54 protein-coding genes (2 of these 54 only partly in view) are annotated in these 55499 nt (G+C 70.0%); 29 read left to right on the plus strand and 25 right to left on the minus strand.

Translation table 11 applies throughout. The features are described from left to right. The 5 genes from atpA to ACH4YP_RS08680 form a co-directional block, all read left to right on the plus strand. Nucleotides 1–274 carry the 3' portion of a F0F1 ATP synthase subunit alpha gene (atpA, locus tag ACH4YP_RS08660; RefSeq protein ID WP_361055247.1) on the plus strand. 1319 nt of this gene lie to the left of the window's left edge, so the window shows 274 of its 1593 coding nt (coding positions 1320–1593); the start codon falls outside the window, past its left edge; it ends in the stop codon at nt 272–274. Nucleotides 275–294: 20 nt separating this feature from the next. Further along, entirely contained in the window at nt 295–1212 is a 918-nt protein-coding gene (locus tag ACH4YP_RS08665; protein WP_361055250.1) for a F0F1 ATP synthase subunit gamma, read from the plus strand. Beyond that, nucleotides 1213–2649, plus strand: a complete 1437-nt coding sequence (atpD, locus tag ACH4YP_RS08670; RefSeq protein ID WP_361055253.1) for a F0F1 ATP synthase subunit beta — start codon at nt 1213–1215, stop codon at nt 2647–2649. It abuts the gene before it with no gap. A gap of 128 nt (nt 2650–2777) precedes the next feature. Continuing rightward, nucleotides 2778–3152 carry a F0F1 ATP synthase subunit epsilon gene (locus tag ACH4YP_RS08675; RefSeq protein ID WP_306937917.1) on the plus strand — a complete coding sequence of 125 codons (375 nt, stop codon included), beginning with the start codon at nt 2778–2780 and terminating at the stop codon, nt 3150–3152. 128 nt (nt 3153–3280) lie between these two features. After that, complete coding sequence (locus tag ACH4YP_RS08680; protein ID WP_055614422.1) at nt 3281–3727, plus strand: DUF2550 domain-containing protein; 447 nt, start codon at nt 3281–3283, stop codon at nt 3725–3727. Between the two features lie 89 nt (nt 3728–3816). Here ACH4YP_RS08680 and ACH4YP_RS08685 read toward each other — a convergent pair whose 3' ends face one another. The 3 genes from ACH4YP_RS08685 to ACH4YP_RS08695 all read right to left on the minus strand — a co-directional run bounded on the left by ACH4YP_RS08685 (nt 3817) and on the right by ACH4YP_RS08695 (nt 7626). Beyond that, nucleotides 3817–5649: a glycosyl hydrolase family 18 protein gene (locus tag ACH4YP_RS08685; protein ID WP_398489944.1), complete on the minus strand. Its 1833-nt coding sequence runs from the start codon at nt 5647–5649 to the stop codon at nt 3817–3819. A 154-nt stretch (nt 5650–5803) separates the two neighbouring features. Next, entirely contained in the window at nt 5804–6445 is a 642-nt protein-coding gene (locus tag ACH4YP_RS08690) for a response regulator transcription factor (RefSeq protein WP_361055260.1), read from the minus strand. Beyond that, nucleotides 6442–7626, minus strand: coding sequence for a histidine kinase (locus tag ACH4YP_RS08695; protein ID WP_361055263.1), 1185 nt, complete (start codon nt 7624–7626; stop codon nt 6442–6444). The genes ACH4YP_RS08690 and ACH4YP_RS08695 overlap by 4 nt, the downstream gene beginning before the upstream one ends. Nucleotides 7627–7778: 152 nt before the next feature. Between ACH4YP_RS08695 and ACH4YP_RS08700 the strand changes: the two genes are divergently transcribed. Further along, nucleotides 7779–8363: a hypothetical protein gene (locus ACH4YP_RS08700; RefSeq protein ID WP_398489945.1), complete on the plus strand. Its 585-nt coding sequence runs from the start codon at nt 7779–7781 to the stop codon at nt 8361–8363. A gap of 33 nt (nt 8364–8396) precedes the next feature. On the opposite strand, the gene ACH4YP_RS08705 is transcribed toward ACH4YP_RS08700, so the two are convergent. The 3 genes from ACH4YP_RS08705 to ACH4YP_RS08715 are packed head-to-tail and all read right to left on the minus strand — an operon-like array spanning nt 8397 to nt 10550. Beyond that, nucleotides 8397–8969 carry a cob(I)yrinic acid a,c-diamide adenosyltransferase gene (locus ACH4YP_RS08705; protein ID WP_398489946.1) on the minus strand — a complete coding sequence of 191 codons (573 nt, stop codon included), beginning with the start codon at nt 8967–8969 and terminating at the stop codon, nt 8397–8399. A 13-nt stretch (nt 8970–8982) separates the two neighbouring features. Beyond that, on the minus strand, nt 8983–9732 hold the full coding sequence (locus ACH4YP_RS08710; RefSeq protein ID WP_398489948.1) for an ABC transporter permease: 750 nt from the start codon (nt 9730–9732) through the stop codon (nt 8983–8985). Nucleotides 9733–9767: 35 nt separating this feature from the next. After that, on the minus strand, nt 9768–10550 hold the full coding sequence (locus ACH4YP_RS08715; RefSeq protein ID WP_361068904.1) for an ATP-binding cassette domain-containing protein: 783 nt from the start codon (nt 10548–10550) through the stop codon (nt 9768–9770). A gap of 90 nt (nt 10551–10640) precedes the next feature. Here ACH4YP_RS08715 and ACH4YP_RS08720 point away from each other — a divergent pair, with 90 nt between their 5' ends. The 4 genes from ACH4YP_RS08720 (at nt 10641) to ACH4YP_RS08735 (ending at nt 15615) form a co-directional block, all read left to right on the plus strand. Next, nucleotides 10641–11282, plus strand: coding sequence for a TetR/AcrR family transcriptional regulator (locus tag ACH4YP_RS08720; RefSeq protein ID WP_361068901.1), 642 nt, complete (start codon nt 10641–10643; stop codon nt 11280–11282). Between the two features lie 169 nt (nt 11283–11451). Further along, a complete protein-coding gene (locus tag ACH4YP_RS08725) occupies nt 11452–12300 on the plus strand; it encodes a 3-hydroxyacyl-CoA dehydrogenase family protein (RefSeq protein ID WP_398489950.1) in 849 nt (282 codons plus the stop codon). Between the two features lie 166 nt (nt 12301–12466). Next, entirely contained in the window at nt 12467–12790 is a 324-nt protein-coding gene (locus tag ACH4YP_RS08730; RefSeq protein ID WP_030672301.1) for an STAS domain-containing protein, read from the plus strand. Nucleotides 12791–13116: 326 nt separating this feature from the next. Continuing rightward, nucleotides 13117–15615 (plus strand): ATP-binding protein, encoded by a 2499-nt coding sequence (locus ACH4YP_RS08735; protein WP_398489953.1) that lies wholly within the window; start codon nt 13117–13119, stop codon nt 15613–15615. Nucleotides 15616–15743: 128 nt separating this feature from the next. On the opposite strand, the gene nucS is transcribed toward ACH4YP_RS08735, so the two are convergent. Continuing rightward, nucleotides 15744–16415 carry an endonuclease NucS gene (gene nucS / locus ACH4YP_RS08740; RefSeq protein ID WP_361068893.1) on the minus strand — a complete coding sequence of 224 codons (672 nt, stop codon included), beginning with the start codon at nt 16413–16415 and terminating at the stop codon, nt 15744–15746. A 340-nt stretch (nt 16416–16755) separates the two neighbouring features. Here nucS and ACH4YP_RS08745 point away from each other — a divergent pair, with 340 nt between their 5' ends. Then, entirely contained in the window at nt 16756–17148 is a 393-nt protein-coding gene (locus tag ACH4YP_RS08745; RefSeq protein ID WP_055617795.1) for an SCO5389 family protein, read from the plus strand. Between the two features lie 382 nt (nt 17149–17530). Here ACH4YP_RS08745 and ACH4YP_RS08750 read toward each other — a convergent pair whose 3' ends face one another. Then, nucleotides 17531–18559, minus strand: coding sequence for an LLM class flavin-dependent oxidoreductase (locus ACH4YP_RS08750; protein ID WP_361068891.1), 1029 nt, complete (start codon nt 18557–18559; stop codon nt 17531–17533). Between the two features lie 218 nt (nt 18560–18777). Here ACH4YP_RS08750 and ACH4YP_RS08755 point away from each other — a divergent pair, with 218 nt between their 5' ends. Next, nucleotides 18778–19119, plus strand: coding sequence for an ATP/GTP-binding protein (locus tag ACH4YP_RS08755; RefSeq protein WP_200395824.1), 342 nt, complete (start codon nt 18778–18780; stop codon nt 19117–19119). Between the two features lie 45 nt (nt 19120–19164). Here the strand turns inward: ACH4YP_RS08755 and ACH4YP_RS08760 are convergent, their stop codons facing one another. The 7 genes from ACH4YP_RS08760 to mce all read right to left on the minus strand — a co-directional run bounded on the left by ACH4YP_RS08760 (nt 19165) and on the right by mce (nt 28881). Then, nucleotides 19165–20010: an ABC transporter permease gene (locus tag ACH4YP_RS08760; RefSeq protein WP_398489955.1), complete on the minus strand. Its 846-nt coding sequence runs from the start codon at nt 20008–20010 to the stop codon at nt 19165–19167. Then, nucleotides 20007–21224, minus strand: a complete 1218-nt coding sequence (locus ACH4YP_RS08765) for an ABC transporter ATP-binding protein (protein WP_361068888.1) — start codon at nt 21222–21224, stop codon at nt 20007–20009. The genes ACH4YP_RS08760 and ACH4YP_RS08765 overlap by 4 nt, the downstream gene beginning before the upstream one ends. Nucleotides 21225–21334: 110 nt before the next feature. Further along, nucleotides 21335–22105 (minus strand): ABC transporter permease, encoded by a 771-nt coding sequence (locus tag ACH4YP_RS08770; protein WP_361068885.1) that lies wholly within the window; start codon nt 22103–22105, stop codon nt 21335–21337. Between the two features lie 4 nt (nt 22106–22109). Continuing rightward, a complete protein-coding gene (locus ACH4YP_RS08775; RefSeq protein WP_361068882.1) occupies nt 22110–23114 on the minus strand; it encodes an ABC transporter ATP-binding protein in 1005 nt (334 codons plus the stop codon). A gap of 129 nt (nt 23115–23243) precedes the next feature. After that, the gene (locus ACH4YP_RS08780) at nt 23244–24179 is read right to left on the minus strand and encodes a cellulose-binding protein (protein ID WP_361068879.1); all 936 of its coding nucleotides are present in this window, start codon (nt 24177–24179) and stop codon (nt 23244–23246) included. 182 nt (nt 24180–24361) lie between these two features. Then, nucleotides 24362–28210, minus strand: a complete 3849-nt coding sequence (scy, locus tag ACH4YP_RS08785; RefSeq protein WP_361068876.1) for a polarized growth protein Scy — start codon at nt 28208–28210, stop codon at nt 24362–24364. A gap of 230 nt (nt 28211–28440) precedes the next feature. Next, the gene (mce, locus tag ACH4YP_RS08790) at nt 28441–28881 is read right to left on the minus strand and encodes a methylmalonyl-CoA epimerase (protein ID WP_361068874.1); all 441 of its coding nucleotides are present in this window, start codon (nt 28879–28881) and stop codon (nt 28441–28443) included. A 147-nt stretch (nt 28882–29028) separates the two neighbouring features. Here mce and ACH4YP_RS08795 point away from each other — a divergent pair, with 147 nt between their 5' ends. The 3 genes from ACH4YP_RS08795 to ACH4YP_RS08805 all read left to right on the plus strand — a co-directional run bounded on the left by ACH4YP_RS08795 (nt 29029) and on the right by ACH4YP_RS08805 (nt 32879). Beyond that, nucleotides 29029–30231 (plus strand): acetyl-CoA C-acetyltransferase, encoded by a 1203-nt coding sequence (locus ACH4YP_RS08795; RefSeq protein WP_398489956.1) that lies wholly within the window; start codon nt 29029–29031, stop codon nt 30229–30231. Nucleotides 30232–30261: 30 nt separating this feature from the next. After that, entirely contained in the window at nt 30262–31218 is a 957-nt protein-coding gene (meaB, locus tag ACH4YP_RS08800) for a methylmalonyl Co-A mutase-associated GTPase MeaB (protein ID WP_398489957.1), read from the plus strand. A 386-nt stretch (nt 31219–31604) separates the two neighbouring features. Next, nucleotides 31605–32879 (plus strand): MFS transporter, encoded by a 1275-nt coding sequence (locus ACH4YP_RS08805; protein ID WP_398489958.1) that lies wholly within the window; start codon nt 31605–31607, stop codon nt 32877–32879. A 58-nt stretch (nt 32880–32937) separates the two neighbouring features. On the opposite strand, the gene ACH4YP_RS08810 is transcribed toward ACH4YP_RS08805, so the two are convergent. Further along, entirely contained in the window at nt 32938–33666 is a 729-nt protein-coding gene (locus ACH4YP_RS08810; RefSeq protein WP_398489960.1) for a PepSY domain-containing protein, read from the minus strand. A gap of 172 nt (nt 33667–33838) precedes the next feature. Between ACH4YP_RS08810 and ACH4YP_RS08815 the strand changes: the two genes are divergently transcribed. Next, the gene (locus ACH4YP_RS08815) at nt 33839–34507 is read left to right on the plus strand and encodes a response regulator transcription factor (RefSeq protein ID WP_361061323.1); all 669 of its coding nucleotides are present in this window, start codon (nt 33839–33841) and stop codon (nt 34505–34507) included. Next, on the plus strand, nt 34504–35964 hold the full coding sequence (locus tag ACH4YP_RS08820) for a HAMP domain-containing sensor histidine kinase (protein WP_361061325.1): 1461 nt from the start codon (nt 34504–34506) through the stop codon (nt 35962–35964). The genes ACH4YP_RS08815 and ACH4YP_RS08820 overlap by 4 nt, the downstream gene beginning before the upstream one ends. A gap of 63 nt (nt 35965–36027) precedes the next feature. On the opposite strand, the gene ACH4YP_RS08825 is transcribed toward ACH4YP_RS08820, so the two are convergent. The 4 genes from ACH4YP_RS08825 to ACH4YP_RS08840 form a co-directional block, all read right to left on the minus strand. Then, entirely contained in the window at nt 36028–36504 is a 477-nt protein-coding gene (locus ACH4YP_RS08825) for a MarR family transcriptional regulator (RefSeq protein ID WP_361061327.1), read from the minus strand. Between the two features lie 92 nt (nt 36505–36596). Then, the gene (locus tag ACH4YP_RS08830; RefSeq protein ID WP_361061328.1) at nt 36597–37394 is read right to left on the minus strand and encodes an AIM24 family protein; all 798 of its coding nucleotides are present in this window, start codon (nt 37392–37394) and stop codon (nt 36597–36599) included. Next, complete coding sequence (locus tag ACH4YP_RS08835; RefSeq protein ID WP_398489963.1) at nt 37391–38041, minus strand: AIM24 family protein; 651 nt, start codon at nt 38039–38041, stop codon at nt 37391–37393. Before ACH4YP_RS08835 ends, ACH4YP_RS08830 begins: the two co-directional genes overlap by 4 nt. Before the next feature lies 1 nt (nt 38042). Then, a complete protein-coding gene (locus tag ACH4YP_RS08840) occupies nt 38043–38675 on the minus strand; it encodes an AIM24 family protein (protein WP_210890576.1) in 633 nt (210 codons plus the stop codon). Between the two features lie 239 nt (nt 38676–38914). Here ACH4YP_RS08840 and ACH4YP_RS08845 point away from each other — a divergent pair, with 239 nt between their 5' ends. From ACH4YP_RS08845 to ACH4YP_RS08860, 4 genes are all read left to right on the plus strand, one after another. Continuing rightward, nucleotides 38915–39259 carry a DUF3817 domain-containing protein gene (locus ACH4YP_RS08845; RefSeq protein ID WP_398489965.1) on the plus strand — a complete coding sequence of 115 codons (345 nt, stop codon included), beginning with the start codon at nt 38915–38917 and terminating at the stop codon, nt 39257–39259. After that, on the plus strand, nt 39256–39549 hold the full coding sequence (locus tag ACH4YP_RS08850) for an MTH1187 family thiamine-binding protein (protein ID WP_189845560.1): 294 nt from the start codon (nt 39256–39258) through the stop codon (nt 39547–39549). Before ACH4YP_RS08845 ends, ACH4YP_RS08850 begins: the two co-directional genes overlap by 4 nt. A 262-nt stretch (nt 39550–39811) precedes the next feature. Further along, nucleotides 39812–41662, plus strand: coding sequence for a glycosyltransferase family 2 protein (locus ACH4YP_RS08855; protein ID WP_398489966.1), 1851 nt, complete (start codon nt 39812–39814; stop codon nt 41660–41662). 3 nt (nt 41663–41665) lie between these two features. After that, nucleotides 41666–43621: a galactose oxidase-like domain-containing protein gene (locus ACH4YP_RS08860; RefSeq protein WP_398489968.1), complete on the plus strand. Its 1956-nt coding sequence runs from the start codon at nt 41666–41668 to the stop codon at nt 43619–43621. A gap of 26 nt (nt 43622–43647) precedes the next feature. Here the strand turns inward: ACH4YP_RS08860 and ACH4YP_RS08865 are convergent, their stop codons facing one another. Continuing rightward, nucleotides 43648–44661, minus strand: coding sequence for a glycoside hydrolase family 6 protein (locus ACH4YP_RS08865; protein WP_361061340.1), 1014 nt, complete (start codon nt 44659–44661; stop codon nt 43648–43650). Nucleotides 44662–44794: 133 nt separating this feature from the next. After that, the gene (locus ACH4YP_RS08870; protein WP_398490049.1) at nt 44795–45778 is read right to left on the minus strand and encodes a DUF5937 family protein; all 984 of its coding nucleotides are present in this window, start codon (nt 45776–45778) and stop codon (nt 44795–44797) included. A gap of 102 nt (nt 45779–45880) precedes the next feature. Here ACH4YP_RS08870 and ACH4YP_RS08875 point away from each other — a divergent pair, with 102 nt between their 5' ends. From ACH4YP_RS08875 to ACH4YP_RS08895, 5 genes are all read left to right on the plus strand, one after another. After that, a complete protein-coding gene (locus ACH4YP_RS08875) occupies nt 45881–47173 on the plus strand; it encodes an MFS transporter (RefSeq protein ID WP_398489969.1) in 1293 nt (430 codons plus the stop codon). A 10-nt stretch (nt 47174–47183) separates the two neighbouring features. Further along, nucleotides 47184–47693 (plus strand): MarR family transcriptional regulator, encoded by a 510-nt coding sequence (locus tag ACH4YP_RS08880; RefSeq protein WP_359719210.1) that lies wholly within the window; start codon nt 47184–47186, stop codon nt 47691–47693. Nucleotides 47694–47791: 98 nt separating this feature from the next. Beyond that, nucleotides 47792–48130: a DUF3817 domain-containing protein gene (locus tag ACH4YP_RS08885; RefSeq protein WP_189845567.1), complete on the plus strand. Its 339-nt coding sequence runs from the start codon at nt 47792–47794 to the stop codon at nt 48128–48130. A 114-nt stretch (nt 48131–48244) separates the two neighbouring features. Beyond that, on the plus strand, nt 48245–49945 hold the full coding sequence (locus ACH4YP_RS08890) for a methylmalonyl-CoA mutase (RefSeq protein ID WP_398489972.1): 1701 nt from the start codon (nt 48245–48247) through the stop codon (nt 49943–49945). 136 nt (nt 49946–50081) lie between these two features. Continuing rightward, nucleotides 50082–50819 (plus strand): site-specific integrase, encoded by a 738-nt coding sequence (locus tag ACH4YP_RS08895; protein ID WP_361061348.1) that lies wholly within the window; start codon nt 50082–50084, stop codon nt 50817–50819. On the opposite strand, the gene ACH4YP_RS08900 is transcribed toward ACH4YP_RS08895, so the two are convergent. After that, the gene (locus ACH4YP_RS08900; RefSeq protein ID WP_361061350.1) at nt 50740–50973 is read right to left on the minus strand and encodes a DUF397 domain-containing protein; all 234 of its coding nucleotides are present in this window, start codon (nt 50971–50973) and stop codon (nt 50740–50742) included. The genes ACH4YP_RS08895 and ACH4YP_RS08900 overlap by 80 nt on opposite strands. 11 nt (nt 50974–50984) lie before the next feature. Further along, a complete protein-coding gene (locus ACH4YP_RS08905; protein WP_361061352.1) occupies nt 50985–51866 on the minus strand; it encodes a helix-turn-helix transcriptional regulator in 882 nt (293 codons plus the stop codon). 144 nt (nt 51867–52010) lie between these two features. Between ACH4YP_RS08905 and ACH4YP_RS08910 the strand changes: the two genes are divergently transcribed. Further along, on the plus strand, nt 52011–52412 hold the full coding sequence (locus tag ACH4YP_RS08910) for an ATP-binding protein (protein ID WP_398489974.1): 402 nt from the start codon (nt 52011–52013) through the stop codon (nt 52410–52412). Between the two features lie 44 nt (nt 52413–52456). On the opposite strand, the gene ACH4YP_RS08915 is transcribed toward ACH4YP_RS08910, so the two are convergent. Then, nucleotides 52457–53080 (minus strand): TetR/AcrR family transcriptional regulator, encoded by a 624-nt coding sequence (locus ACH4YP_RS08915; protein WP_361061356.1) that lies wholly within the window; start codon nt 53078–53080, stop codon nt 52457–52459. A gap of 257 nt (nt 53081–53337) precedes the next feature. Here ACH4YP_RS08915 and ACH4YP_RS08920 point away from each other — a divergent pair, with 257 nt between their 5' ends. Beyond that, nucleotides 53338–54327, plus strand: coding sequence for a tetratricopeptide repeat protein (locus ACH4YP_RS08920; RefSeq protein WP_361061357.1), 990 nt, complete (start codon nt 53338–53340; stop codon nt 54325–54327). Nucleotides 54328–54947: 620 nt separating this feature from the next. After that, nucleotides 54948–55499, plus strand: partial view of a DUF6230 family protein gene (locus ACH4YP_RS08925; RefSeq protein WP_361061359.1) — the 5' portion only. Its footprint extends 84 nt past the window's final position; the window shows 552 of its 636 coding nt (coding positions 1–552); its start codon is at nt 54948–54950; the stop codon falls past the right edge of the window.

Genomic DNA, 55499 nt, shown 5'->3' on the forward strand with positions numbered 1-55499 from the left:
GGCCACCGAGGACCAGGTCGTCTCCGTGTGGGCGGGCACCACCGGCAAGATGGACGAGGTTCCGGTCAACGACATCCGCCGCTTCGAGAAGGAGCTCCTGGAGTACCTGCACCGCAAGGAGCAGGGCCTCATGACCTCCATCAAGGAGGGCGGCAAGATGTCGGACGACACTCTGCAGGCCATCGCCGACGCGATCGCGGACTTCAAGAAGCAGTTCGAGACGTCGGACGGCAAGCTGCTCGGCGAGGACACCCCTGCCGCTGCGGGCAAGTGACGACGGAAGGGACCTGACTCATGGGAGCCCAGCTCCGGGTCTACAAGCGTCGCATCAAATCCGTCACCGCGACCAAGAAGATCACCAAGGCGATGGAGATGATCGCCGCCTCGCGTGTCGTCAAGGCGCAGCGCAAGGTACGGGCCTCCGCGCCGTACGCGACCGAGCTCACCCGGGCGGTCACGGCGGTCGGCACGGGCTCGAACACCCAGCACCCGCTGACCACCGAGGCCGAGACGCCGACGCGTTCCGCTGTGCTGCTCCTGTCGAGCGACCGCGGCCTCGCCGGCGCGTTCAACTCCAACGCCATCAAGGCGGCGGAGAAGCTGACCGCCCGTCTGGTGGCCGAGGGCAAGGAGGTCGACACGTACATCGTCGGCCGCCGTGGTCTGGCCCACTACAACTTCCGTGAGCGCAAGGTCTCGGAGTCGTGGTCGGGCTTCACCGACGAGCCAACGTACGCGGACGCCAAGAAGGTCGCCGTTCCGCTGATCGAGGCCATCGAGAAGGAGACGGCGGACGGCGGCGTGGACGAACTCCACATCGTCTACACCGAGTTCGTCTCGATGATGACGCAGACGGCGGTCGACAGCCGACTGCTGCCGCTCAGCCTCGAAGAGGTCGCGGAGGAGTCCACGTCCAAGGGCGAGATCCTTCCGCTGTACGACTTCGAGCCGTCGGCGGAGGACGTCCTCGACGCCCTTCTGCCCCGGTACGTCGAGAGCCGTATCTACAACGCGCTGCTCCAGTCGGCCGCTTCCAAGCACGCCGCCACGCGCCGCGCGATGAAGTCGGCCACCGACAACGCGGGAGACCTGATCACCAGCCTCTCCCGACTTGCCAACGCGGCCCGCCAGGCCGAAATCACCCAGGAAATCAGCGAGATCGTCGGTGGCACCGCAGCCCTGGCCGACGCGACCGCGGGGAGTGACAGGTAAATGACGACGACAGTTGAGACGGCCGTTGCCACGGGCCGCGTCGCCCGGGTCATCGGCCCGGTCGTCGACGTGGAATTCCCCGTCGACGCCATGCCGGAGATCTACAACGCCCTTCACGTCGAGGTGGCCGACCCGGCCAACGCCGGCGAGAAGAAGATTCTGACCCTGGAGGTCGCCCAGCACCTGGGTGACGGCCTGGTCCGCACCATCTCGATGCAGCCCACCGACGGTCTGGTCCGCCAGGCCGCGGTGACCGACACGGGCACGGGCATCTCCGTCCCGGTCGGTGACTTCACCAAGGGCAAGGTGTTCAACACCCTCGGCGAGGTGCTGAACTCCGACGAGCCCTACACGGGCGACCGGTGGACCATCCACCGCAAGGCCCCCGCGTTCGACCAGCTTGAGCCGAAGACCGAGATGTTCGAGACGGGCCTGAAGGTCGTCGACCTTCTCACCCCGTACGTCAAGGGCGGCAAGATCGGTCTGTTCGGTGGTGCCGGTGTCGGCAAGACCGTGCTGATCCAGGAAATGATCATGCGTGTCGCCAACCTCCACGAGGGCGTCTCCGTCTTCGCGGGCGTCGGTGAGCGCACCCGTGAGGGCAACGACCTCATCGCGGAGATGGAAGAGAGCGGTGTTCTCGACAAGACCGCTCTTGTCTTCGGTCAGATGGACGAGCCCCCGGGCACCCGTCTGCGCGTGGCCCTCGCCGGTCTGACCATGGCGGAGTACTTCCGCGATGTGCAGAAGCAGGACGTGCTGTTCTTCATCGACAACATCTTCCGCTTCACGCAGGCCGGTTCCGAGGTCTCGACCCTGCTCGGCCGTATGCCCTCCGCGGTGGGTTACCAGCCGACCCTGGCCGACGAGATGGGTCTCCTCCAGGAGCGCATCACCTCGACCCGTGGTCACTCGATCACCTCGATGCAGGCGATCTACGTCCCCGCGGACGACCTGACCGACCCGGCCCCGGCCACCACGTTCGCCCACCTCGACGCGACGACGGTTCTTTCCCGTCCGATCTCCGAGAAGGGCATCTACCCGGCCGTGGACCCGCTGGACTCCACGTCCCGCATCCTGGACCCGCGGTACATCGCGCAGGACCACTACGACGCCGCCATGCGCGTCAAGACGATCCTGCAGAAGAACAAGGACCTCCAGGACATCATCGCGATCCTCGGTATCGACGAGCTGGGCGAAGAGGACAAGCTCGTCGTCCACCGTGCCCGTCGCGTGGAGCGCTTCCTGTCCCAGAACACCCACGCCGCCAAGCAGTTCACCGGCGTGGACGGTTCGGACGTTCCGCTGGAGGAGTCCATCGCAGCCTTCAACTCGATCTGCGACGGCGAGTACGACCACTTCCCGGAGCAGGCGTTCTTCATGTGCGGTGGCCTGGAGGACCTCAAGGCCAAGGCCAAGGAGCTCGGCGTCTCCTGAACCAGCGCTTCTGATCGAGCACTGCTTCACGAAGAGGGGCGGGTGCGTCCTGCCCCTCTTCGTACGCCCACTAGACTTTGACCCAACACCCGGCAGCGAAAGCCGGGTGGTGACCCGAGGAGCCCACCTTGGCTGCTGAGCTGCACGTCGAGCTCGTCGCCGCGGACCGCAGTGTCTGGTCCGGCGAGGCCACCCTGGTCGTCGCGCGTACCGCGTCCGGCGACATCGGCGTCATGCCCGGCCACCAGCCGCTGCTCGGTGTGCTGGAGTCGGGCCCGGTGACCATCCGTACGAGTGATGGTGGAACTGTCGTCGCCGCGGTGCACGGCGGTTTCATCTCGTTCGCGGACAACAAGCTGTCGCTGCTGGCCGAGATCGCCGAGCTGTCGGACGAGATCGATGTCCAGCGCGTGGAGCGGGAGCTCGAGCGCGCGAAGGCGGAGGGCGATGCCTCTGCCGAGCGTCGCGCGGACGTCCGTCTGCGTGCGGTGGCGGTGCGCTGAACAGAGCGCACCACAGGGAGTGACTCAGCCGCGGCCAGGACCGGAGCTTTTCCGGACCGGGTCGCGGCTGAGGCGATGCGGGTGCTTTTTTCCTTTCCGTTACCTAGGAGACGAGGAGGTCGGTGTCGATGGTCCTCGCTCTGACTGTGTGCGGGTTGGTAGTCGTGCTGGTGGCGGTGGCACTCTTCGTGTTCCATCTGCGCCGCCGGCTGATCCAGCGCTCCGGGGGTACGTTCGACTGCAGCCTCCGCTGGGACGCCCCGGAGAAGAGCGACACCAGCGGCAAAGGCTGGGGCTACGGCATCGCCCGCTACAACGGCGACCGCATCGAGTGGTTCCGCATCTTCTCGTACGCTCCCCGCCCGCGCCGTGTCCTTGAGCGCTCGGCGATCGAGGTGGCCGGCCGCCGCACCCCGGACGGCGAGGAGGAGCTGGCGCTGCTCGCCGACCAGATCATCCTCGCCTGCGTCCATCGCGGTACGCGCCTTGAGCTGGCCATGAGCGAGGACGCGCTGACCGGGTTTCTCGCGTGGCTCGAAGCAGCCCCGCCCGGACAACGAGTGAACGTGGCGTAGCCACGTTCACTCGTTGGTTGGGGGTCCCCCCGGACGAAGTCTGGGGGAGCGTCAATGTCGCCTGAGCTGTCTGTTGGTGCTGACGGTCGCTAGTTCAGGCCCCCGTTGATCGCGTTCACCAGCTCACCGTTGCTCGTGTCGCCGCTGAACTCCCAGAAGAACGCGCCGCCCAGGCCCTGGTTCTTGGCCCAGGTCATCTTCGAGCCGATGGTGGCCGGGGTGTCGTAGCTCCACCAGTTGTTGCCGCAGTAGGCGTAGGCCGTGCCGGCGATGGTGCCGGTGGCCGGGCAGGAGTTCTTGAGGACCTTGTAGTCCTCGATCCCCGCCTCGTACGTGCCCGGTGCCGCGCCGGTCGCCGAGCCGCCGGGGGCGGACTGTGTCACGCCGGTCCAGCCGCGGCCGTAGAACCCGATACCGAGCAGCAGTTTCTTCGCGGGTACGCCCTTGGCCTTGAGCTTGGCGATCGCGTCGGCCGAGTTGAAGCCGGCCGCCGGAATGCCCGCGTACGAGGTCAGCGGCGAGTGCGGGGCGGTCGGACCGTCCGCGTCGAAGGCGCCGAAGTAGTCGTACGTCATCACGTTGTACCAGTCGAGCGACGCGGAGGCGCCGCCGTAGTCGGCCGCGTCGATCTTGCCGCCGGAGGAGCCGTCGGCGGTGATGGCCGCGGTGACCAGGTAGTTGGAGCCGAACTCGGTGCGCAGCGCCTGGCTGAGCGTCTTGAACGAGCTGAAGCCGGACGTGTCGCAGGTCAGGCCGCAGGCGTTCGGGTACTCCCAGTCGATGTCGATGCCGTCGAAGACGTCGGCCCAGCGCGGGTCCTCGACAACCGCCTTGCAGGAGGCGGCGAAGGCGGCCGGGTTGGCGGCGGCCTGGGTGAAGCCGCCCGAGTAGGTCCAGCCGCCGAAGGAGTACAGCACCTTGATGTGCGGGTACTTGGCCTTCAGCTGGCGGAGCTGGTTGAAGTTGCCGCGCAGCGGCTGGTCCCAGGTGTCGGCGGTACCGCTGACGGACTGGTCGGCGGTGTACGCCTTGTCGTAGGCGGCGTAGGTGTCGTCGACGACGCACTTGCCGTCCTTGACGTTGCCGAACGCGTAGTTGATGTGCGTGATCTTCGACGCGGAGCCGGAGGTCACCAGGTTCTTGACGTGGTAGTTGCGGCCGTAGACGCCCCACTCGGTGAAGTAGCCGAGCTTGACCTTGTCGCCGGTGGGCGGGTCGGTGGTGCCGCCGGTGGTGCGCACGGCGACCGCTCCACTGGCCGGACCGGTCTGGTCGGCGGTGTCACGGGCCTGGACGGTGTAGGAGTAGTCGGTGCCAGCGGTCAGACCGGTGTTCGTGTACGAGGTGGTCGTGACGGTGGCGACCTTCGTACCGTCGCGCAGGACGTCGTAGTTCTTGATGCCCTTGTCGTCGGTGGCCGCGCTCCAGGACAGCTTCACCGAGGTGTTGGTGATGTCGGAGGCCGTGGGGGTGCCGGGCGCCGAGGGGGCGGAGTCGCCGGGGACGCTGCCGCCGTCACAACTGCCGCCGTTCAGCGTGCAGTTGGCGGGGGAGCCGGTGCCCGTACCGTTGAAGCCGAAGGAGACGGAGGCGCCGGGGGCGAGGCTGCCGTTCCAGGACTTGTTCTTGGCGGTCCAGTGGGTGCCGGAGTTGGTGACGTCGGCGTCCCAGGCGGAGGTGACCGAGGTGCCCGAGGGGAAGTCCCACTGGACGTTCCAGGAACTGATGGCAGTGGTGCCGGTGTTCTTGACGGTCCACTTGCCCTCGAAGCCGGTTCCCCAGTCCTGGGTCTTGGCGTAGGTGGCGGTCGCCGACGTGGCGGCGGAGGCGGGGCTCGCCAGCCCGACCAGGGCGGCGAACGGCAACAACAGGGTGGTGAGCCCTGCAACGGCTCTCTGTCCGAGTCTGTGTCCGAGGCGCATCCGCGTCTCCTATGGGGAGTTTGATGAGGTGCGCAGGACAATAGAAAGGTCTGGACCTTAGGTCAATAGGTCCAGACCAGTGAGGCTGGGCAGAGCACGCACTTGTTACAAGCGCAGGCCGACGTGCGCCACGGCTCTCAACGGCCGCCCGCCGCTATACGCCCAACTCCTGTGCCAGGACCGCCGCTTGGACCCGGCTGCGCAGTTCGAGCTTGCCCAGCAGGCGGCTGACGTGCGTCTTCACGGTCGCCTCGGCCATGTCGAGCCGTACGCCGATCTCCGCGTTGGACAGGCCCTCGCCGAGGCAGGACAGCACCTCCCGCTCCCGTCGCGTGAGCGAGTCGAGGACGGACGGATCGGCCGACGGCTCGCGTACGGGCTTCGCCGCGAACTCGGAGATCAGGCGGCGGGTCACCGCGGGCGCGATCAGGCCCTCGCCGCGCGCCACCGTCCGTACCGCGTCCAGGAGTTGACGTGCCTCGGTGTTCTTCAGCAGGAAGCCGGCGGCGCCCGCGCGCAGCGCGCCGAAGACGTACTCGTCCAGGTCGAACGTGGTCAGTACGAGCACGTCGGCGAGGTGCTCGGCGACGACCTGGCGGGTGGCGGAAACGCCGTCGAGGCGGGGCATCGACACGTCCATCAGGACGAGGTCGGGCCTCAGTTCCCGGGCCAGGGCCACCGCCTGCTCGCCGTCCGCGGCCTCGCCGACCACCTCGATGTCGGGGGCGCTGCGCAGGATGAGGACGAGACCGGCGCGTACGGCGGACTGGTCCTCGGCGACGAGCACACGGATCATTCGGTTTCTCCTTCGGTGATCGGGAGGGTGGCGCGTACGGTCCAGGTCTTGCCGTCGGCGGAGGCCGGGTCCCCGACGGGTCCCGCCTCGAACGTGCCGTGCAGCAGGGCGACCCGCTCGCGCATCCCTATCAGGCCGGCACCGGAGCCGGGCGCGCGCGGGCCGTCGTCCCTGGCGCCGCCGTACGGGCTGGTCACCCGCACGTCCAGGGAGTGGTCGCGCTGGGCGAGGCTGACGGTGACCCGGCCGGGGGAGGCGTGCTTGAGGGCGTTGGTCAGGCACTCCTGCACGATGCGGTAGGCGGCCAGTTCGACCGGGGTGGGGAGGGTCGCGTGCGCGCAGTCCAGGTCCACGTCGAGGCCGTTGGCGCGGGCGTGGTCCACCAGCGCGCCGAGTCCGTCGAGGGTGGGCGAGGCGACCGCCTCCGTGTCGCCGCCGCTGTCGCGCAGGATGCCGATGAGGCGGCGCATCTCGGCGAGCCCTTCGACGCTGTTCTCGCGGATCACGCCGAGGGCCTGCTTCGAGGTGTCGGGGTCGTCGAGCGAGAGCGCGGCCGTGGAGTGGATGGCGATCGCGGAGAGGTGGTTGGCGACCATGTCGTGCAACTCCCTTGCCATGCGCGCCCGTTCGGCGGTGACGGCCTGGGTGCGGTCCATCTCGGCGAGCAGGGCGGTCTGTTCGGCGCGGAGCCTCGCCGCTTCGGCGGCGTCGCGGTGGTTGCGGACCAGTGCGCCGGTGGCGGCCGGGCCGAACGACACGAGGCCGGTGGCCACGCCGACGAGCAGGGCCTGCGGCTCGCGCCACCAGATCAGGAAGCCGAGTGTCGTGGCCAGGGTGACCAGACCGGTGATGACCGGGATGCGGCGGGCCGCGGCCGGGGTGCCGTACAGGACGGCCGCGTAGGCGAGGTCGGTGAACATCAGGATCGTCGCCGCGTTGCCCGGGGCGAACTGGTCGGCGACGAGCGCGAGCGTGCCGACGACCAGGGCGATCTGCGGTCGGGTGCGGCGCAGCAGCTCCAGGCCCGCCATCACGGTCAGGGGGATCAGCCCCCATGTCATCGAGATCAGGCCGCCGCCCGACGTGTACAGCCCGAGTGACCAGAACACGAGCCCGCCGAGCAGCCCGCCGACGGCGAGGTACACGTCGAAGCGGTGCGGGCGGGGGCGGGAGCGGGCCATGACTCCATCCAACACGGAGTGCGCTGCCGACGCCTGATCCCCGGGGACGGTCCTCGGCTACATCGAAGGATGCAGTGCCGTTTCGTCACTGGTGACGACGATCGGGGCCGGTCCCGCCGGGAGGCTTGAAGGGTGACTGAGAGGAGCTTGCCGTGATTGTCGCGCTGATCATCGCCTGTGAGGTCGGCTTCTGGGTGCTGCTGGCGGCGGGCCTGGCGGTCCGCTACTTGCTGAAGATGCGCCGTACGAGCGTTGTCCTGCTGCTGTGCGAACCGATCCTTGAGGTCGTGCTGTTCGTGGTGACGGCGATCGACCTGAAGCGGGGCGCCGAACCGAGCTGGGAGCACGGCCTGGCCGCCCTCTACATCGGTTTCACGGTGGCGTACGGCCACTACACGATCCGTTGGCTCGACGGCCACGCTTCTCACCGCCTCGCCGGGGGCCCGCCTCCGGTGAAGCCGCCCCGCTACGGAATGGCCCGGGCCCGTCACGAGGCCAGGATCTGGGTCCGTACGGTCATCGCCGGGGCGGTCGCCTGTGCCCTCCTTCAGGGAGCCGTCCTGTATGTCGGCGACACCGGGGACGCGTCGTCGCTGCGGTCCTTCCAGGGGGCGGCCCTGCGGACGGTCGGGATTCATGGGTTGATCGCGTTGACGTACCTGATCTGGCCCAAGAAGGCTCCAGAGCGCTCCGCCGCGGATGGGGCGTCGGAGGAGCGGAGCCTCACCAAGAGGTGAGGCTCCGCCGGAGGGGTGGGGGAGGGCGCGTCCTCAGCGTTCGCCGCCCGGGACCCAGAGAACGTCGCCCGTTTCCTTGTTGGCCGCCCTCGCCAGGATGAAGAGGAGGTCGGAGAGGCGGTTCAGGTAGGTCGCCGTGAGCGGGTTCATCACCTCTTCGTGCACCTCCAGGGCCGTCCACGTCGAGCGCTCCGCCCTCCGGGCCACCGTGCACGCCTGGTGGAGGAGGGCCGCGCCCGGGGTGCCGCCGGGCAGGATGAAGGAGCGGAGCTTCTCCAGCTGTTCGTTGAAGTGGTCGCAGTCCGCCTCCAGCTTGTCGACGTAGAACTGCTCGACCCGCAGGGGAGGGAACTCGGGGTTCTCGGCGACCGGCGTGGAGAGGTCCGCGCCCACGTCGAAGAGGTCGTTCTGGACGCGGGTGAGGACCTTGACGATCTCCTCGTCGAGGTCGCCGAGGGCGATCGCCGTGCCGATGGCCGCGTTCGCCTCGTTGGCGTCGGCGTACGCCGAGATCCGCGGGTCGGTCTTGGCGACCCGGCTCATGTCGCCCAGGTTCGTCGTGCCCCGGTCGCCGGTCCTGGTGTAGATGCGCGTCAGATTGACCATGCGACCAGCGTAGTTACGCCCCGGCCTTCCGGAACACTCGTGTGCCCACCGTCACGGCGAGTCCCGCGAAGCCGACGGACACCAGGACGCCGTACGCCATGGAGGCGGTCGCGTACGAGCCGACGTACGCGTCCCGCATCGCGTCCACCAGGTAGCGCAGCGGCATGACGTGCGAGAGGGCGTCGAGCCAGCCGGGCGCCAGTGACATGGGGAGCATGAGGCCGGACAGGAGCATGGACGGCATGGCCAGCGCGTTGACCGTCGGGCCGAACGTCTGGGGTGACGCGCTCTTCATGGCCAGCGCGTACGACAGCGAGGCCAGCGAGACGGTCAGCAGCGCGACGAACGCGAAGCCGATCAGGATGCCCGCGACCGGTGCGCGCAGCCCCATCACCACGGCGGCGAGGACCAGCAGGACCGCCTGGAAGACGAAGATCACCGTGTCGCGCAGCACCCGGCCGAGCAGGAGCGCGAGGCGGCTGACCGGGGTGACCCGCATCCGCTCCACCACCCCCTGGTTCTTCTCGACGATGATCATGAATCCGGCGAACGCGGCCCCGAACAGGCCGAGTTGGAGCAGCAGTCCGGGTACCAGGACCTGCCAGGAACTCCCGCCGCCGCCCAGCGGCAGATCGGTGAGCAGCGGGCCGAAGAAGAGCAGGTACAGCAGCGGCATCAGCACGCCGAAGAGCATCGCGAACTTGGAGCGCAGGGTCTGGCGGAGGTAGCGCCCGAAGATCAGCGCGGTGTCCTGGAGAAGCATGTCGTCACGTCCTGGGCGGATAGAGGGATCGGCGGTCAGACGGCCACGGGGGTGGAGTCGGCCGGCGCGGGGCCGCGGCCGGTGATGGCGAGGAACGTGTCCTGGAGCGTCGCGTCGATCGACCCTCCGTACTGGAGCTTGAGCGCGCTCGGCGTGCCCTCCGCCACCACTACGCCCTGGTCGACGATGACCAGCCGGTCGGCGAGCGCGTCCGCCTCGTCGAGGTAGTGCGTGGTGAGGAAGACGGTCGTGCCGTGGTCGTCGCGCAGGCGTCGGACCAGGTCCCAGAGGTCCGCGCGGCTCGCCGGGTCGAGGCCCGTGGTCGGCTCGTCGAGGAACAGGACCTTCGGTCGGTGGGTGAGGCCGAGCGCGATGTCGAGACGTCGGCGCTGGCCGCCGGAGAGCGCCGACGTCTTCCGGTCGAGGAGGCCGGTGAGGTCCAGTTCGCGGGCCAACTCCTCGGCGCGCTCCACCGCCTGAGCCTTTGTCAGGCGGTAGAGCCGTCCCTGCGTGACCAGTTCCTCGCGTACGGAGATCTGGGGGTCGACGCCGCCGGACTGCGCCACGTACCCGCACGCGAGGCGGACGCCCTCCGGGTCGGTGGCCAGGTCGTGGCCCGCGACGGTGGCGGCGCCGCCGGTCGGGGGCAGCAGGGTCGTGAGCATCCGGAGTGTGGTCGTCTTGCCCGCTCCGTTCGGGCCGAGGAAGCCGAGGATCTCGCCCGCCGCGACGGTGAGGTCGATGCCGCGGACCGCCTCGACGGGGCCGCGTTTGGTCTGGAAGGTCCGGGCGAGGCCGGCCGTGCTGATGATGGGCATGCGCCAAGAAAAACAGAGGGACTTAAATTTTGCAACGCCACCAAAATTTCAGGGAGCCCAGAAATCATCGGTCCGGCCTACGATGAAGCCATGGCAGAGGGGCTCAGGGAGCGGAAGAAGCGCGAGACCAGGCAGCGCATCTCGGACATCGCCACGGGGCTGTTCCTGGAGCACGGCTTCGTGACGGTGACCATGGCCGAGGTCGCGGACGCGGCCGACGTGTCCGTGAACACCGTCTACAACTACTTCCCGGCCAAGGAAGACCTCTTCTTCGACCGCAGCAAGGGGGTCGTCGACCGGCTCTCGCGCTGGGTGCGCGGCCGCCGCGTCGGCGAGTCGGCCGCCGTCGCCGTCCTGCGCGAACTGCGCGAGGAGGTCGAGGCGGTCTCGCCCCGGGTCGGACTGATGGACGGGTACGACCGCTTCATGCGGGTCATCCACGACGCGCCCGCCCTCCGGTCCCGCCTGTGGAGCCTTCAGCAGGAGGTCCACGACGACCTGGAGGCGGCGCTGCGCGAGGAGACGGGCGCCGATCCGGACGATCCGACGCCGGGCCTGATGGCCGGCCAGATCGGCTGGCTCCACCAGACGGTGATGAGCGAGGTCAGCCGCGAGATGATGGCCTGCCGCGATCCGGCCGAAGTGTCCCGAGAGGTGCTGGGACTGCTCGACGGCATGGAGGACCTGTTGAGCGAGAAGGTCCTCAACTACGCCGTACGGGCGGCGGAATGAGCCGCTCGGTGTGATGTCCGTCCTATGAGACGTGACGCGCGTTACTTACCGGTCACACGGCGCCTGACGAGCGCTAGGGTCCGCCGAAGAGGCAACCCGACAGCGTGTTACCCGGGGTCGTCTCGTGATGGTCAACGCCGCCGGGAAAACGCAGCAGGGGAGTCGGACAGTGGCACGGAAGCTCGCCGTCATCGGGGCCGGACTCATGGGTTCGGGTATCGCCCAGGTCTCCGCACAGGCCGGCTGGGACGTCGTCCTGCGCGATGTCACCGACGAGGCGTTGACCCGTGGCACCGACGGCATCAAGGCCTCGTACGACAAGTTCGTGAGCAAGGGCAAGCTGGACGCCGACGCGGCCGGGCAGGCGCTGGGCCGTATCACCACGACGACCGATCTGGACGCGGTCGCCGACGCCGACATCGTCGTCGAGGCCGTCTTCGAGAAGCTGGAAGTCAAGCACGAGATCTTCCGTACGCTCGACAAGCTGGTGAAGGACGAGACCGTACTCGCCTCCAACACCTCCGCCATCCCGATCACCAAGATCGCGGCGGCCACCGGGCGTCCGGAGCGGGTCGTCGGCGTCCACTTCTTCTCGCCGGTCCCGATGATGCGGCTCTGCGAACTCGTCTGCGGCTACAAGACGAGCGACGAAACGCTCGCCACCGCGCGGGAGTTCGCCGAGTCGGTCGGCAAGACCTGCATCGTCGTCAACCGTGACGTGGCCGGCTTCGTGACCACCCGGCTCATCTCGGCGCTCGTCGTCGAGGCGGCCAAGCTGTACGAGTCGGGCGTGGCGACCGCCGAGGACATCGACCTCGCCTGCAAGCTGGGCTTCGGTCACGCGATGGGTCCTCTCGCCACCGCCGACCTCACGGGCGTCGACATCCTTCTGCACGCGACGAGCAACATCTACACGGAGTCCCAGGACGAGAAGTTCGCCCCGCCGGAGCTGATGCGCCGGATGGTTGACGCCGGTGACATCGGCCGTAAGAGCGGGCAAGGCTTCTACACGTACTGATACACGTACTGACTCTGTGGCGATCTTCGACCGGTCACTCCTCGGAGTGAATTCGGTATCGGTTCGCTTACAGAGGGCAACTTCTGCCCCGGTACGGCAGTCAGTCCTGGCAACACAGGACACGACGAAGACGCAGCGTACGAAAACGCACTCTCGGGGAGCGCATATGTACATCAGGGGCGACCACGCCGAGCTGGTCGTCGGGGGCCGCCTCGACGTCCGCAGCGCGGCGGACGCCCGTACGGTCCTGCACTCGGCAGTCGACGACGGCGTCGGCGACCTGGTGCTCGACCTGTCAGAGCTGGACTCCTGGGACGCCACCGGGCTCGGTGTCATCATGGGGGCCCACCGGCGGGCGGGGCGGTGCGGCCGGAGGCTTGTGCTGCGCGGCGTCCCGCCGCAGATGCAGCGACTGCTGGTGGCCACCCGGCTCCACCGGATCCTGGCGATCGAGGGCGGCATCGGCGTCGAGTCGCTGCCCCGCGTGTGACTTCGCGCCGCTCCCGGACGTGACCCGCCTCGGCCTGGATGCGGTCGGCGGCGCCCCTGGATGTGACTCGGCGTCACTGTCGCAAACGGCGAAGATCCGGTAGGAAGCGATCGTACGAAACGTATGTCGCGAACAATCCTCACGAAGCTGTGACGTCTCGGACGGCGCGGTACCCCGTGTGTTCGTAGATACTGTGCAAAGGTTTAAGGTTCGGCTGCCCGCGTCTTGACGAACCCGTGAGCGGGCACCGGACCAGAAGCGACAGCGCAGTGTGCAGCAAGGCCGGGAGGGGCTCGGCACACCACGCTTTTGGGGGGCTTGGACCTATGGACCCGATGAACCGGGGACCCGAAGAGTACGGCCACGACGACGGCTCGGCGGCGCGACAGCGGCCGCCGCGTGATCCTCTGACGTCCGACTTCGGTCAGCACACGCCGGCACTGGCGCGCACCGTCCAACTCGTGTCGGGCGGCAATCTGCTCACCGTCAATCCCGTCGACGGCAGCGAGATCGAGCTCTGCCCGCCGGGCGAGCGACCGCCGCGGCCCACGAAGTTCAGCGCAGCCGAGCGGGCCGAGTCGGCCCGCTCGACACGACCTCCCGTACCACCCGGGGCCTCGCTGCCCAGACTGCCGCTCCTGGAGCGGCAGGAGGAGCGTGAGCGGCTTGTGCGCCTGCTCGCGCGCGGGCGCTCCGTGCGGCTCACCGGACCCTCGGGTTCGGGCCGCACCGCGCTCCTGGACGCCGTCGCCGACGACTGCGCGGACCTCGCCCCGGACGGAGTGGTGCGCCTCAGCGGCCACCGCCGTTCCCCGGACGATCTGCTGCACGACCTCTTCGCCGCCGTCTTCGCCGCTCCGCTGCACCGACCGGAGCGGGAGGAACTGCTCGCACTCGTCCACGAGATCGGCGCGGTCGTCGTCCTGGACGACCTGGAGTTCGGCGCCAGCGCGCTCGACGAACTGCTCGACGCGACCCCCGAGTGCGCCTTCCTGATCTCCGCGACACCCGACGTTCCCGCGCCGTCGACCGACTCGCTCCTCGAAGAGGTCTTCCTCGGCGGCCTCGGCCGCGGCGGCGGTCTCGAACTGCTGGAGCGCGCCGTAGGCCGCGTCCTGACCGAGGACGAGGCGAACTGGGCGGGCGACCTCTGGTTCGAGTCCGAGGGGCTGCCGTTGCGCTTCGTGCAGGCCGGTGCGCTGCTGCGGCAGCGCGACCAGCTGCGCGCCGACCCGAACGCCTTCGACGAGTTCGGCTACTACGAGGACGCGCCCGTGGACGCGCCCTTCGACGCCGAGGACGGCCACGACGTACCGCTGCCGTCGCTCGCGGACGGCGCCGCCCCGGCCGCGCTGCTCGCGACCAGGCTCAGCGAGTCGGCGCGCGGCACGCTGCGCTTCGCCGTCGCGCTGGGCGGCGAGGTGCCGCACCAGGCGCATCTGCCCGCCTTGGTGGGGGACACGCACGCGGACGCCGCGCTCGCGGAGCTCGTCGGCTGCGCGCTCGTCACGCCGGTCGGCTCGCACTACCGGCTCGCCGCCGGCGTGCAGACCCAGCTGGAGGCCGTCGGGTACGCGTCCGACGTCGAGGAGACGGCCCGCGCCGCCGCCGAGCACTACGCCTGGTGGGCGGGGCATCCGTCGGTCACCCCGGAGCGCGTCGTCGCCGAGGCGGACGCCGTGCTCGCCGCGCTGACCGCCCTGGCGCCTCTCACGGAGCCGCCGGCCGAGGACGAGGAGAGCGCGACCGCGGTACGGCTGGCGCGCACGGCCGCGCCCGCGTTCGCCGCGGGGCTGCACTGGAGTGCCTGGGAGCGTGCGCTGCGCTCGGGCGCCGAGGCGGCCCGGCTGTCCGGCGAGGTCTCGGATCAAGCCTATTTCCACCACGAGCTGGGCATCCTGGCGGTCTGCGGCGGGCAGTTCGACCGGGCCCGCGCCGAACTGGAGGCGTCCATCGGGCTGCGGGGTGCCCTGGCCGAGAAGCGGGGCACCGTCGCGGGCCGCCGCGCCCTCGCACTGGTCGCGGACCGCACCGGCACCACACCGCCGGCCGGGATCGGTGCGACGGCGGGCGAGGAGGTGCCCGACGCGCGGTACGAGGAGTCGGCGTCGCCGCCCGGTGGCGTACCGGCCGGGTTCACGCCGGCCCCCTCGTTCCAGCAGGGCGAGTCCGTGACGGTGATCACCCGCGGCGGTTCCGCCTCCGCGGCGAAGCCGGGCCGCGTCAAGGGCCTGGTCAACGGCACTCGGCGCAACCTCGCGGCGGCGGGCGCGGGCGCGCTCCTCGCCGCCGTGCTCGGCACGGTGGTGACGCTCGGCGCGACCTCCAACCCCGACGACGGCATCCCGTCGGAGCGGGTCGGCCCCAACCCGTCGGCCAGCGCCGGTGACAACGGTGACGGACTCGGCGCGGACCGGCCGCAGAAGGGCAGCGGCGACGCGGACTCGACGAGCCGTCCCACCGACCCGGGCGACGACGGGATCATGGGGACCTCGGACGACCCGGCGCCGTCTTCGAGCACGGGCCCGTCGGCGTCTCCGACCGGGACGAAGAGCCCGAGCCCGACCAAGACCACGACGAAGCCGTCGACCTCGCCCAAGCCGCCGACCTCGCCGAAGCCGCCCACCGACCCGCCGACCGATCCCCCGACGGACCCGCCCACGGATCCGCCGACCGACCCCCCGACGGACCCGCCCACGGGCGAGCCGTCGGACGATCCGACCACGCCGGAGACCTCCGACTCGGCCAGCGGCCCGGCCACCGGTCCGGTCGAGAGCAGCAGTGCCGCGAGCAGCCCGGCGGACAGCGGCTCGCCGACGATCTGACACCGGGGGTACGACACCCGGGGTACGGCACCCGCGTACGGCACGGCATGACGGTGGGCCGGGTCCTCCACAGGACCCGGCCCACCGTCATGCCGTACGCACCAGTTGTACGAGTGATTCCGTGGCCGTCAGAACAGCCGCAGCTTGTCGTCCTCGATGCCGCGCAGCGCGTTGTAGTCGAGGACCGCGCAGCCGATGCCCCGGTCGGTGGCGAGGACGCGGGCCTGGGGCTTGATCTCCTGGGCCGCGAAGATGCCGCGGACCGGCGCGAGGTGCGGGTCGCGGTTCAACAGCTCCAGATAGCGCGTGAGTTGCTCCACGCCGTCGATCTCGCCGCGCCGCTTGATCTCCACGGCGACGGTCTGTCCGTCGCCGTCACGGCACAGGATGTCGACCGGGCCGATGGCCGTCATGTACTCGCGGCGGATCAGGGAGTAGCCCTGGCCGAGGGTGTCGATGCGGTCGGCGAGGAGCTCCTGGAGGTGCGCTTCCACGCCGTCCTTGATCAGGCCGGGGTCCACGCCGAGTTCGTGCGAGGAGTCGTGGAGGACCTCCTCCATCGTGATGATGAGCTTCTCGCCCGCCTTGTTGATGACGGTCCAGACACCGTCGTCGTCCCCCGAACCCTCCTTCAGCGTGCAGGGCGGCGACATCCAGTTGAGGGGCTTGTAGGCCCGGTCGTCCGCATGGATCGAGACACTGCCGTCGGCCTTCACAAGGATCAGGCGGGGGGCCGACGGGAGATGGGCGGTGAGCCGGCCCGCGTAGTCAACGGAGCAGCGGGCAATGACGAGACGCATGGTCCGCAACGCTACTCGACCGGCACGGGTCGGCGCGATCCTCCCACCCGTCACCCACCATCGCCCTCAACCGAGAACCTGCGGTTCGCCCCTATTGTCCCGGCCCGCTCGACCGTGGCTGTTTCTGTCGCCCCTGTTTCCCCGGATAAGCCCTGTTCGAAAGTGGCCGGTTGTGAGCAGGTTGAGTCTCCCCTGGTTTCTCAATGTCCTGGTGCGACCACGAACAGTTGCCTACCGTATAAACGGGAGGTCGCGACGCGTGTACTCAGCGTGTTCGGCGTCGCGGTCTCCTTACCTATCCGTCAACCCCCTCTGCCGAGGGGGTGCGAGAGGAGAACCCATGTCGCTGGACGTCTCACCGGCCCTACTCGAAAAGGCCGAGCGAGGCGAGGTCGACGAAGCGGAATTCGTCGACTGCGTCCGGATTTCCCTGCCCTACGCATGGGAGATGATCAGCTCCCTGGTGGCTCAGCTGAAGGTGGACGGCGGCAACTTCGCCGACAACCAGACGCCTCCGCCGGACGAGCAGGCGCGCGGCCAGCTGCTGCGTGCGCTCGCGAGTGACGCGATACGCGGTGCGCTGCAGCGGCACTTCGGGGTGCGCCTGGCCTTCCAGAACTGCCACCGCGTGGCGGTGTTCCCGCTGGACGGCTCGGTGGACGACACCTTGACCCGCTTCACCTCGGTGCGCAGTCAGCTGCTGAACCAGTCGCCGGAGTTCCGGGACTGCTGAGGCAGTGATGCCGCACGGCTTGCCGCTCCGTACGCGGGAGGTGCTTCTGTACTGGGGCGGCAAGCTCCCTGCACCACGCACCGCTTGGACCCGGACAGGGTTCTGTTCCGGCCGGATACGCACCCGTTGAAACCGAACACACCTCAACAACCGCCGGACGCACGCCAGTTCGCCCCGGCCACACCCTGACTCGGCCCCACGCACGCCAGTTCGCCCCGGCCACACCCTGACTCGGCCCCACGCACGCCGACCCGGCCCCGACGCACTCCGGCTCGGTCCGGACGTACCCCGGCCCGTTTCCGGCGCACCCCCGTACGGCCCGGTCGCATCCCGGCTCGGCCGGGACGCGGGTTCCTTCGGTTCGGGGCGGGGGAGGCCCCGCTCACCGCAGCCGCGGCAGCACCTCGTCCCCCAGGCGCCGGACGTTCTCCTCGGTTGCCGCCAGGTCGCCCGAGCCCTCCACCAGAAGCGCGAAACGCGTGATCCCCGTGCGCTCGGAGGTCGCCGCGAGGCGGTCGGCACACAGGCGGGGCGTGCCCACCGGGTGCAGACCGCAGAGCAGTTCGGTGTACGCCAACGGGTCCCGCATCGAGCGGGCCCGGCCGTCCACGGTCACATGGGCGTCGAGTCCCTGCTTCAGCCAGCCCGGCATGGCCTTCAGGAGCATCTCGGCCGCGTCCGTGCGCCGGTCCGCGACCTGGGCGATGCCGGCCGAGACATGGGCAGCGTCCGCGATCACGTCGGGCGAGTACCCCGCGTCGCGCGCGCACGTACGCCACAGCGTGACCATCTCCGCCTTCTCCTCGTCCCCGACATGCATTCCCAGGAGCATCGGCAGCCCGCGCTCGGCGGCCAGCCGGACACTCGCCGGTGAGGTGCAGGCGAGGACGACCTCGGGGCTCTCACCGCCCGTCAGGGCCTCCGACGGCCTTGGCACGACGGGGACTTCACGGAAACCGAAGCGCTCCGAACCGCCCGCGACGGACGGCTCACGCAGCCACCGCACCAGCAGATCGAGTGATTCCGGGAACCCCTTCTCGTACGCGTCGAGGCCCGTCCCGAAGACCTCCAGGTCCACCCACGGTCCGCCGCGCCCCAGCCCGAGCGAGAAGCGCCCGCCGGACGTCACGTGCAGCAGCGCGGCCTGCTCGCCGAGCGCCACGGGGTGCACGGTGGGCAGCACGCTGACCGCCGTGCCGACCCGGATCCGACGGGTGCGGCCCAGCAGCAACGCCGCGAGCGTGATGGCCGACGGGCACGTCCCGTACGGCACGAAGTGGTGCTCGGCCAGCCATACGGCGTCGAGCCCCGCCTCCTCGGCGACCTCGGCGGACCGCACCGCGCGGTGCAGTGCCTCTCCCTGGCCCTGGCCCGGGAACTGGGCCGCCAGTACAAAACTTCCTACGCGCATCGCACTCCTGCCTCCTTGTGCCGACGCGGCTCCCCCACGTCGCATAACCGTCTGACACGTGCCAAGGACACGGCCTGGCGGGGAGATTGGCGGATTGTCTGCAGAATGAGCCGGCCGTGCGGGGGATCTGTGGGGGTTGGTGACGTAGGCGTACCCCTGGGTGCTCCGCGTAGGCTGGACACAGCCCGTGCTCCCTGTATAGCTCCGTGAGGTGTCCTGTGTCCCCGCGTCGCAACCGTCCCAAGGGTGCCGGTGACTCCGGCCGGAGCCAGTCCCCGGACGGTTCGGACCCGTCCGACCGGTACGGCGGCTGGCAGTCGACGGAGAGCTGGCAGGGCGAGGCGTGGAGCGTACGGCACGTGGCGGGCGCGAGTGCCCAGGGCAAGACGTACCGCTGCCCCGGCTGCGACCAGCAGATTCCCTCCGGGGTCCCGCACGTGGTGGCCTGGCCCGAGCACTCCGGTGTGGACGAGCGGCGGCACTGGCACAAGGCGTGCTGGAACGCGAAGGACCGCCGCACCACACGGGTGCAGCGGTCCAGGAACGCCCCGAGGTTCTAGACCTTCGAACGTTTTTGCGTGCGGTTCCCTGAACTCCGGACAGTTCTAGACATCCCGCTTCTCCAGCAGCGCGTACGCCCCGGCGATCGCCGCCGCGGTGACACCCGCGAGGAGGGCGAGCTGGGGGCCGCCGTTCCCGTTGTCGGCGTCGATCTGGAAGATCCGGGCGAGCGCGTTCGGAGCGTTGTACTCCATCATCTTCTCGCCGATAGTCCGCATGTTCTTGGACAGCAGCAGGAACGCGGGCATGATCGCGGGCACCAGCACCACACCGAGCATCGTGGTGATCGCGCCGGCGGAGTGCCGCAGCATCGAGCCCACGGCGAGCGCGAGCACGCCGAGCAGCGACACGTACAGCGCGCCGATCACGACGGTCCCGCCCCACGCGTTGTCCGACGAACCGCCGTGCATGCCCGACGTGATCAGGCCGACCACTCCGATGGAGAGGGCCGACACGACGAACGCGAGGACGAAGAAGATCATCAGCTTGGCGGTGAGCACCCGGTAGCGCTGGGGCGACGCCGTGAACGTCGTACGGATCATGCCCGTGCCGTACTCCGACGAGACCACCAGCACGCCCAGCGTGATCAGGCAGATCTGCCCGAGGATCAGGCCGAAGAAGGCAGGAACCGTGTACGGGACGTCCTCGAAGTTCTCGTCGGTGGTCTGGGTGGCGACCAGGAAGCCGATGCCGACGACCAGCAGCACGAAGACACCGAGCGTCCACATCGTGGAGCGCACCGACTTGATCTTCGTCCACTCGGAGGCGAGCGCGTGACCGAGGTGCGTGCGCGTGATCGGGATCGGCGAGGTGTACGAAGTCCCGGGCACGCCCTGCCAGTCGGTGGCAGGGGCGGCCTGCTGCCGCGTCTGGTGCTGGGGCGTGCTCATCGGGCGTCCTCGGGCTTGGTCAGGTCGGGCGCGGCGGAGGAGGGCTGCGCGGGGGCGGCCGCGGGCGTGGTGCCGGCGGGCTGGGCGTACGGGTTGGGCTCTCCGGCGCCGGGGGCGCCGTACGGGCCTGGGGGCGGGCCGGCGGGCGGCTGCGCCTGGGGCATCGCGAACGGCTGGCCGCCCTGCTGGGGCGGCGGCGGGGCGTACCAGCCCGACTGGCCCTGGCCCGGCACCGGCATCTGCTGCGGCGGCGTCGCGCCCGGCGGCAGCTGCTGCTGGAGGCCCGCGCGCTGGTCGACGGTGGAGCGGTAGTCGACGGCGCCCTGCGTCATCCGCATGTACGCCTCCTCCAGCGAGGCCTGGTGCGGGGAGAGCTCCCACAGCCGTACGTCGGCGCCGTGCGCGAGGTCGCTGATCCGGGCGAGCGGCAGGCCCATGACACGCAACGCGCCGTCCTGCTCGGGCAGCACCTGGCCGCCCGCCTCGGTGAGCGCCGCCGTCAGCTTCTCGCGCTGCTGGGGCTCGGTGTCGGGCGTACGTACCCGGGCGAAGTCGGCCGAGTTGTGCGAGATGAAGTCGCGGACGCTCATGTCGGAGAGCAGCTGGCCGCGGCCGATCACGATGAGGTGGTCGGCGGTGAGCGCCATCTCGCTCATGAGGTGGGAGGAGACGAAGACGGTCCGGCCCTCCGCGGCCAGCGACTTCATCAGGTTCCGCACCCAGAGGATGCCCTCGGGGTCGAGGCCGTTGACCGGCTCGTCGAAGAGCAGCACCTGGGGGTCGCCGAGGAGCGCGGCGGCGATGCCGAGCCGCTGGCCCATGCCGAGCGAGAAGCCCTTGGAGCGCTTTTTCGCCACGTCCTGGAGGCCGACGACGCCCAGCACCTCGTCCACGCGGCGGGCCGGGATGCCGGACAGCTGGGCGAGGCACAGGAGGTGGTTGCGGGCGTGCCGGCCGCCGTGCACGGCCTTGGCGTCGAGGAGCGCGCCGACCTGGCGGGGGGCGTTGGGCAGCTTGCGGTAGGGGTAGCCGCCGATCGTGACCTGACCGGAGCTGGGGTTGTCGAGCCCGAGGATCATGCGCATGGTCGTCGACTTGCCCGACCCGTTGGGCCCGAGGAAGCCGGTGACGGAACCCGGCCTTACCTGGAAGGAAAGGTTGTGCACGGCTGTCTTGTCGCCATAGCGCTTCGTCAGGCCGACTGCCTCGATCATTCTCCGCACCCATCGAAAGGTTCAGGACGTCGGGGCGCACGCCCCCGTAAGGCTTAGGAGGATAGCCGGGCGCTGACGGTTCCCCCCAAAGCTGAGCAAAATCGTGAACCCTACGCGTCCCTCCTCTTCAGCAGCACGTATCCGCCCACCACCGCGACCACGACCCACAGCACCATGATTCCCAGGCCGCCCCAGGGGCCGTACGGCACGTCGTCGTCGACCGGGGTGACGACCTGCATGATCTTGCTGCCCGCCTGGTCCGGGAGGAACCGGCCGACCTTCTCGGTGGCGGAGACGTTGCCGAGGATGGCGGAGATCAGGAAGAAGAAGGGCATCAGGATGCCGAGGGAGAGCATCGGGCTGCGCAGCATCGTGGCCACGCCCATCGAGAAGACGGCGATGAGGGTCATGTAGAGGCCGCCGCCGATGACCGCGCGCAGGACGCCAGGGGCGCCGATCGACGCCCGGTGCGAGCCGAGCATCGCCTGGCCGAGGAAGAAGGCGACGAAGCTGGTGGCGAGGGCGACGAGGAACGCGAGTCCGGTCGCCACCGCGATCTTGCTGAAGAGGAACGTGCCGCGCTGCGGCACCGCGGCGAGCGAGGTGCGGATCATGCCGGTGCTGTACTCGTTGGAGACCACCAGCACACCGAACACGATCATCGCCAGCTGGCCGAGGCTCATCCCGGCGAAGCTGATGTACGTCGGGTCGAAGGAGAGCTGGTCCTTCGTGCTCAGGTCTTCGAACTCGTTCCTGGACAGCAGCGAGATGAGCACGCCGAGCGCGACGGTGACCACCGCGGCGAGACTGAGCGTCCACACCGTGGACGCCACCGACCGGATCTTGGTCCACTCGGACCGGACGACCTGGGTCGCGGCCATGGATTCAGCCCCTCTTCCAGTTGTTGCCCCACTGGGGCGCCTGCTGCCCGGCGGGCGGTGCGGCAGGCGGAACGGCGGAGGGCACGGTGCCGGCGAGTCCCGGGTCCGAGTGCGCGTGGTACTCCACCGACTCCGCCGTCAGCTGCATGAACGCCTCTTCCAGCGAGGCCTGTTGAGGGCTCAGCTCGTGCAGCACGATCTGGTGCCGGGCCGCGAGCTCCCCGATGTGCTCCGACTTCGTACCGTCCACCTCCAGTGCCTCGCCGCCCGCCTCGACAACGGTGATCCCGGCCTCGTGCAGCACGTCGAGCAGTCGCTCCCGCTGGGGCGACCGGATCCGTACGTACGACCGTGAGTTCTGGCGGATGAAGTCGGCCATGGAGGTGTCGGCGAGCAGCCGGCCCTGGCCGATCACCACGAGGTGGTCGGCGGTCAGCGCCATCTCGCTCATCAGATGCGAGGAGACGAAGACCGTACGGCCCTGGGCGGCCAGGGACTTCATCAGATTGCGGATCCAGTGGATGCCCTCGGGGTCGAGCCCGTTGACCGGCTCGTCGAACATCAGGATCCGGGGGTCGCCGAGCAGCGCGCCCGCGATCCCGAGCCGCTGCCCCATGCCGAGCGAGAAGCCCTTGGCCTTCTTCTTCGCCACCGCCGTGAGGCCCACCGTGTCGAGGACTTCGTGCACCCGCGCCCGCGGAATCCCGTTGCTCTGCGCGAGACACAGGAGATGGTTGAAGGCGCTGCGGCCGCCGTGCATGGCCTTGGCGTCGAGCAGGGCCCCGATGTACTTCAGCGGATCCTTGAGACGGTCGTAGTGCTGCCCGTCGATCCGCACATCACCCGCGGTCGGCCGGTCGAGCCCGAGCAGCATCCGCATCGTCGTGGACTTCCCGGCCCCGTTCGGCCCCAGAAACCCGGTCACGATGCCCGGCCGCACGGTGAACGTCAGATGATTCACCGCCATCTTCTCGCCGTACCGCTTGGTAAGCCCTTCGAGCTCGATCATGGGCCCACGCTAAAACGCGACAAAGCCCCCTGCCACTTAAAGGCAGGGGGCTTCGAAGGCGTGCCCCGAGGGGACGCGGGGAACTGTGCGACCGGTTCGGACGGACCCGCAGATCCCCACGACCCGCGACTACCGGGTCTGCTGCGCCGGCACCCCACGGGAGATCGGCTCGTCCTCGGCCGGAGAGCCCGCGGCGGCGACCGCCGCACCGGTGAGCGTGGCCAGCATCTCGCGGACGTTCGTCAGCTGAGCGTTGATCGAGTCGCGACGGTTCGTGAGAGCCGCCAGCTCGCGCTCGGACTCCGAACGGATCCGGTCCGCCTTGGCGTTCGCGTCGGCCACGATGTCCTCGGCCTGGCGCTGAGCCGTCTCCACCGTCTGACGGGCGCGACGCTCCGCGTCCGTACGCAGCTTCTCGGCCTCCAGGCGGAGCTGCTCCGCGCGGTGCTCGATCTCCGCGAGACGCTTCTCCGCCTTGGCCTGACGCGAGGCCAGGTCACGCTCGGACTGCTCGCGGCGCTTGGCGAGGTTCGTCTCGAAGTCGGCGGCGGCCTGAGCGGCCTTCGCGCGGGTCTCCTCGAAGAGGGCATCCGCCTCCTCACGCTTGGACTGCGCGTCCTTCTGAGCCTCGGTACGCAGCTGAGAAGCGTCGGACTTGGCCTTCTCGACGATCCGGACGCCCTCGTCCTCCGCCTTGGACTTGCGGTCCGCAGCGAACGATTCTGCGTCGTTACGCACCTGCTGGGCCGCCGACTCGGCGAGCTCACGGTGCTGTTCCGCCGCGCGACGGGCCTCTTCGCGCAGGTCCTTCGCCTCCTCCTCGGCGAGGCGGAGGATCTTCTCGACGCGCGCGCCGAGACCCGCGTACGACGGCTCTGCGTCGCTGACCTGGGCCTGGGCGTTCTGCGTTTCGAGGTGGAGCTCCTCGATGCGCTTTTCCAGAGCAGTGATACGAGCCAGAGCGCTGTCACGGTCGGAGACGAGCTTCGAGATGCGTTCGTCCACCTGAGCGCGGTCGTACCCACGCCGCACAAGCTCGAAGCCGTAGGGGGAAGTGTCGCTCATGGGGTTCCTGTCGAATGAGACCGGTGAGGTGATAGGTGGAATCCTAGGGGTCAAGACGGTGTGTCATCGAGCAGTAGCCCGATTGATATGGAGAATGACACCCTTTTTGGTGGCTAACTGCCGGACCACTTGCCAGAGACGGTGCCGAAGGCCTCTGGCAAGCACGGAAGTTGGCCATTTGGCTAGCCCTCCGACGGCTTGCCACCCGAACGAGTCGCACCGGCCGCAGCGGCAGCCTTGACGCCACCGTCCTTGCCACTCGACGGGGCCTCAAACGACTCCAACGCCTCAAGGACGTCCTGGACACGGGAGATCTCGGCATTGATGTCCTCGCGGCGCCGGACCAGCACCTCCAGCTCGCGCCTGCCCTCCTCGACCGCGGCCCGCGCCTCGCGCACCGCCTCGGACCTGATCGCCTCGGCCTCGGAGATGAGCGCGGCCTTCTTCTGCTCGGCCTCCTTGAGAAGCCCCTCCGCCTTCTTCACCGCGGCGATCCGGACCTTGCCCGCCTCGGAGTTGGCCTCCGACACCAGGTCCTTGGCCTTCGCCTCGGCTTCCCTCAGCTGGTCCTCGGAGGCCTTGATGAGCGCGTCACAGCGGTCGCCCGCCGCCTTCATCGTCTCCGCGGACTCCCGGCGTGCCCGGTCGTGCAGATCCTCGATCTCGCCGGTGATCCGGTCACGCAGCTCCTCCGCCCGCTCTCTTATGGCGGTGGCGTCCCGGCGCGCGCCGACCAGCAGCTCGTCCGCGTCCGTCCGGGCCCGCTCCACCAGCGAGTTGCCCTCGACGGTCGCCTCGGAGACCACCCGCTCCGCTTCGTTGCGGGCGGCGCCGACCATCGAGTCGGACTGCGTCTCGGCGTCCGCGGTGGTCTTGTGCGCCGTCTGCTGGGCCTCCGTGATCAGCTTGTCGGCCTCGGCGGCCGTCTCCGTGATCAGCGTGTCGACCTGCTCGGCCGCCTCGGAGCGCCGCTTGTTGGCCTCCTTGCGCGCCTTGTCCAGGGTGTCGTCGGCCTCGTCGCGGGCGTTCGACATGAGCCGGTCGGCCTCGGCGGCGGCCTCGTTCTTGAAGCGCTCCGCCTCCGACCTGACCCGCTCCGCGTGCTGCTGTGCGGAACCGACCGTCTCGGCCGCCTCGGCGCGCAGCCGCTCCGCGTCGCCCGTCGCGTCCGAGATCAGCTTCTCGGCCTTCGCCACGGACTCCGAACGGACCCGCTCCGCCTCCGCGTTGGTCTCCGCGGTGAGCCGCTCCGCCTCCGACGTCACCTCGGTGATGAGGGTGTCGGCCTGCGTCGCCGCGTCCGACCGGATGCGGTTGGCGTCCTCGCGGGCCTCGGCCCGCGCCCGTGAGGCGTCCTGCTCGGCCGACGCGACGGTGTCCGACGCCTCCGTACGGGCCCGCTGGACGAACTCCGAGGCATCCGAGCGCAGCCGCTCGGACTCGGCGATCGCCTCCGAAACCGTGCGATCCGCAAGGGACTTGGCGGCTTCCGCCTCGTCCCGGGCCTCGCGCCGGACACGGTTGCCGTCCTCGGTGGCCCGCTCCCGCTCCGCGTAGGCGTCGGCGCGGACCCGGTCGGACTCCTGCTGCGCCTCCGTACGCATGCGCTCCGCCACGTGCTCGGCGGCACTGCGCAGGCCCGTGATCTCCTCCTGGGCCTGCTCGTGCAGCCCGGCGACGGAGTCCCGTACCTGCTGCGCGGTCTGCTCGGCGGCCGACACCATCTCGTTCGCCCGGCGGTCCGCCTCCTCGACCAGCCGTACGGTCTCGGTCTGGGCCTCCTCCACGCGGTTGCGCGCCGAGGCCAGCAGCTCCTCGCTCTGCTCGCGAGCCCGCTCCCGCTCCTGGTCGGCCTCCTGCCGGGCGGCGCCGAGGAGCTCCTCGGCCTCGCGGCGGCGCCTGGCGGCCTCCTCCTGGGCGGCGGACAGCGCCTCGGCCGCCTCCGTGGCGAGCCGCTCGGCGGCGGCCTGCGCCTCGGTCCGTACGCGGTCCGCGGTGTCCTGTGCCTCCGACTTCAGCCGCTCGGCCTCCGCCGCGGCCTCCGAACGCAGCCGTACGGCGATGGACTCGCCCTCGGCACGCGACGCGGACGCGTCGGAAGCCGCCTCGTCGCGCAGCCGCTCGGCCTCCGCCTCGGCCTGCGCCTGGAGCGTACGGATCCGCTCGGCGGCCTCGCCGCGCAGCCGGTCGATCTCGTCGGCGGCCTCGCGGCGGATGCCCTCGCCCTCCGCGCGCGCGTCGGTCAGCGCCTGCTCGGCGGAGGCGAGGCGCTCCTCGGCCTCCGTGTGCAGCCGGGTCAGCCCCTCGGCGGCCTCGGCCTGGCGGGCCGCTATGGCCCGCTCGGTGTCCTCGTGCAGCTCGCGGGCGGCCCGCTCGGCCTCCGCCGTGATGCCCTCGGACTGCTCGACGGCCTCCGCCCGGTGCCGCTCGGCCTCCGCGCGGGTGCGCTCCAGGGTCTCCTCGGCCTGCCGGCGCAGCGTCGTGGCGCGCTCGATGGCCTCCGTGCGGACCCGCTGGCTCTCCGTCGTCGCGTTCGACCGCTGGTCGTCCGCGTCGGCCTTCGCCTTGGCGAGCAGCTCCTCGGCGGTCTTGGCCGCCTCCTCGATCTGCTGGACGGCCTCACGCCGGGCCTCGGAACGGATCCGCTCGCCCTCGGCGTTGGCGTCCGCGCGCAGCTGCTCGGCGTCGCCGCGGAGCCGACGCGCCTCCTCCTGCAGCTCGACCGTCTTGGCGCGGTACTCCTTGGTGTCGTCCTTCGCCGTGCCCTTGAGCTGCTCGGCGATGTCGTGCGCCTCGGCCCGCAGCCGGTCCGCCTCGGCCTCGGCGCCGGCGCGGATCCGCTCGGCCTCCTCGGACGCGGCCTTGGTGGTCGACTTGGCTTCCTCGGACGCCTTGTTCAGGACGTCCTCGGCCGTACGGGCCGCCTTGGCGAGCTGGGAGGCGGTCTCCTCGGCGGTGAGGCTGCGCGCGTTCTCCTCGGCCTCCGCGACGATCTTCTCGGCGGCGGTCTTGGCGTCCGCGACGACCTGCTCGGCCTCGGCCTTGGTGGTCTCGGCCTCCTTGGTGGCCTCGCTGACCAGCCGGGCGACCTGCTCCTTCGCCGTACGCGTGCGCTGCTCGTTCGCCGACTCCGCACTGGAGAGCGCCTTGGAGGCGGCCTCCTTCGCCTCGGCGAGGACCTTCTCCGCCTCGGCCCGCGCCTCGCGCAGCGCCGACTCGGCCTCGCTGGCGCGCTGCTCGGCGGCCCGGCTCAGCTCGCCGGCCTGACGGCGCGCGCTGTCCGACTCGGTGGCGGTCGAACTGCGCAGCTGCTCGGCGTGGTCGGTGGCCTCCTGGGCCTGCGTCGACGCCGCGTTCAGCAGCCGCTCGGCGTCGGTGCGGGCCCGGCGCAGCAGCGCCTCGGCCTCGGCGCGCGCCTGCTCCGCGTCGCTCTGCAGCCGCTGACGGGCCTCCGCGGCGACCCGCTCGGCCTCCGTACGGGCGGCGGCCAGGGCCTGCTCGGCCTCGCCACGGGACTCGTCGACCAGCCGGCGGGCCTGCTGCTCGCTGCGGGCGCGCAGCTGCTCGGCCCACGCCACGTTCTCGTTGACGTGCGACTCGACGCTCTGCCGACGCTCGGAGAGCTCCTGGTCGAGCTGCTGGCGACGGGTGACCGCCTCCTGGTGCAGCTCCGCCTGGAGGCGGGCGGCCTGCTCGGCGTGCTCCTGGAGGATCCGCTGAGTCTGCGCGCGGGCCTGGCTCAGCTCCCGCTCGGCGTCCTGGCGCAGCTGGTCCGCCTGGACCTGCGCGTTACGGAGCATCTGCTCGGCCTGATAGCCGATGTCGGCGCTGTCGTAGGCAGGCCGGGTCGCCAGACTGCGGCGCGCCTCGTGCAGCTTGGCGCGCAGCACCTCGACCTGATAGCCGAGGTCCTCGGCGTGCTGGACGGCCTTCTCCCGCTCGGTCTTCAGCCGTTCCATCTCGGCCTCGAACCGAGAGAGGTGGTCGACGTCAGCCGCCGGCTCTCGCTCCTGGCGTTCGTAGCCCCGCACTGCGCGGTCCCATCCGTCCCCTGGTCGCAAGTCTCTCCAAACGAGCACCGTCCATCCGCCGAACGGGGCCCCCGGGGAATGGTGTCAGATCAACGGCGGAGCACACGCTGCTGCCCCGCCACTCGCCCCCGAAACCTGGACCCCGGCCCTCGGATCCTGACGATGAGGACCCGGACCGCCCCGTAAGAGCGGCGGCCGTCCCCAACCCTACCGGCCCTTATGTACGCGGGTCAGTGCTCAGGTGACTCAACAGCCGCCGATGTGACCAGTTCTGTCAGGACGCCATGGCAATCCTTTGGATGCAGGAAGGTGATGCGCGACCCCATCGAACCCCTGCGCGGCTCGTCGTACAGCACGCGTACGCCCTTGTCGCCGATGGCGGCCGCGTCCGCGTCCACATCCGCCGTACCGAAAGCGATGTGGTGCACGCCCTCACCGTTCTTGGCCAGCCATTTCCCGACGGCGGAGTCCTCGCGGGTGGGTTCCAGGAGCTGGAGGTAGGAGGCGCCCCCGTCGGACGTCTCGTTGATCTTGAGCATGGCCTCGCGCACGCCCTGCTCCTCGTTGATCTCGGAGTGGAAGACCTCGAAGCCGTACGTCGCACGGTAGAACTCGACAGTCCTGTCGAGGTCGAAACAGGCGATCCCGATGTGGTCGATTCGCGTCAGCATGCTGTCAGTGCAGCGCTCCGGAGGCGGTTACGCAACGTGCGCGCGATCACACACCGCGCCGGATGACGGGGTGCGTACCGGTCAGTACATTCAAAGTAAACCCTCGTTCACTCCTCAGCTGTGCAAGCTGGAAGGGGATCGCTCCTCATGTCTGGAACGAACAGCACCACCTCCGTCATCGTCGCGGGTGCCCGCACCCCGATGGGACGGCTGCTCGGCTCTCTCAAGACCTTCTCCGGAGCCGACCTCGGTGGTTTCGCGATCAAGGCCGCCCTCGACCGTGCGGGCATCGGCGGCGACCAGGTGCAGTACGTGATCATGGGTCAGGTGCTCCAGGCCGGGGCAGGGCAGATCCCGGCACGCCAGGCCGCGGTCAAGGCGGGCATCCCGATGAGCGTCCCGGCGCTCACGATCAACAAGGTCTGTCTGTCGGGCCTCGACGCCGTCGCACTCGCGGACCAGCTGATCCGCGCCGGCGAGTTCGACGTGATCGTGGCGGGCGGCCAGGAGTCCATGACCAACGCTCCCCACCTGCTTCCGAAGTCCCGGGAGGGCTACAAGTACGGCGCGGTCGAGATGCTCGACGCCATGGCGTACGACGGGCTGACCGACGCCTTCGAGAACATCGCCATGGGCGAGTCGACCGAGAAGCACAACACGCGCCTGGGCATCCTGCGGCCCGAGCAGGACGACTTCTCCGCCCTCTCGCACCAGCGGGCCGCCGCCGCGCAGAAGAACGGCCTCTTCGAGGCGGAGATCACTCCGGTGGAGATTCCGCAGCGCAAGGGCGAGCCCGTCGTCTTCAGCAAGGACGAGGGCATCCGCGGCGAGACGACCACCGAGTCGCTCGGCAAGCTGCGGCCCGCGTTCGCGAAGGACGGGACGATCACCGCCGGCTCGGCCTCCCAGATCTCCGACGGGGCGGCCGCCGTCGTCGTCATGAGCAAGGCCAAGGCGCTGGAGCTCGGACTGGACTGGATCGCGGAGATCGGCGCCCACGGAAACGTCGCGGGACCCGACAACTCTTTGCAGTCGCAGCCGTCGAACGCGATCCAGCACGCGCTCAAGAAGGAGGGCATCGGCGTCGAGGATCTTGACCTGATCGAGATCAACGAAGCCTTCGCCGCCGTCGCGGTCCAGTCAATGAAGGACCTCGGGGTGTCCACGGAAAAGGTGAACGTGAACGGCGGCGCCATCGCCCTCGGCCACCCGATCGGCATGTCCGGTGCCAGGCTCGTACTGCACCTCGCCCTCGAACTGAAGCGGCGGGGCGGCGGAGTGGGCGCGGCGGCGCTGTGCGGTGGCGGCGGACAGGGTGACGCGCTGATCGTGCGGGTACCCAAGGTCTGACGCGTTTCTCGTTTCGTGAACGGAGCTGTGATGCAGGACGTCGCCTCGCTGGTGACCCAGGCCAGGGAAGGCCGACCGCGGGCCGTGGCCCGGCTGATCTCCCTGGTGGAGGGGGCGTCCCCGCAGCTCCGTGAGGTCATGGCCGCACTGGCGCCGCTCGCGGGCAACGCGTACGTCGTGGGGCTCACGGGCTCGCCCGGTGTCGGCAAGTCGACGTGCACGTCCGCGCTCGTGACCGCCTACCGGCGACAGGACAAGCGGGTCGGTGTCCTCGCCGTCGACCCGTCCTCGCCCTTCTCGGGCGGTGCGCTCCTGGGGGACCGGGTGCGGATGTCGGACCACGCGTCGGACCCTGGCGTCTACATCCGCTCCATGGCGACGCGAGGACACCTTGGCGGGCTCGCCTGGGCCGCCCCGCAGGCGATCCGGGTGCTGGACGCGGCGGGGTGCGACGTGGTCCTGGTGGAGACCGTCGGGGTCGGACAGTCCGAGGTCGAGATCGCATCCCAGGCCGACACGAGCGTGGTGCTGCTGGCTCCCGGCATGGGCGACGGCATCCAGGCCGCCAAGGCGGGGATCCTGGAGATCGGTGACGTGTACGTGGTCAACAAGGCCGACCGGGACGGGGCGGACGCCACCGCCCGCGAGCTGAACCACATGCTGGGGCTCGGGGAGTCCCGGGGGCCCGGGGACTGGCGGCCGCCCATCGTGAAGACGGTCGCCGCGCGGGAGGAAGGCATCGACGAGGTCGTCGAGGCGCTGGAGAAGCATCGGGCGTGGATGGAGGAGCGGGGGGTGCTCGTTGAGCGGCGTCTCGCCCGGGCCTCCCGCGAGGTCGAGACGATCGCCGTCACGGCCCTGCGCGAACGGATCGCCGACCTCCACGGGGACCGGCGCCTCAGCGCCCTCGCCGAACGCATCGTCGCCGGCGACCTGGACCCCTACCGGGCGGCGGACTCCCTGGTGGAGGGCCTGACGGAGGGCTGACCCGGGGGTTTTCCTCGCCCCCGCCGCCCCTTCCCGTCCCGTCCCTGGGGGCTGCGCCCCCAGACCCCCGCTATCGCGCTGGCGCGCTCGTCCTCAAACGCCGGACGGGCTGAAACTCAGCCCCTCCGGCGTTTGAGGAGCGGGGGTTCGGGGGCTGGCCCCCGAGGAAGTGACGGGAATGGGTAGGGGCGGCGGGGGCGAAGAAAAGCCCTGTCGGTGGCCCGGGGGCGCTGGTAGCTTCATCGGCGTGTTCCTCCTCTTGGCATAGGGCCCGTCCAGGCCCGCGATCGGCAGCGCGGCAGTCGCCGCCGTCGCGGAGCACAGGCGTCCCCGTCGCCCGGGCGCACGCCCACTCGGCGGCGCCCTCTTTCTGAGGAACCCTTCGCATGTCTGCGTCTTCAACGCGGCCCTCGTACGCCGCGGTACTGCGCATGCCCCACGCCACCCGCACCTTCACGGCCGCCCTCGTGGGCAGGCTGTCGTACGGCATGGTCTCGATCGCCATGATGCTGGCGGTGAGCCGTGCCACCGGCTCGTACGCCGTGGCCGGTGCCGTGATGGCGCTCTTCGGCGCCGCGAGCGTGTTTCTGTCACCCCTGCGGGCGGCCCTGGTGGACCGTCACGGCCCGCGCCGCGCACTGCTGCCGATGGCCGCGCTGTACGCGGGCCTGCTCGGCGCACTCGCCGCGGCGACCTGGAGTCCAGGAGCACCCGCCGCCGTCCTGGGCACGGTCGCCGTCGCGGCGGGCGCCTGCACCCCGCCCCTCGGCCCCACCATGCGGGCCGTCTGGGGCGAACTCGTCACCGACCGACGGCTGTTGCAGCGGGCGTACAGCCTGGACGGCGTCGCCGAGGAGCTGCTGTTCGTCTCGGGGCCGCTGCTGGTGGGAGTGGTCGTGGGGTTCGCGCCCCCGGCCGCCGGGGTCGCCGTCAGCGCCCTGCTGGTCGGCATCGGCACCCTGGCGTTCGTCACCTCACCCGTGGTGAAGGGCGTCGCCGTACGGCCCTCACGCGTCCGGACGCGGACTCGGACGCGGATCGGGCACGGGCTCGTCCGGCCCGTCGTCGTGGCCGCGGGCGTCGGGCTCTCGCTCGGCGCCGTCGACCTGCTGGTGCTGGCCTTCGCCGAGCAGCGGGGCCACGGGGACGACACCGTGGCGTGGATCTTCGCCGCGCTGTCGGCCGGCAGCGCCGTGGGCGGGCTGCTGTACGGCGCGGTCGAGTGGCGCACCGGAACCCGGGTGCGACTGCCCGCGCTGACGGCGGGCCTCGGTCTCGCCCTGGCCGGCGCCGGGCTCGCTCCGGGCCTCGCCACGCTCACCGGCGCCGTCGTGTGTGCCGGGTTCTTCGTCGCCCCGGCACTGACGACCGCGTATCTGGTGGCCGACGAGTCCGCCGCGCCGGGCGCCCGGGTCCAGGCCGGTGCCTGGGTCAACACCGCGGTGAACGCGGGCGTTTCGACGGGTGCGGCGGCCGGGGGACTGCTGGTGGGCCGGCTGCCCGTCGGGGCGGGGTTCGCCCTGGCCGGCGGAGCGGCGCTGCTCGCGGCCGTCGCCGTCGGCGTGGGAACCCGGTACTCCCGCGCACTGCCTCAGGAGCAGGCGGAGACGCGGGAGCAGGCGGCGGAGCGGGACGCGGGCGCGGCGGAACAGGCCCGCTGACGCCGGTAAGGGCACCCGGTGCCGGGTGCCCTTACCTGTGGGGGGAGAGGAGTGGACGTCAGTCGTTCGAGCGGTCCGCCGTGATCTTGCCGGAGTCGAGGTTGACCCTCCAGTCGCTGCCGGTGCCGTTCGCGGCGGTGGTGTCGACCTCCCAGGCCTTGTCCGTGCTCTCCTCGTCGAGGTCGACGGAGGTCACCGTGCCCTTGGCGGCGCCGGCCTCCGCGGCCTCGGCGGCGGTGACGGAGCTGCCCTTCAGGGCGGCGCGGATCTGCGCGGTCTCGGCGGCGTCGTCACCGTCGTCGTCCCGGTCGACGTGGGAGCCGACGACCTTGCCGGTGGCGGGGTCGACCTGGACGCTGTGCCAGGCGCCGCCGTTGGTGAGGATGTCCACGTCCCAGACGTGCTTGGTGCCCTCGTCGTCCAGGTCGGCCGAGACGGCCGTACCGGCCGTGTCCTTCAGCGCCGCCTTGATCGCGTCGGCGGCGTTGACCTTCGCGACCTTGGCGTCGGTGGCGTTCTCGGCCTTGTCCTCGGCGTCCTCGCCGGTGTCCTTCGCGGCCCTGTCGTCAGCCGCGTCGGCCTTGTCGTCGGCCCGGTCGTCGGCGTCGTTGTCGTCCGTGTCGTTCACGTTGGCGTCGTCGTCACGGCCGTTGTCGTCGTTCGACACCTGCACGTTGGACTTCTTCGCCGGCGCCTCTTCGTCACCCGAGACCGCGAGGGCGGTCGCGGTGCCGCCGCCGATCAGGGCAGCGGCCGCGATGGTGGCGATGACGATGTTGCGCTTCATGGGGTTCCTCCAGAATGCGACTGGTTGCAACCAGTAACGGATGGTGTCGCCGGTTGCAGTGGCTTGTCCGCCTCGTCTGCTGTTCGACAGGAACCAATCTGGCTGACCGACGCTGAAGGCGACCTGAAGCCTCCTGAAGGCTTCTTCAGGTTCGGTTTGCGACTCTTGGCGCATGCGCCTGTTGATCGTGGAGGACGAAAAGCGGCTCGCCCTGTCGCTCGCCAAGGGCCTGACGGCCGAGGGATACGCCGTGGACGTGGTCCACGACGGCCTGGAGGGGCTGCACATGGCCGGCGAGGGTTCGTACGACCTCGTCATCCTCGACATCATGCTGCCCGGCATGAACGGCTACCGCGTGTGCGGCGCCCTGCGCGCCGCGGGACACGACGTGCCGATCCTGATGCTCACCGCGAAGGACGGCGAGTACGACGAGGCCGAGGGGCTCGACACGGGCGCCGACGACTATCTGACCAAGCCGTTCTCGTACGTCGTCCTCGTCGCCCGGGTGAAGGCGCTGCTGCGGCGGCGCGGCCCGTCGGGCGGAGCCTCGCCCGTGCACGAGGTCGGGAACCTGAAGGTCGACACCGCCGCCCGGCGCGTGTTCCTCGGTGAGGACGAGATCACCCTGACCACCAAGGAGTTCTCCGTCCTGGAGCAGCTCGTCGTGCGGGCCGGGGAGGTCGTGTCCAAGGCCGACATCCTGGAGCACGTCTGGGACTTCGCGTACGAGGGAGACCCGAACATCGTCGAGGTCTACATCAGCACCCTGCGCCGCAAGCTCGGCCCGGAGCTCATCAAGACCGTACGCGGGGCCGGATACAGACTGGAGGTACGGGGATGAGGCGGCGAATGAGATCGGTACGGGCCCGCGCCACGCTCGCCGCGACCCTCGTCGTCGCCGTGGCCCTGGTCGCCGCGGGCGCCGCCGTGCTGCTCGCGCTGCGGTCCAGCCTCATCGACCAGGCGGACACCCAGGCCGACTCGGTGGCCCGCAACGCGGCCTCGGCGCTGTCGAACGGGCTCGCCTACAACGACCTCGACCTGCCGGACGGCGACGAGAACCCCGTCGAGGTCCTGGACCGGAAGGGGAAGGCCGTCGCCTTCGGCGAGGACGTCGAGGGCATGAGCGTGGCCGCCAAGGAATCGGACCGGCTGAACTCCATCGCCAACGACGACGCCGGCGACAAGGACGAGGGGGTCGCGGACGAGGAGGACGCTCTCGAACCCGGCGACATGGCCGACGAGACCTGGTACGGCGAGGGCACCGCGACGGTCGAGGGGAAGACGGCCGACTACCGGTTCGCCGCGGTCGACGTGGTCACCAGAGGGGGTGTCCCGCTCACCGTCTACGCGGGCGCTCCGCTCTCCGGCGAGAAGGACGCCGTCGGAACGGCGCTGACGACCATGCTGATCGGCCTGCCCCTGCTGCTGGCGACGGTCAGCGGGGTGACGTACTTCGTCACCAGGCGGGCCCTGCGCCCCGTGGAGGGGATCCGGGCCGAGATGGCCGCCATCACGGCCTCCGAGGACCTCTCACGGCGCGTCCCCGAGCCCGCCACCCACGACGAGGTCGCCCGCCTCGCCCGTACGACGAACGAGACGCTCGCCGCCCTGGAGGCCTCGGTGGAGCGACAGCGCGCGTTCGTCGCCGACGCCTCGCACGAGCTGCGCAGCCCCATCGCCTCGCTGCGCACCCAGCTCGAAGTGGGCGCCGCACACCCGGAGTTGCTCGACCTGGACGGGGCCGTCGAGGACACCGTACGGCTGCAGCGGCTGGCCGCCGACCTGTTGCTGCTCGCCCGGCTGGACGCGGGGGAGCGGCCGGCGGACGCGCGCTTCGACCTGGCCGCGTTCGTCCGCGCGGAGGCCGGACAGCGGGTCGGGGACCGGTTCGAGGTGTCCGTGGACGCGGACGCCGTGGAGGTGAGCGGATCCCGCGGTCAGCTGACGCGGGTGCTCGGCAATCTGCTGGACAACGCCCAGCGGCACACGCGGTCCTCGGTCGCCGTGACCGTGCGGCGCACGGGGAAGTGGGCGGTCGTCGGGGTCGCCGACGACGGCGCGGGCGTGCCCGCCGACGAGCGCGAGCGGGTCTTCGAGCGGTTCGTACGGCTCGACGAGGCCCGTACGCGCGACGAGGGCGGAGCCGGTCTCGGCCTCGCCATCGCCCGCGACGTCGCCGTCCGGCACGGCGGATCGCTCACCGTCCGGGACGCGCCGACAGGCGGAGCCCTGTTCGAACTCCGCCTGCCCTTGGCACAGTCGGGACAACCGGCCCGGTCGGCTCAGCCGGTCTAGCCGGCCGGCCGAGTCGGCCGCTCTAGTAGGTCGCCCGGTCGGTCAGGCCGATCCGGTCGTACGTCACGAACGCCCCCGCTGTCCCCGCAGGTGCTCCGCGATCGGGGTCAGGGACTTGTGGAGCTCTTCCAGGGCCTCCGGCGAGAGGAGGTCGATGAAGTGCCGTCGCACGGACGCCACATGGTGAGGCGCGACCTTCTTCATCGTCTCCGCACCGTGGTCCGTGAGCACGGCGTACAGCCCACGGCGGTCGGACTCGCAGTTCTCGCGCCGGACCAGGTCCGCGCTCTCCATGCGGGTGATCTGGTGGGAGAGGCGGCTCTTGGACTGGAGGGTGGCGGACGCGAGGTCGCTCATTCGCATCCGTACACCCTCCGACTCGGAGAGGTTCACCAGGATCTCGTAGTCGTTCATCGTCAGGCCGAACGGTTGGAGGTCCCTTTCGAGCTGATACGTCAACAGCCTGTTGACCTCCAGGTGGGTGCGCCAGGCGCACTGCTCCGCATCGGTCAGCCAGCGGGTGGCCGTCTCGGTCTCCATGAATGAATTCTACCTAAGATGTTGAAAGGCGAACTAGTGAGGGTTGTGTGACGGCGCGCACACGTTCGACGTCACACTCCGCAGACTACCGCTCACAGCCCGAAGCGACGCTGGAGGTCCCCCAGCTGTCCGGGAAGGCGCGGTGTGCCGGCTTGCTGTCCCTGGTGGCCGGGTACCCCGCCACCACCCGGCACTCCGGGCTCGTGCGGGACCGCGCCCGCGGCCTGCTCGGCCATCAGGGCCTCGCTGGACTGAAGCAGCACCGTGCCGGCGCCCACGAACTCGAACTGGTGCTCCTCCCCGGAGGCCCCTCCGAGGCCCGTCAGCGCACGTAGACCGCCCATCAAGCCTGTCATGTACCCGTGGTCGTAGTGGTGGCACGGCGAGGGGCAGTCCGCCCAGCCGACCAGGGCCTGCGGGTCGACCCGGATCGGGGGTTCCATGAACACCACGGGACCGTTCGACGCGGCCACGAACTTGCCCGTCCCGATCAGCGTGAGAAAGCCCGGCACGATCGACTGCTTGAGCGCGAGACTTGGCTGAAAAGCGAGGAGATTGCCCGAGCGAATGGTCAGGTTGCCCTCCTCCAGGTCGAAGGAGTTCACGTCGAAGGCCCGGTCGGCGAGGAGCATCTTGCCCGAGCCGGAGGCCACGACCCAGTCGCTCGCGTGCAACGGCGAATGAAAACTCGTCCGCACCAGCCGGTCGAGACGACCGTGCCCGATGCCGTTGAACTCCATCGAGCCGTAGTACGCGATCATCTTGCCCTTCTGCAGGAACCACTCGCTCCCCTTGAGCTCCACGCAGAAGGTGTACGCGTTCACGTTGTCGTCGACCGGAAGCGTCGACGGGTCGTGGATCACGGGGCCCGTGCCCGGGTAGGTGGTCACAGCTTCTCCTCCGACGCCTGCACGTACACCGCACCACTCCCGCTCAGCTCCAGCTGGAACGCCTCGCCCGAGCCGCGGCCCACCAGATCGCGCAGGCCCAGCGCGCTGGACAGCTTGTTGCGTACGTCCCCGTGGTGGGCGACGTACGCCTGCGGGTCGACATGCACCGGGCGCTGCGGGCTGATCGGCACCTCGACGACCCCGCCGTGCGCCATGACGGCGACGGAGCCGTGCCCCTTGAGGGTCGTGGTGAACAGTCCCTGCCCCGTCACCTGGCCGCGCACCATGCCCATGACCCCGCCCTGCGAGCCCATGAACATCGTGCCCTGCGTCAGGGTGCCGTCGAAGGCCAGCAGCCGGTCCGCCTCCACGTACAGGGTCTCGCCCGTCAGGCTGATCACCTGGATGTGGTGGCCGCCGTGTCCGAACAGGACCGTGCCGGAGCCCTCGACGGTCATCAGCGGGGTCGCCTCGTTCGCGACCCGGCGGCCGATCATGGAAGTGATCCCACCCTGGCCGCCCTGCGTGTTGGGGGTGAAGGACACCTCGCCCTTGTAGGCGAGCATCGCGCCGCGCTGGCTGAACAGCCGCTGCCCCGGCACGACCGTGGCCTCGATCATCTTCGAGTTGATCTCACGGAAGGGCATGTCACACGTCTCCCGCGATCGAGTTGCGCTCACTGGGCTGTACGTACACGACGCCGTCGCCCTCGAAGCGGATCTGGAAGGCCTCGCCGCCGCCCTCGCCCATGAACGTGCGGAACGTCACACCGGACTGGAAGGACTGCCGCAGGTTGCCCTGATGGGCGATGTACGCCCCCGGGTCGACGGTCAGCGGATACTGCGAGCTGACCCGCAGCACCACGGCCGGCCCGTCCGACATGATCGCCGCCTGGCCGTGCCCCTCGATGGTCGTCGTGAAGAGCCCGTTGCCCTGCGAGGCGCCCCTGAGCCCCGTGAAGGACGTGCCCGTACGCAGCCCCGAGTCGGTCGCGAGCAGATTGCTCGACTCGACGAAGAGTTTGTCGCCCTGGAGGCTCACGAGGTTGATCTCGCTGGCCCGGTCGGCGAACCAGCAGGTCCCCTGCCCCTTCACCTCCATGAGGGTCATCTGCTCACCGGTGATCCGGCGCGTCACCATGCCGCGGATACCCTCGCCACCGCCGCTGAGCTTCTTGAAGGCCATCTGACCGTCGTACGCCACCATCGACCCGTTCTTCGCCTTCACGGCGTCGCCGGTCATGTCGACGGCCAGCACCTTGCTGCCTTGGAGTCGGAACATCGCCACGAGGATGACGGTAACCGTCGGGCCTGGTCGCCGAACAGATCCTTCGGGATGATCCGTCCCTGAAGACACCTCGGGGTCCGGTCCGTCACGTCCTGTGGGCCCGGACCCCGCGGCCGGGCGACCGGGGTCCGGATGTTTCAATGGGAAAGCTTGTGCGTGCGTTCACAAAGCGTCGGCGCGGCACCTGCAGCCCTTCCGAATCCACCCCAGACTCCTCCCACCGAAGGTGACTCGTGGACATCAAGACCGCCTCCGCCCTCCGTCGTCTCCGTCTGGTCTCGGCCCCGGAGGCCGTTTCCTTCCTTCTCCTGCTGGTCTGCTCGGTGCTGAAGCGGACGACGGACTTCAACGCGGTACCCGTGATGGGCATGGTCCACGGCGTCCTCTTCATCCTGTACCTGATCTTCTGGGCCGACGCCTGGAACCGCACCAAGTGGGACCTGAAGACGGCGGCCCTCTACTTCGTCCTCTCCGTGCTGCCGACCGGCGGTTTCTTCGCCGAGCGCAAGCTCAAGAGTGAGGCGGAGAGCGCGCTCATCGCGTCCCGCGCGCGCAACGAGGGGGTCGTCAGCGCATGATCGTCGCCTTCTCCGTGACGCCGCTGGGTGTCGGCGAGGACGTGGGCGAGTACGTCGCCGACGCCGTGCGGGTCGTGCGGGAGTCGGGGCTGCCGAACCGCACCGACGCGATGTTCACGTCCATCGAGGGCGAGTGGGACGAGGTCATGGACGTCGTCCGGCGGGCCGTCGCCGTGGTGGAGGAGCGGGCTCCGCGGGTCTCCCTGGTCCTCAAGGCGGACATCCGGCCCGGTGTCACCGACGGACTCACCTCCAAGGTCGACACGGTGGAGCGACACCTGTCGGCGTAGCCGCGGTGCCGCTGCCGCGGGGTTGCGTAGTGGGTGCGGGTGGGTCGGTGCTGGGTGCGCAGTTCCCCGCGCCCCTGAAAAGCCCGGTGCCGAGGCCGGTTTGCCGAGTGCCGGTCGTCTTGGGTTGCCCGCGCCCCGCGGCGGAGCCGCATATCGATACAGCCCCACCCCCCTACCCCCCAACTGGACCCCCTCCGTTCGACACGCCGACCAAAAGCCACTTTTGTGTGGGTATCGGCTCGTTCGATCACTGGAGGGCGCTGTGCGGCCGGAGGGCTACGACTACGACACCCACAGCCAACTGGCCGGACCGCTCACGGAGCCGTCCGGCACCGCGTACCGGGTGCAGTACACCAAGCTCCTGTCGCGCGAGCCCCACCGAATACGAGCCGTCCTGCTCATGACGTTCGCCCCGCTGCTCACGGGGCTGCTCCTCGTCTACCTGGTCTGGCCGACCCACTGGGTCGCCAGAGAGGGCGGCACCCGCTGGCTGGTCGGCCTCGACATCGCGATGCTCATATCCATCGGCCTGATCGAGCTGTTCATGGTCGTCAACGTGGTCTCCATCGCCCACGCGACCATGGTCGCCAGAGACCCGGTCCCCGTGACCCCCGAGCCCGGCACCCGGGTCGCCTTCCTCACCACGTACGTCCCGGGCAAGGAACCCCTCTCCATGGTCCGCGCCACCCTCGAAGGCGCCGTCCGTGTCACCCACCCCGGCCCCCACGGCGACGGTGGCGGCGTTGATGTGTGGCTCCTCGACGAGGGCGACGACGAACAGGCCAAGGCCCTCTGCGTCGAACTGGGCGTACACCACTTCACCCGCCACGGCGTCCCCGAGTGGAACAGGGTCAAGGGCGTCCACAAGGCCCGTACGAAACACGGCAACTACAACGCGTGGATCGCGATGCACGGCGGCGAGTACGACTTCTTCGCCTCCGTCGACACCGACCACGTCCCGCTCCCCGAGTTCCTGGAGCGGATGATGGGCTACTTCCGCGACCCGGACGTCGCGTTCGTCGTGGGCCCGCAGGTGTACGGCAACTACACCACTCCGGTCACCAAGGCGGCCGAGTCCCAGCAGTTCCTGTTCCACGCGCTGATCCAGCGTGCCGGCAACCGCTACCGCGCCCCCATGTTCGTCGGCACCAACAACGTCGTACGGATCGCGGCCGTCAGACAGGTCGGCGGCCTGTACGACTCCATCACCGAGGACATGGCCACCGGATTCGAACTGCACCGGCACAAGAACCCGAGGACCGGTCACCACTGGCAGTCGGTCTACACACCCGACGTGCTGGCCGTCGGCGAGGGCCCCGCGTCCTGGACGGACTTCTTCACCCAGCAGATGCGCTGGTCGCGCGGCACGTACGAGACGCTGTTCAAGCAGTACTGGAAGGCACCCTTCACGATGCCGCCCGGCCGGCTGTTCTCGTACACGATGATGCTCGTCTACTATCCGATGACGGCCGTCAACTGGCTGCTGGGCATCCTCAGTTGCGTGCTGTTCCTGTGGTTCGGCGCGTCCGGCACGCAGGTCGCCGCGTCCATGTGGCTGATGCTCTACAGCGACGCCGCCGCCCTCCAGATCGGCCTCTACCTCTGGAACCGGCGGCACAACGTCTCCCCGCACGAACCGGAAGGCTCGGGCGGCCTCGCCGGCATGGCGATGTCGGCGCTCTCCGCGCCGATCTACCTCAAGTCGCTCGGCGCGGCCGTGGTCCGCCGCCCCAGCCGTTTCGTGGTCACCCCGAAGGGCGGCGGCGCCAGCCCCGACCGGGTGCTGACCTTCCGGATCCACCTGTTCTGGGCGGCCGTCCTGACGGCGTCCCTGGTCGCGTCGTTCGTGTTGGACCACACGCACGCGGCCATGCGCACCTGGGCCGTCCTCGCCCTGGCCATCTCCCTCGCCCCGGTCGGCGTGTGGCTCGGCACCCGGTTCCAGGAACGCCGGGCCCGGCAGCGCGTGGCCCCCGTCACGGTCCGGGTGCCGGACGGCGAGCCGGCACCCGCGCCCGCCTTCAGCGCCGGTGGCTCGCTTCCCAGTGGCTCGCTCCCCAGCGGGACGGTCTCCAGCGGGACGGTCTCCAGCGGTACGACAGGAGGTAACTAGCCCATGGCCTACCGCCCTTCGAAGAAGGCCCAGAAGCGGCTGCTCGGCATAGGCGGCGTAGCCCTGCTCGCCGGACTCAACGCCCCGGCCGCGATCGGCTTCGCCTCGGAGCAGTACTACGAGTACAAGATCACCCAGCCCGGCTACAAGGCGAAGTACGGCTCCTGGAAGCACCTGGACATTCCCAGGGAGTTCCGCACCAACGCCATCCACGCGGCGCTTCTGCACACCGGCAAGGTGCTGATCGTCGCGGGCTCCGGCAACGAGCAGAAGAAGTTCGACAAGGGCTCCTTCGACACGATCCTGTGGGATCCGAGGACCGACACCTTCAGGAAGATCCCCACCCCGGTCGACTTCTTCTGCGCCGGGCACGCCCAACTCCCCAGCGGCAGAATGCTGGTGGCCGGCGGCACGGCCCGCTACGAGCTGCTGGACGGCGAGGTCGACCGGGCCGGCGGCGGTATGCGGGTGAAGAACGAGAACCCCGACAAGCCGGTCGTCCTCAAGAAGGGCACCCGGTTCCGCTCGCCGACCGGGGTGGAGTACGTCAGCCGGTTCGACGTCACCGTCCCCAAGGCCAAGCGCACGCAGGAGATCACGTACAACAGGGCCGGTGTGATGCAGCCCTGGAAGACGAAGGTCACCGCGAGCGAGGCCCGGGTCTTCGTCGAGGCCGCCGAGCTGGGGCAGCGGTCCGTCACGGGCAAGCAGGCCCAGTACGAGATCCTCGGCCTGAAGGGCAAGGAGGCGGCCAACACGTACGGCCTCTCCGAGAAGATCACCATGGACAAGCAGGACTTCCAGGGGATCAAGGCCGCGTACGAGTTCGACCCGACGGCGGAGAAGTACGTGCCCGTCGCGCCGATGGGCAAGGCCCGCTGGTATCCGACGCTGGTCGGTCTGGCGGACGGGCGGGTGCTCGCGGTCTCCGGGCTCGACGACGTCGGGGTGATCGACCCCGGCGACAACGAGATCTACGACCCGAAGACCAAGAAGTGGACCCCGGGACCCAAGCACTACTTCCCGACCTATCCCGCCCTCTTCCTCACCAAGGGCGGCAAGCTCTTCTACCCGGCCTCGAACGCCGGTTACGGGCCCGCCACCATGGGGCGCGAACCCGGCCTGTGGGATCTGAAGACCAACAAGTTCGAGAAGGTGCCGGGGCTGAGCGACACCGACCGGACGGAGACGTCGGCGTCCCTGCTGCTGCCCCCGGCCCAGGACCAGAAGGTGATGATCCTCGGCGGCGGAGGCGTCGGCGAGTCCAAGAAGGCGACCTCGCGCACGGCCGTCATCGACCTCAAGAAGGACAACCCCGTCTTCGAGGACGGCCCCGACCTCCCGCAGGGCACCCGCTACCTGAACAGCGTGATCATGCCGGACGACTCGGTGTTCACGTCCAACGGCTCCTCGGACTACCGCGGGCGCAGCGCCAGCAACATCCTCAAGGCGCAGTTCTACGACCCCAGGTCCAACTCGTTCCGTTCGGCCGCCTCGCCCAGGGTCGGCCGCAACTACCACTCCGAGGCGCTGCTGCTCCCCGACGGCCGGGTCGCCACGTTCGGCTCCGACCCGCTCTTCGACGACCAGCAGAACACCAAGCTCGGCCACTTCGAGCAGCGCATGGAGATCTACACTCCGCCCACCCTGCACAAGAACGCCAAGACCCGTCCCGTACTGGGCGACGGTCCGCAGGAGGTCGACGGCGAGGGCCGTGCGACCTTCGCCACCCGGCATCCGGACCGGATCGTGAACGCCCGTCTGATGCGGCCCAGCGCGGTCACCCACACCACGGACGTCGAGCAGCGGTCCATCGCGCTCGGGCTCACGAAGACGAAGGACTCGGTCACCGTGGACGTACCGAAGGACCGGACGCTGGTGCCGCCCGGCTGGTACATGCTGTTCGTGACGGACACGGACGGCACATCGTCCGAGGCGAAGTGGGTCCAGGTCAGGTGAAGCGGTCCGGTATGTGAAGTCGCCTGCTATGCCTTGGAGTTGCGGGCCAGCGCCAGTGCGTAGTCCGCCCACCACTGGCCCGCCGACGGGCCACCGCGGCACTGTCCGTCCGACTCCCCGGGCCGCTTGATCCACAGGTAGGCGTCCACGAGCGGGTCGCCGGTGTCCTTGGTGGGCGGGGTGCCGAGCGCCCGGCCCGGCGGGTTGCACCAGGCCTGGGAGGGGTCGCCGCCGAGCGGGCCGTTGCCGTTGCGGCTGGTGTCCACGACGAAGTGCTTGCCGCCGAGGTCCCGCGAGAGCCGGCGGCCGTACTCCTTCGTCGGCCCGTCCGGCTGGAAGTTGGCGACGTTCAGGGCGAAGCCGTCGGCGTGCGCGACACCCGCGCGCCGGAGGGGCTCGACCAGCTTCCACGACTCCTGGATCCAGGCCGGGTTGCCCGCGTCGAGGTAGACCTTCGTCCCCGGCTGCCGCTTCAGCCGCACGATCGCCTCGGAGAGCATCTGCTCGCGCTCGGCGTGGTACTCGCCCGGGGTGCAGCCGTCCACGATGTGCGCGACCGCGTCCGGCTCCAGCACGACCAGCGCCTCGCTGTCGCCGATGGCCCGCGCGAACCGGTCGATCCAGTCCCGGTAGGAGTCCGCGCCGTACGCCCCGCCCGCCGAGTGCTGCCCGCAGTCGCGGTGCGGGATGTCGTACGCGACGAAGACCGCGGTACGCCCCTCCCTGGCCGCCGCCGCGGTCGCCTCCCGGATCTTCGGCTCGGGGCGCTCGGCGGAGGGCCAGATCGCGGCGGGCCGGTCCGCGATGAGCTTCAGCAGACGGGCGTCGCGCTCGCGCCCCTGCTGCTCCCACCGCTGCACCTGCTGGGCCGCGGGGCTGGCCGGGTCGACCCAGAACGGGGAACCGGCGGCGGGGCTCGCCTGCGGGGACGTCTCACGGGCGGCGGTGGTGGTGTCGGCCTCGGGCGCGGACGAGCAGCCCGCCGCGAGTCCGAGCACGGCGAGCGCCGCGAGGGTACGGGTACGGGTCTGCCGGAACATCCTGCCCCCTTGGGCGAAGGTGACGGTCAGTGACGATGTCCGACTATCGTGACATAACGGACTTGACCGGCAGGGGTGCGACACCGTGAGCAGCCGCCCCCTGTCGAGCTCCGAGCGGGCTCCTGCCGGGGCGTCAGGTGCCGCCGGACGCCAGCGCGATGCCCAGCGGCGTCCTCTCGTACAGCACCTGGTGTCCGTACCGGCGCGAGACGAGCAGGCCCGCGTCGCGCAGCGCCGACAGATGCGCCGACACCGACGAGGGCGCGAGGCCGAGGCGGTGCGCGAGGGCCGTCGTGGTGGCGGGGTCGTCGAGCGCGGTCAGGACGGCGGCCCGGCCGCGGCCGAGGATCCCCGCGAGCGCCTCGGGCGTGCGGTCGGACGGCTCGGCCCACAGGCCCCCGATGCCGCGCGCCGGGTAGACCAGCGTCGGCTGCCAGGGCGGTTCGAAGCCGCTCACCACGTCCGGCCAGGAGAAGACGCTGGGCATCAACACCAGGCCCTGGCCGCCCAGTTCGCGGACGTGCTCGCTCTTCACGTCGACCGTGATCCTGCCCGCGTCCCAGGCGAGCCGCCGGTCCAGCTCGGGCAGCAGCCCGCCCAGGCCCACCTCGGCGAGGCGGCGCGAGTGGAAGACCACGTCGGCCTCCAGGAGGGCGCGCAGCCTCGGCCAGTCGGGCTCGACCAGGGCGTGCCAGGCCGCCGCCAGCAGATCGGCCAGCTCCTGGATCATGCGGACCGGGTCGGCCAGCAGGGCGCGCCCACGCGGGGATTCGAGGGCGCCCGGGGTGTCCGCGAGCGCCAGCGCGGTGTCCTCGCGGGCCGCCTCGGGGTCGGCACCGCGAACCGCCGCGATCTCCTCGTCGAACGTGGCCGAGGGGCCGAGCGGCGGAGGCCCCAGCCAGTCCGGGGTGTGCCCGCGCCGGGGCATCAGCAGCCACAGCGGCGTGAGGTCGAGCTCCGCCGCCGCCGAACGCGTACGACGGAGCCAGTGCGCGTGATACCCGTGCCGCTCGGGGCGGTCGAGGGTGCGGACCGCCTCCTGGGTCTCCCAGAGCGGGGACACCGCGAAGCGGCACCTGAGGAGGTCGTCCTCGCCGAAGTTCAGATGGAACGGCAGGGGCTCTCCCGTCGCGGTCGGTCGCGCCGCGGTCGATCGCGAAGATTCGGCTGACACCGAAACTCTACGGCGGGCGGTCCGTGCGCGGGCACGCTGCGGGACATGCCGGAAGAGAACATGGGCACGTCGACGCTGCCCGCACCCGAGAAGACCGGTTACGGTCCCGTCTTCGCCGTACGCGAGTTCCGTGCCGTGTTCCTCGCACACGCCCTCTCGCTGCTCGGCGTCGTCGTCAGCGAGATCGCCCTGACCGTGCTCGTGTACGGGCTCACGGGGTCGCCGCTGCTCAGCGCGCTGGTGTTCGCGCTGGGCTTCCTGCCCTATCTCGTGGGCGGCACGCTGCTGTCCGGGGTGGCCGACCGGTTCCCGCCGCGGCGGGTGCTCGTCGTCTGCGACCTGGTGTGCGCCGGATGCGCGGCGCTGATGGCCCTGCCGGCCACACCCGTTGCCGCGCTGCTCGTGCTGCGGTGCGTCATCGCGGCCGTGTCACCGGTGTTCAGCGGTACACGGATGGCCACGCTGACCGACATCCTCGGGGACGGCGACCTGTTCGTGCTCGGCCGATCCCTGCTGCGGATCGTGTCGCAGAGTGCCGTGCTCGTGGGCTTCGGCCTCGGTGGCGTCCTGCTCACCGTCGTCTCCCCGTGCGGGGCACTGGCCGTCACGCTGGGCACCTTCCTCGCCTCGGCGCTGCTCCTGCGGCTGGGCACGCGGCGCAGACCGGCCCGGGCCGGGGGCGGGGAGCTGGTGCGGTACTCGCTCTCCGGCGCCCGGCAGGTCCTGGCCGACCGCCGGATCCGGGCACTGCTGCTGCTCCTGTGGGTGCCGCCGATGTTCGTCGTGGCGCCCGAGGCACTGGCCGCCGCGTACGCGGACGAGATCGGGGTCGGCACGGTCTGGATCGGGCTGCTGATGTGCGCGATGCCGGTCGGGACGATCGCGGGTGAGCTGTACGCCGGCGCGGCCCTCTCACCCGCGGCCCGCTCCCGGATCGTGCTGCCCCTGGCGGCCGGCGGACTGCTCCCGCTCCTCTTCTACCCCTTCCACCCGGGCCTCGGCTGGATCCTGCTCGTGCTGGTGGTCGCCGGGTCGGCGGGCGCGTACACCCTCGGGCTCGACCGCTGGTTCGTGGACGCTGTACCCGAGGAACTGCGCGGACGGGCCATGACCGTGCACACCGCCGGGCTGATGACGATCCAGGGCGTGGGCATGGCGCTCGCCGGGGCGGCCGCCGAGTTCTGGGCGGTCAGCACGGTCGTGGGCGGCGTCGGCGTGGTGGGGACCGTGTGCTGCGTACTCCTGGCGGCGGAGGTACGGCGCACGGGACGGGCAGGCCCGACGGGGCCGGATATCGATACGCGAGACGGGGCTGACCACGATATGACCGGCCGGTAGGGTCCTTGCCGTGCCGAAGCCGCTCAGTCTTGCCTTCGATCCCATCGCCCGTGCCGACGAGCACTGGAAGCAGCGCTGGGGATCCGTGCCGTCCATGGGCGCGATCACCTCCATCATGCGCGCGCACCAGATCCTCCTCGCCGAGGTCGACGCGGTCGTCAAGCCGTACGAGCTGACGTTCGCGCGCTACGAGGCCCTGGTGCTGCTCACCTTCTCCAAGGCCGGCGAGCTGCCGATGTCCAAGATCGGCGAACGGCTGATGGTGCACCCGACGTCGGTGACCAACACCGTGGACCGGCTCGCCCGGTCCGGTCTCGTCGACAAGCGCCCCAACCCCAACGACGGCCGCGGCACCCTCGCCTCCATCACCGACAAGGGCCGCGAGGTCTGCGACGCCGCCACCCGCGACCTGATGGCGATGGAGTTCGGCCTCGGCGTGTACGACGCCGAGGAGTGCCGGGAGATCTTCGCGATGCTGCGCCCGCTGAGGGTGGCGGCACACGACTTCGACGAGGAGTGACGAGGAGCAGAGGGGCAGGGGGCGTACACGCTCCCGTGGGCCGTGCGGGTCCGGGGGTGCCCGAAGATCGTGCGAAACCGGTGGTTACGCTCGTAGCCATGAAAAAGAGCGTGCTGACCCGCTACCGCGTCATGGCCTACGTCACCGGTGTCCTGCTGGTCCTGTTGGTCCTCGGGATGATCGGCAAGTACGTGCTCGACCTGGACGGCGCCGCGGACTTCACGCGTGTCGTCAGCGTCGCGCACGGCTGGCTGTACGTCGTCTACCTGGTCTTCGCCTTCGACCTGGGCTCCAAGGCCAAGTGGCCGGTCCCGAAGCTGCTGTGGGTGCTGCTCGCGGGCACCGTCCCCACCGCCGCCTTCTTCGTGGAGCGCAAGGTCAGCCGCGAGCTGGAGTCCAAGGTCACCGAGGACGCGGGCGCGGTCGCCAAGGCGTGACTGCCTGGCTGGCTGGCTGGCTGACTGACGGGCTGGGCGCCACCACCGCCACGGGTCTGATCTGTGGCGGTTTGCCATCGACGGTTACTAGGACGTCCCAGTAACTTTGATGGTATGGACGCTGACGCCATCGAGGAGGGCCGCCGTCGCTGGCAGGCCCGGTACGACGCCTCGCAGAAGCGGGAGGCCGACTTCACCACGCTCTCCGGGGATGCGGTCGAGCCGGTGTACGGGCCTCGGCCCGGGGACGCCTACGACGGGTTCGAGCGGATCGGCTGGCCGGGGGAGTACCCCTTCACGCGGGGCCTCCACGCGACCGGCTACCGAGGGCGGACGTGGACCATCCGGCAGTTCGCGGGGTTCGGGAACGCCGAGCAGACCAACGAGCGGTACAAGAAGATCCTCGCCAACGGCGGGGGCGGGCTCTCCGTGGCCTTCGACATGCCCACGCTCATGGGGCGCGACTCCGACGATCCGCGCTCGCTCGGCGAGGTCGGCCACTGCGGGGTCGCGATCGACTCCGCGGCCGACATGGAGGTCCTGTTCGGGGACATCCCGCTGGGCGACGTGACGACGTCGATGACGATCAGCGGACCGGCCGTCCCCGTCTTCTGCATGTACCTGGTGGCCGCCGAGCGTCAGGGCGTCGACCCGGCTGTGCTCAACGGCACGCTGCAGACCGACATCTTCAAGGAGTACATCGCGCAGAAGGAGTGGCTCTTCCAGCCCGAGCCGCATCTGCGCCTGATCGGCGACCTGATGGAGTACTGCGCCTCGTCGATCCCCGCGTACAAGCCGCTGTCCGTCTCCGGCTACCACATCCGCGAGGCCGGCTCCACGGCCGCGCAGGAACTGGCGTACACGCTGGCGGACGGGTTCGGGTACGTGGAACTGGGGCTGTCGCGCGGGCTCGACGTCGATGTCTTCGCGCCGGGGCTCTCCTTCTTCTTCGACGCGCACGTCGACTTCTTCGAGGAGATCGCCAAGTTCCGGGCCGCTCGGCGGATCTGGGCACGGTGGATGCGGGACGTGTACGGGGCGCGGTCCGAGAAGGCGCAGTGGCTCCGCTTCCACACGCAGACGGCGGGCGTCTCGCTGACGGCCCAGCAGCCGTACAACAACGTCGTCCGTACGGCCGTGGAGGCGCTCGCGGCGGTGCTGGGCGGCACGAACTCCCTCCACACGAACGCGCTCGACGAGACGCTCGCCCTGCCGTCCGAGCAGGCGGCGGAGATCGCCCTGCGTACGCAGCAGGTGCTGATGGAGGAGACCGGTGTCGCGGGTGTCGCGGATCCGCTGGGCGGTTCCTGGTACGTCGAGCAGCTGACGGACCGGATCGAGGCGGACGCGGAGCGGATCTTCGAGCAGATCAGGGAGCGGGGGGTGCGGGCGCATCCCGACGGGGTGCATCCGATCGGGCCGGTCACGTCCGGGATTCTGCGGGGGATCGAGGACGGGTGGTTCACCGGGGAGATCGCGGAGTCGGCGTTCCGGTACCAGCGGGCCGTGGAGAAGGGGGAGAAGCGGGTCGTGGGTGTCAACGTCCACCATGGCTCTGTCACTGGTGACTTGGAGATCCTGCGGGTGAGTCATGAGGTGGAACGGGAGCAGGTGAGGGTGCTTGCGGAGCGCCGGTCGGCTCGGGACGAGGCGGCCGTACGGGCCGCGCTGGCCGCGATGCTCGCCGCCGCGCGGGACGGGTCGAACATGATCGTGCCGATGCTCGCGGCGGTGCGGGCCGAGGCGACCCTCGGCGAGATCTGTGAGGTGCTGCGGGAGGAGTGGGGGGTGTACACGGAGCCGGCCGGGTTCTAGTCGGCCGGCTGCGAGAGTCAATTGGGCGCACAGTCCCAGCGACACGCCGTGCGGACGGCGTGTCGCTGGGACGCTCACGCCACTTGCCGCTGGCCCATCCTCACGTGCCAGGATGGGCCGTGGAGGAGAGGGCATCGTGGGCTGGGATCCGTACGAACTGCTGGGGCCGTGGCTGGCGGCGACGCTGTATCCCCCGCGTACTCGCGAGAACTACCAGGCGCACACGGGTAAGTGGCTCGATCACTGCCGCGAGTCGGGGCTGGAGTGGGACAAGGTCGCCGCCCAGCACATCGCTCTGTGGGCCCATCGGCCCGGGGTGTCCCACAGTGCCACGGCGCGGCGCGTTTCCGCGGTCCGTTCCTTCTACGCGTACGCGGTGCGCAGGGACGCCGCCGTGTACAACCCCGCGGCCCGGCGTCCCCGCCTCACGAATCCTGCCCAACTGACTCCGGCGGGCCTCGATCCATGGCAGATCGCGGTGCTTCTCATCGCACTCGACGAGCGGGGTCCCCGCGCCTCGCCTCACCCTCATCAGGACCGCGCCTGCGGCTACCTGCAACTCGGCCTCGCGCTGCGCGCCGGCGCGCTCCTCGCCGTCAATCTCGACGACCTCAGTACCGAGCGGGACATCGGCCGCGGCGCCGATACGCTGCGCCTGCCGGGCGACGGGGGCGGATACCGGCTGGTGACCCTTCCGTCACTCGTCAGCGAAGCCGTCAACGCCTACCTTCCGCACCGTCGTCCACCCCGGGACAGCGCGGACGGAGGGCCGCTCTTCACCAGCCGCACGGGCATCAAGATGCCGCACCGTTATCCACATGACCTGCTGCGTGCGGTGGCCGCGGGGAGCGGCCTGCTTTCAGCGACCGTATGAGGTGGCCCAGGCGGGCGGGTGTGGTGGCGATGATCTCGTCGGGGGTGTCGCTCTCGCGTAGGCGGAGGACTCCGTCGGGGGTGGCGGCGAGGTAGAGGCAGTCGTTCGACTCGTCGCTGCTGAACGAGGATTTCTGCCAGGTGAGGCGGGGCACTTCGGGCCTCTCTAGAGGTCGTGCAGGAGGTGCTGGATCAGCGTGAGCGAATCGGGCACCGCGTACGACTCGGGCGGGGTGCGAGGGTCGAGTGGGGCGAGCGCGGAGTCCCTCAACCGCCCGAAGAGGCAGCGGAATTGGGACAAGTGTTCCTCAGCGTCACGGTAGATCGGCTTGGCGGGATGGTCCAGCACTACGGTGGCCAGTTCCTCGACGTGGGGAGTCGTCAACAGGAATGGGCTGCTGACCCCCGGGTACGTCCGTGCGCGAAACGGGAAGACCTGAATGCTCACGTTGGGCAGCCTTGCCAGTTCGATGAGGTGGAGAAGTTGCGAGCGCATGACCTCGGGGCCGCCGTAGTGCATGCGTAGAGCCGCTTCGTGGATCACCGCGCGGACGGTCGGAGCGTCCTCTGCCGTGAGGATCTTCTGACGCTCCAGACGGAAGGCGACGGCATCCTCGGCCGTGGCGTGCCGTGGTTGTACGTCATCGAAAAGAGCCCGGATGTATGCCTCGGTCTGGAGCAGGCCAGGAACGAGCAGGGGCTGGTACGAGCAAATGTCCGCCGAGCCGGCTTCCAGCTCGGCGAGGTTGAGCGCATATGGGGTGACGCGGTCCCGGTAGGCCGTCCACCACCCTTTTCCATTGGACTCGGCCAGTTTGACCAGAGCTTCCACGTAGGGAGAAGGCGTGACCCTGTAGTGCGCGCAGAGCCTGCGGAGGCGATCGGTGGTGATGGCCGTGCGGGCGGACTCGATGTTACTGAGGAAAGGCGCGCTGAAGCCTGCGACGGCGGCGGCCTCGGAAGTGGTGGCACCCCCCTCTTCGCGTAGCCTGCGCAGCTCGGAACCCAGCCGTCGCTGCCGTTCGCTGATGTGCGTCCGTAGGGCCAAGGTGCTCTTCCTGTCCGCGAGTTGGCTGTCACTCGTTCGGGCAAGCGGGTTGAAATCGTAACCCCACTATCCCTACCGTCAGTATCGCAACAAGCACACACCGTGTGCACCCGAGTTGCGGAACTTCCCTATGACGGAGGCCTCATGAACCACGAGGACGACTGGGAGTACAGCATCAACCTCCCGCACACTCCCCTCGCCGTCGGTGTCGCGCGCGGCGCCCTGCGGCTGATGCTCCGTGCGCACGGGCTCGGCGAACTCATCGTCACGGCCGAGCTGTTGGTCTCCGAGCTGGTCACCAACGCGCATGTGCACGCTCCCGGCCCGTCCTGTCTGCGCGTGAAGCGCTCGGAGAAATGGCTGCGCCTCTCGGTGTGGGACACCAGTGGTGAGCCGCCTCGGATCCGCTGGGCGGGCATGGTCGCGGGCGCTGAGGGTGGGCGCGGGTTGGGGGTCGTGGAGGAGCTGGCCGACCGGTGGGGCCACTACTCCGTGGGGCTGTCCCGCACTGGCGGAAAGCTCGTCTGGTGCGAGCTCGGCGGTTGATGACGCGTACAGAAGGACGCGTACAGAGAGGGAGGGGAGGGGGGTCAGGTGGTTGAGGTTGCGGTCAACCCGTTCAGCAGGAGGCGGGTGAAGTCGCCGGCCCAGTCCGTGTCGACGGGCTTCGAGCTCACCAGGCAGCGGTGCACGACCGCGCCGGCGATCACGTCGAAGATCAGGTCCGAACCGCGGGCGGCTGTCTCCGGGTCGTTCTCCGTCGGTAGCTCCCCTCGGGCCTGGGCGCGGGCGCGCCCCTCGGTGACGAGGTGCTTCTGCCGGTCGACGATCGACGAGCGGATGCGGTCACGCAGAGCGGCATCGCCGGTCGACTCGGCGACCACGGCCATCAGCGCGGTCTTGGCCTCCGGGCGGCTCAGGATCGCCGCGAACTGGAGCACCACAACCTCGATGTCCGCCGCGAGAGTGCCCCGGTCGGGCAGTTCCAGTTCGTCGAAGAGGGCAGCCACCGCGTCGACCACGAGCTCGTTCTTGCCCGCCCAGCGCCGGTAGAGCGTCGTCTTCGCGACCCCGGCGCGCGTCGCCACGTCCCCCAGCGTCAGCTTGGACCAGCCCAGTTCGACGAGAGCCGCACGCGTCGCCGCCAGGATCGCGGCGTCCGCGGCGGCGCTGCGGGGGCGCCCCGTACGGGGGGCGGAGGTGCGGCTCTGCATGCCGGTGACCATATCCGGGGGCGCTGAGTAAGGGGATTCCGTGGAGCCGTGAGGGAGATCACCGGAAGGTACCTGACGCGATCCGTCGGCGACAGTTACGCTACGACCCGTAGCGAAAGCTCGTACGTGAGCGACAACCGCACGGCGCCAGGTGGGGACCCGGCGCCAGGACCGACGTTGACCAGTACTGGACCACGTGATCGAGCAGCTTTCACAACGCTTTTCACACAGGCGCGCGGAGGGGGGAGGATAGACGCATGCAGCCACGGAACATGTCCATGAGCGGAGTCGTCGACCTCGCCGCGGTGAAGGCGGCCCAAGAGGCCAAGGCGAAGGCGGAGCAGGCGCGTGCGGAAGCGGCGCGGCAGGGCGGCGGAGCCGTCTCCGCGGTGTCGCCGTCGAGTCTCGTCATCGACGTCGACGAGGCGGGTTTTGAGCGGGACGTCCTGCAGCGCTCCACCGAGGTGCCGGTCGTCATCGACTTCTGGGCCGAGTGGTGCGAGCCGTGCAAGCAGCTCAGCCCGCTCCTGGAGCGGCTCACCGCCGAGTACAACGGCCGGTTCGTCCTCGCCAAGATCGATGTCGACGCGAATCAGATGTTGATGCAGCAGTTCGGGATCCAGGGGATCCCGGCGGTGTTCGCGGTGGTGGCCGGGCAGGCCCTGCCGCTCTTCCAGGGCGCCGCCCCCGAGGCCCAGATCCGGGGCACCCTCGACCAGCTCGTGCAGGTCGCCGAGGAGCGCTTCGGCCTGACGGGCCTGACCGTCGACCCGGACGGCGAGCAGGGTGAGCTGGGCGAGCAGCCCGCGGAGCCCCAGGTCCCGGCCGGTCCGTACGACGCGCTGCTCGAAGCCGCCGTACAGGCCCTGGACGCGGGCGACTTCGGCGGCGCGGTGCAGGCGTACAAGAACGTGCTGAGTGACGACCCGGGCAACACGGAGGCCAAACTCGGCCTGGCCCAGGCCGAGTTGCTCCAGCGGGTGCAGGGCGCCGACCCGCAGCAGGTGCGCAAGGAGGCCGCCGACAACCCCGGTGACGTACCGGCGCAGATCGCCGCGGCCGACCTGGACCTGGTGGGCGGCCATGTCGAGGACGCCTTCGGGCGGCTGGTCGACGCGGTGGCGCGTACGGCGGGTGACGACCGGGACGCGGCGCGCGTACGGCTGCTTGAGCTCTTCGAGGTGGTGGGCGCCGACGACCCCCGGGTCGCCGCGGCACGTCGGGCGCTGGCCCGGGCCCTGTTCTGACCAGTCGTTAAACGTCGGGACCCGTGATGCCCGAGTGAAGGATTTGGCGACAGAGCGATACTGCGGCCGCGTTTTACCAAAACTTGGTAAACGCGGCCGCTGTTACTGCGAGTAAGTCAGGGGCGGTGATCTGTCGGATTCCGTCCAAGGTTCGATCATTTTGTCACCGCCCCTGGTGCCACCCAGAGTTGTCGGCCGATACCGACGGGTCGTTGTTCGGTTATCCGGCCGTTACTAGCCAGTAACGAACCCCCTTGTGCGGGCAGCGAGAATGCACCACGATCGGCCACGCTCGGTCCATTCCCCTTCCCCGACAGCCAATCGGGTCAGCGGGTTTCCTTGGGTCCCCACCGAGTAGGGACGGCGGCAGTGGAGCCGGCCCTTGGGCAGGGGGGTCTCCGCCGTTCGGTGGAGCCTGTCCGGCAGGTTGTGCGTGAAGTGTTCAGGCGCGACCAGTGGTTGTCGCTCGGGGGTGATCGCCGGTGATTCGGGTGCGTTCCGCGCCTCCGGGTTGGGGCGCTCTCCTTCCCGAGGACGTAGCACTTCTCCCATCCCTGCCCGGCTGAGCCGCCGTCTGGGGGCAGCCAGGGCCGGAGATGTACGTCCGAGAAGGAGGAAATATGGAGTCCCAGGTGCGTGGCGGGACCAGATGGAAGCGGTTCGCGGTCGTCATGGTGCCCAGCGTGGCCGCGACCGCCGCGATAGGTGTCGCCCTGGCTCAGGGTGCTCTCGCCGCGTCGTTCAGTGTGTCGGGCCAGTCGTTCAAGGTGACGGCTGACAAGCTCGACGGTGTTGGCTTCTCGCAGTACGGGGCCATCGACCAGGGCTACACGCTCAAGGGTGAGAAGACGGCGCACCCGGTTGCGGTGTCGGCGTTCAAGAGCGCCGAGATCACCAACATGTGCCAGTCCGTGGTCACCCCGGACATCCCGCTCATCGGTTCCGTCAGCCTGAACCTGAAGGCGGGCGGCGGCGGCAAGCCGGTCGAGGCCGAGAACCTCTACATCGACGTCGAGGATCTCCAGGCCAACGCGACCTTCCGTAACATCGACATCGGTGTTGCCGCCGGAGACGCCAACAAGGGTCCCGGCATGAAGGGCGGCAAGGAGCAGGCGAACCCGTACGGCTTTGCCCAGCAGGCCGACTCCGCCGTCCTGACCGACGTGAAGCAG

This window comes from Streptomyces sp. NPDC020747, assembly GCF_044334695.1.
In the GTDB taxonomy this organism is placed as follows: domain Bacteria; phylum Actinomycetota; class Actinomycetes; order Streptomycetales; family Streptomycetaceae; genus Streptomyces.

Excerpts from the sequence above, each read along its gene's own strand:
- ACH4YP_RS08665 (WP_361055250.1), top strand. The coding sequence starts at position 295 with ATGGGAGCCCAGCTCCGGGTCTACAAGCGTCGCATCAAATCCGTCACC.
- atpD (WP_361055253.1), top strand. The coding sequence starts at position 1,213 with ATGACGACGACAGTTGAGACGGCCGTTGCCACGGGCCGCGTCGCCCGG.
- ACH4YP_RS08680 (WP_055614422.1), top strand. The coding sequence starts at position 3,281 with ATGGTCCTCGCTCTGACTGTGTGCGGGTTGGTAGTCGTGCTGGTGGCG.
- ACH4YP_RS08685 (WP_398489944.1), bottom strand. The coding sequence starts at position 5,649 with ATGCGCCTCGGACACAGACTCGGACAGAGAGCCGTTGCAGGGCTCACC.
- ACH4YP_RS08690 (WP_361055260.1), bottom strand. The coding sequence starts at position 6,445 with ATGATCCGTGTGCTCGTCGCCGAGGACCAGTCCGCCGTACGCGCCGGT.
- ACH4YP_RS08695 (WP_361055263.1), bottom strand. The coding sequence starts at position 7,626 with ATGGCCCGCTCCCGCCCCCGCCCGCACCGCTTCGACGTGTACCTCGCC.
- ACH4YP_RS08705 (WP_398489946.1), bottom strand. The coding sequence starts at position 8,969 with ATGGTCAATCTGACGCGCATCTACACCAGGACCGGCGACCGGGGCACG.
- ACH4YP_RS08710 (WP_398489948.1), bottom strand. The coding sequence starts at position 9,732 with ATGCTTCTCCAGGACACCGCGCTGATCTTCGGGCGCTACCTCCGCCAG.
- ACH4YP_RS08715 (WP_361068904.1), bottom strand. The coding sequence starts at position 10,550 with ATGCCCATCATCAGCACGGCCGGCCTCGCCCGGACCTTCCAGACCAAA.
- ACH4YP_RS08720 (WP_361068901.1), top strand. The coding sequence starts at position 10,641 with ATGGCAGAGGGGCTCAGGGAGCGGAAGAAGCGCGAGACCAGGCAGCGC.
- ACH4YP_RS08730 (WP_030672301.1), top strand. The coding sequence starts at position 12,467 with ATGTACATCAGGGGCGACCACGCCGAGCTGGTCGTCGGGGGCCGCCTC.
- ACH4YP_RS08735 (WP_398489953.1), top strand. The coding sequence starts at position 13,117 with ATGGACCCGATGAACCGGGGACCCGAAGAGTACGGCCACGACGACGGC.
- nucS (WP_361068893.1), bottom strand. The coding sequence starts at position 16,415 with ATGCGTCTCGTCATTGCCCGCTGCTCCGTTGACTACGCGGGCCGGCTC.
- ACH4YP_RS08745 (WP_055617795.1), top strand. The coding sequence starts at position 16,756 with ATGTCGCTGGACGTCTCACCGGCCCTACTCGAAAAGGCCGAGCGAGGC.
- ACH4YP_RS08750 (WP_361068891.1), bottom strand. The coding sequence starts at position 18,559 with ATGCGCGTAGGAAGTTTTGTACTGGCGGCCCAGTTCCCGGGCCAGGGC.
- ACH4YP_RS08760 (WP_398489955.1), bottom strand. The coding sequence starts at position 20,010 with ATGAGCACGCCCCAGCACCAGACGCGGCAGCAGGCCGCCCCTGCCACC.
- ACH4YP_RS08765 (WP_361068888.1), bottom strand. The coding sequence starts at position 21,224 with ATGATCGAGGCAGTCGGCCTGACGAAGCGCTATGGCGACAAGACAGCC.
- ACH4YP_RS08770 (WP_361068885.1), bottom strand. The coding sequence starts at position 22,105 with ATGGCCGCGACCCAGGTCGTCCGGTCCGAGTGGACCAAGATCCGGTCG.
- ACH4YP_RS08775 (WP_361068882.1), bottom strand. The coding sequence starts at position 23,114 with ATGATCGAGCTCGAAGGGCTTACCAAGCGGTACGGCGAGAAGATGGCG.
- ACH4YP_RS08780 (WP_361068879.1), bottom strand. The coding sequence starts at position 24,179 with ATGAGCGACACTTCCCCCTACGGCTTCGAGCTTGTGCGGCGTGGGTAC.
- mce (WP_361068874.1), bottom strand. The coding sequence starts at position 28,881 with ATGCTGACGCGAATCGACCACATCGGGATCGCCTGTTTCGACCTCGAC.
- ACH4YP_RS08795 (WP_398489956.1), top strand. The coding sequence starts at position 29,029 with ATGTCTGGAACGAACAGCACCACCTCCGTCATCGTCGCGGGTGCCCGC.
- meaB (WP_398489957.1), top strand. The coding sequence starts at position 30,262 with ATGCAGGACGTCGCCTCGCTGGTGACCCAGGCCAGGGAAGGCCGACCG.
- ACH4YP_RS08805 (WP_398489958.1), top strand. The coding sequence starts at position 31,605 with ATGTCTGCGTCTTCAACGCGGCCCTCGTACGCCGCGGTACTGCGCATG.
- ACH4YP_RS08810 (WP_398489960.1), bottom strand. The coding sequence starts at position 33,666 with ATGAAGCGCAACATCGTCATCGCCACCATCGCGGCCGCTGCCCTGATC.
- ACH4YP_RS08815 (WP_361061323.1), top strand. The coding sequence starts at position 33,839 with ATGCGCCTGTTGATCGTGGAGGACGAAAAGCGGCTCGCCCTGTCGCTC.
- ACH4YP_RS08820 (WP_361061325.1), top strand. The coding sequence starts at position 34,504 with ATGAGGCGGCGAATGAGATCGGTACGGGCCCGCGCCACGCTCGCCGCG.
- ACH4YP_RS08825 (WP_361061327.1), bottom strand. The coding sequence starts at position 36,504 with ATGGAGACCGAGACGGCCACCCGCTGGCTGACCGATGCGGAGCAGTGC.
- ACH4YP_RS08835 (WP_398489963.1), bottom strand. The coding sequence starts at position 38,041 with ATGCCCTTCCGTGAGATCAACTCGAAGATGATCGAGGCCACGGTCGTG.
- ACH4YP_RS08840 (WP_210890576.1), bottom strand. The coding sequence starts at position 38,675 with ATGTTCCGACTCCAAGGCAGCAAGGTGCTGGCCGTCGACATGACCGGC.
- ACH4YP_RS08850 (WP_189845560.1), top strand. The coding sequence starts at position 39,256 with ATGATCGTCGCCTTCTCCGTGACGCCGCTGGGTGTCGGCGAGGACGTG.
- ACH4YP_RS08860 (WP_398489968.1), top strand. The coding sequence starts at position 41,666 with ATGGCCTACCGCCCTTCGAAGAAGGCCCAGAAGCGGCTGCTCGGCATA.
- ACH4YP_RS08865 (WP_361061340.1), bottom strand. The coding sequence starts at position 44,661 with ATGTTCCGGCAGACCCGTACCCGTACCCTCGCGGCGCTCGCCGTGCTC.
- ACH4YP_RS08875 (WP_398489969.1), top strand. The coding sequence starts at position 45,881 with ATGCCGGAAGAGAACATGGGCACGTCGACGCTGCCCGCACCCGAGAAG.
- ACH4YP_RS08885 (WP_189845567.1), top strand. The coding sequence starts at position 47,792 with ATGAAAAAGAGCGTGCTGACCCGCTACCGCGTCATGGCCTACGTCACC.
- ACH4YP_RS08890 (WP_398489972.1), top strand. The coding sequence starts at position 48,245 with ATGGACGCTGACGCCATCGAGGAGGGCCGCCGTCGCTGGCAGGCCCGG.
- ACH4YP_RS08910 (WP_398489974.1), top strand. The coding sequence starts at position 52,011 with ATGAACCACGAGGACGACTGGGAGTACAGCATCAACCTCCCGCACACT.
- ACH4YP_RS08915 (WP_361061356.1), bottom strand. The coding sequence starts at position 53,080 with ATGCAGAGCCGCACCTCCGCCCCCCGTACGGGGCGCCCCCGCAGCGCC.
- ACH4YP_RS08920 (WP_361061357.1), top strand. The coding sequence starts at position 53,338 with ATGCAGCCACGGAACATGTCCATGAGCGGAGTCGTCGACCTCGCCGCG.